Source organism: Rossellomorea marisflavi, from assembly GCF_009806575.1.
In the GTDB taxonomy this organism is placed as follows: Bacteria; Bacillota; Bacilli; order Bacillales; family Bacillaceae_B; genus Rossellomorea; species Rossellomorea marisflavi_A.
In genome coordinates, this window is record NZ_CP047096.1 from 57,672 (window position 1) to 115,342 (window position 57,671).

At 36.9% G+C, this 57,671-nt stretch carries 58 protein-coding genes (2 of these 58 cut by a window edge); 11 read left to right on the plus strand and 47 right to left on the minus strand.

Annotated features, from left to right (window positions below):
* From D5E69_RS22955 to D5E69_RS23005, 12 genes are all read right to left on the minus strand, one after another.
* A protein-coding gene (locus D5E69_RS22955; protein WP_159130461.1) for a helicase-related protein crosses the window boundary here: on the minus strand, positions 1-1,182 show its 5' portion. Its footprint begins 489 nt before the window's first position; the window shows 1,182 of its 1,671 coding nt (coding positions 1-1,182); the start codon lies at positions 1,180-1,182; its stop codon lies off the left edge, out of view.
* A 787-nt stretch (positions 1,183-1,969) separates the two neighbouring features.
* On the minus strand, positions 1,970-3,712 hold the full coding sequence (locus D5E69_RS22960; protein WP_159130462.1) for a hypothetical protein: 1,743 nt from the start codon (positions 3,710-3,712) through the stop codon (positions 1,970-1,972).
* Positions 3,713-3,848: 136 nt separating this feature from the next.
* Complete coding sequence (locus tag D5E69_RS22965) at positions 3,849-4,100, minus strand: hypothetical protein (RefSeq protein WP_159130463.1); 252 nt, start codon at positions 4,098-4,100, stop codon at positions 3,849-3,851.
* Positions 4,101-4,421: 321 nt separating this feature from the next.
* Positions 4,422-4,601 carry a glycerol-3-phosphate acyltransferase gene (locus D5E69_RS24120; protein ID WP_488473447.1) on the minus strand — a complete coding sequence of 60 codons (180 nt, stop codon included), beginning with the start codon at positions 4,599-4,601 and terminating at the stop codon, positions 4,422-4,424.
* A gap of 13 nt (positions 4,602-4,614) precedes the next feature.
* On the minus strand, positions 4,615-5,565 hold the full coding sequence (locus D5E69_RS22970; RefSeq protein WP_159130464.1) for an acetyl-CoA carboxylase carboxyltransferase subunit alpha: 951 nt from the start codon (positions 5,563-5,565) through the stop codon (positions 4,615-4,617).
* Between the two features lie 187 nt (positions 5,566-5,752).
* Positions 5,753-7,156: a DNA cytosine methyltransferase gene (locus D5E69_RS22975; RefSeq protein WP_159130465.1), complete on the minus strand. Its 1,404-nt coding sequence runs from the start codon at positions 7,154-7,156 to the stop codon at positions 5,753-5,755.
* A gap of 287 nt (positions 7,157-7,443) precedes the next feature.
* Positions 7,444-9,318, minus strand: a complete 1,875-nt coding sequence (locus tag D5E69_RS22980; RefSeq protein WP_159130466.1) for an LPD1 domain-containing protein — start codon at positions 9,316-9,318, stop codon at positions 7,444-7,446.
* An 82-nt stretch (positions 9,319-9,400) separates the two neighbouring features.
* Entirely contained in the window at positions 9,401-9,625 is a 225-nt protein-coding gene (locus D5E69_RS22985; protein ID WP_159130467.1) for a hypothetical protein, read from the minus strand.
* A 116-nt stretch (positions 9,626-9,741) separates the two neighbouring features.
* Positions 9,742-10,806, minus strand: coding sequence for a DUF6094 domain-containing protein (locus D5E69_RS22990; RefSeq protein WP_249931636.1), 1,065 nt, complete (start codon positions 10,804-10,806; stop codon positions 9,742-9,744).
* Between the two features lie 92 nt (positions 10,807-10,898).
* The gene (gene ssb / locus D5E69_RS22995) at positions 10,899-11,396 is read right to left on the minus strand and encodes a single-stranded DNA-binding protein (RefSeq protein ID WP_159130537.1); all 498 of its coding nucleotides are present in this window, start codon (positions 11,394-11,396) and stop codon (positions 10,899-10,901) included.
* 69 nt (positions 11,397-11,465) lie between these two features.
* Complete coding sequence (locus D5E69_RS23000) at positions 11,466-11,813, minus strand: DUF6018 family natural product bioysynthesis protein (protein WP_159130468.1); 348 nt, start codon at positions 11,811-11,813, stop codon at positions 11,466-11,468.
* A 294-nt stretch (positions 11,814-12,107) separates the two neighbouring features.
* Positions 12,108-12,248: a hypothetical protein gene (locus tag D5E69_RS23005; RefSeq protein WP_159130469.1), complete on the minus strand. Its 141-nt coding sequence runs from the start codon at positions 12,246-12,248 to the stop codon at positions 12,108-12,110.
* Positions 12,249-12,362: 114 nt separating this feature from the next.
* Between D5E69_RS23005 and D5E69_RS23010 the strand changes: the two genes are divergently transcribed.
* Positions 12,363-13,250 (plus strand): helix-turn-helix domain-containing protein, encoded by an 888-nt coding sequence (locus tag D5E69_RS23010; protein WP_159130470.1) that lies wholly within the window; start codon positions 12,363-12,365, stop codon positions 13,248-13,250.
* Between the two features lie 45 nt (positions 13,251-13,295).
* Here D5E69_RS23010 and D5E69_RS23015 read toward each other — a convergent pair whose 3' ends face one another.
* From D5E69_RS23015 to D5E69_RS23135, 27 genes are all read right to left on the minus strand, one after another.
* A complete protein-coding gene (locus tag D5E69_RS23015) occupies positions 13,296-14,357 on the minus strand; it encodes a hypothetical protein (protein WP_159130471.1) in 1,062 nt (353 codons plus the stop codon).
* Positions 14,358-14,441: 84 nt separating this feature from the next.
* Complete coding sequence (locus D5E69_RS23020) at positions 14,442-15,368, minus strand: hypothetical protein (protein WP_159130472.1); 927 nt, start codon at positions 15,366-15,368, stop codon at positions 14,442-14,444.
* A gap of 71 nt (positions 15,369-15,439) precedes the next feature.
* Positions 15,440-15,673 (minus strand): hypothetical protein, encoded by a 234-nt coding sequence (locus D5E69_RS23025; protein ID WP_159130473.1) that lies wholly within the window; start codon positions 15,671-15,673, stop codon positions 15,440-15,442.
* 253 nt (positions 15,674-15,926) lie between these two features.
* Positions 15,927-16,355 (minus strand): hypothetical protein, encoded by a 429-nt coding sequence (locus D5E69_RS23030; RefSeq protein ID WP_159130474.1) that lies wholly within the window; start codon positions 16,353-16,355, stop codon positions 15,927-15,929.
* Complete coding sequence (locus tag D5E69_RS23035; RefSeq protein ID WP_159130475.1) at positions 16,352-16,885, minus strand: hypothetical protein; 534 nt, start codon at positions 16,883-16,885, stop codon at positions 16,352-16,354. Before D5E69_RS23035 ends, D5E69_RS23030 begins: the two co-directional genes overlap by 4 nt.
* Before the next feature lie 268 nt (positions 16,886-17,153).
* A complete protein-coding gene (locus D5E69_RS23040) occupies positions 17,154-17,516 on the minus strand; it encodes a hypothetical protein (RefSeq protein ID WP_159130476.1) in 363 nt (120 codons plus the stop codon).
* A 268-nt stretch (positions 17,517-17,784) separates the two neighbouring features.
* The gene (locus D5E69_RS23045; protein WP_159130477.1) at positions 17,785-18,297 is read right to left on the minus strand and encodes a hypothetical protein; all 513 of its coding nucleotides are present in this window, start codon (positions 18,295-18,297) and stop codon (positions 17,785-17,787) included.
* A 102-nt stretch (positions 18,298-18,399) separates the two neighbouring features.
* Positions 18,400-18,678 (minus strand): hypothetical protein, encoded by a 279-nt coding sequence (locus D5E69_RS23050; RefSeq protein ID WP_159130478.1) that lies wholly within the window; start codon positions 18,676-18,678, stop codon positions 18,400-18,402.
* 110 nt (positions 18,679-18,788) lie between these two features.
* Positions 18,789-19,997, minus strand: coding sequence for a CARDB domain-containing protein (locus tag D5E69_RS23055; protein WP_159130479.1), 1,209 nt, complete (start codon positions 19,995-19,997; stop codon positions 18,789-18,791).
* Positions 19,998-20,068: 71 nt separating this feature from the next.
* Complete coding sequence (locus D5E69_RS23060) at positions 20,069-21,433, minus strand: hypothetical protein (RefSeq protein ID WP_159130480.1); 1,365 nt, start codon at positions 21,431-21,433, stop codon at positions 20,069-20,071.
* A gap of 21 nt (positions 21,434-21,454) precedes the next feature.
* The gene (locus D5E69_RS23065) at positions 21,455-22,441 is read right to left on the minus strand and encodes a hypothetical protein (RefSeq protein WP_159130481.1); all 987 of its coding nucleotides are present in this window, start codon (positions 22,439-22,441) and stop codon (positions 21,455-21,457) included.
* A gap of 348 nt (positions 22,442-22,789) precedes the next feature.
* Entirely contained in the window at positions 22,790-23,269 is a 480-nt protein-coding gene (locus tag D5E69_RS23070) for a peptidase M23 (protein ID WP_159130482.1), read from the minus strand.
* Between the two features lie 18 nt (positions 23,270-23,287).
* Entirely contained in the window at positions 23,288-23,644 is a 357-nt protein-coding gene (locus tag D5E69_RS23075) for a hypothetical protein (protein WP_249931627.1), read from the minus strand.
* Between the two features lie 93 nt (positions 23,645-23,737).
* A complete protein-coding gene (locus D5E69_RS23450; protein WP_200843191.1) occupies positions 23,738-23,887 on the minus strand; it encodes a hypothetical protein in 150 nt (49 codons plus the stop codon).
* Positions 23,888-23,902: 15 nt separating this feature from the next.
* Positions 23,903-24,055, minus strand: a complete 153-nt coding sequence (locus D5E69_RS23080; protein WP_159130484.1) for a hypothetical protein — start codon at positions 24,053-24,055, stop codon at positions 23,903-23,905.
* A 15-nt stretch (positions 24,056-24,070) separates the two neighbouring features.
* Positions 24,071-24,223: a hypothetical protein gene (locus tag D5E69_RS23455; RefSeq protein WP_200843192.1), complete on the minus strand. Its 153-nt coding sequence runs from the start codon at positions 24,221-24,223 to the stop codon at positions 24,071-24,073.
* Positions 24,224-24,440: 217 nt separating this feature from the next.
* Positions 24,441-25,343 (minus strand): hypothetical protein, encoded by a 903-nt coding sequence (locus tag D5E69_RS23085; protein ID WP_249931628.1) that lies wholly within the window; start codon positions 25,341-25,343, stop codon positions 24,441-24,443.
* A gap of 19 nt (positions 25,344-25,362) precedes the next feature.
* Positions 25,363-26,343: a hypothetical protein gene (locus tag D5E69_RS23090; protein ID WP_159130485.1), complete on the minus strand. Its 981-nt coding sequence runs from the start codon at positions 26,341-26,343 to the stop codon at positions 25,363-25,365.
* Positions 26,336-27,892 carry an ATPase, T2SS/T4P/T4SS family gene (locus tag D5E69_RS23095; RefSeq protein ID WP_159130486.1) on the minus strand — a complete coding sequence of 519 codons (1,557 nt, stop codon included), beginning with the start codon at positions 27,890-27,892 and terminating at the stop codon, positions 26,336-26,338. Before D5E69_RS23095 ends, D5E69_RS23090 begins: the two co-directional genes overlap by 8 nt.
* The gene (locus D5E69_RS23100) at positions 27,886-29,073 is read right to left on the minus strand and encodes a P-loop NTPase family protein (protein ID WP_200843193.1); all 1,188 of its coding nucleotides are present in this window, start codon (positions 29,071-29,073) and stop codon (positions 27,886-27,888) included. Before D5E69_RS23100 ends, D5E69_RS23095 begins: the two co-directional genes overlap by 7 nt.
* 25 nt (positions 29,074-29,098) lie before the next feature.
* A complete protein-coding gene (locus D5E69_RS23105) occupies positions 29,099-29,809 on the minus strand; it encodes a CpaB family protein (RefSeq protein ID WP_159130487.1) in 711 nt (236 codons plus the stop codon).
* Entirely contained in the window at positions 29,806-31,305 is a 1,500-nt protein-coding gene (locus D5E69_RS23110) for a hypothetical protein (protein WP_159130488.1), read from the minus strand. Before D5E69_RS23110 ends, D5E69_RS23105 begins: the two co-directional genes overlap by 4 nt.
* A 357-nt stretch (positions 31,306-31,662) precedes the next feature.
* Positions 31,663-32,649, minus strand: a complete 987-nt coding sequence (locus D5E69_RS23115; RefSeq protein WP_159130489.1) for a MarR family transcriptional regulator — start codon at positions 32,647-32,649, stop codon at positions 31,663-31,665.
* A gap of 11 nt (positions 32,650-32,660) precedes the next feature.
* Positions 32,661-33,557, minus strand: coding sequence for a hypothetical protein (locus D5E69_RS23120; RefSeq protein ID WP_159130490.1), 897 nt, complete (start codon positions 33,555-33,557; stop codon positions 32,661-32,663).
* Positions 33,558-33,841: 284 nt separating this feature from the next.
* Positions 33,842-34,627 carry a hypothetical protein gene (locus tag D5E69_RS23125; protein WP_159130491.1) on the minus strand — a complete coding sequence of 262 codons (786 nt, stop codon included), beginning with the start codon at positions 34,625-34,627 and terminating at the stop codon, positions 33,842-33,844.
* Between the two features lie 736 nt (positions 34,628-35,363).
* On the minus strand, positions 35,364-37,985 hold the full coding sequence (locus D5E69_RS23130) for a type IV secretory system conjugative DNA transfer family protein (protein WP_159130492.1): 2,622 nt from the start codon (positions 37,983-37,985) through the stop codon (positions 35,364-35,366).
* A complete protein-coding gene (locus D5E69_RS23135) occupies positions 37,975-39,258 on the minus strand; it encodes a replication-relaxation family protein (RefSeq protein WP_159130493.1) in 1,284 nt (427 codons plus the stop codon). The genes D5E69_RS23130 and D5E69_RS23135 overlap by 11 nt, the downstream gene beginning before the upstream one ends.
* An 862-nt stretch (positions 39,259-40,120) precedes the next feature.
* Here D5E69_RS23135 and D5E69_RS23140 point away from each other — a divergent pair.
* The 8 genes from D5E69_RS23140 (at position 40,121) to D5E69_RS23175 (ending at position 49,583) form a co-directional block, all read left to right on the plus strand.
* Entirely contained in the window at positions 40,121-40,453 is a 333-nt protein-coding gene (locus D5E69_RS23140; RefSeq protein ID WP_159130494.1) for a hypothetical protein, read from the plus strand.
* Positions 40,454-40,464: 11 nt separating this feature from the next.
* Positions 40,465-41,802: an FtsZ/tubulin family protein gene (locus D5E69_RS23145; RefSeq protein WP_159130495.1), complete on the plus strand. Its 1,338-nt coding sequence runs from the start codon at positions 40,465-40,467 to the stop codon at positions 41,800-41,802.
* 356 nt (positions 41,803-42,158) lie between these two features.
* The gene (locus D5E69_RS23150) at positions 42,159-43,256 is read left to right on the plus strand and encodes a hypothetical protein (protein ID WP_159130496.1); all 1,098 of its coding nucleotides are present in this window, start codon (positions 42,159-42,161) and stop codon (positions 43,254-43,256) included.
* Positions 43,257-44,353: 1,097 nt separating this feature from the next.
* On the plus strand, positions 44,354-46,024 hold the full coding sequence (locus D5E69_RS23155; protein ID WP_159130497.1) for a hypothetical protein: 1,671 nt from the start codon (positions 44,354-44,356) through the stop codon (positions 46,022-46,024).
* A 466-nt stretch (positions 46,025-46,490) separates the two neighbouring features.
* Entirely contained in the window at positions 46,491-47,357 is an 867-nt protein-coding gene (locus D5E69_RS23160; protein WP_159130498.1) for a tyrosine-type recombinase/integrase, read from the plus strand.
* Positions 47,358-47,458: 101 nt separating this feature from the next.
* On the plus strand, positions 47,459-48,064 hold the full coding sequence (locus D5E69_RS23165) for a hypothetical protein (RefSeq protein ID WP_159130499.1): 606 nt from the start codon (positions 47,459-47,461) through the stop codon (positions 48,062-48,064).
* Complete coding sequence (locus tag D5E69_RS23170) at positions 48,051-48,722, plus strand: hypothetical protein (protein ID WP_159130500.1); 672 nt, start codon at positions 48,051-48,053, stop codon at positions 48,720-48,722. Before D5E69_RS23165 ends, D5E69_RS23170 begins: the two co-directional genes overlap by 14 nt.
* A 3-nt stretch (positions 48,723-48,725) precedes the next feature.
* A complete protein-coding gene (locus D5E69_RS23175) occupies positions 48,726-49,583 on the plus strand; it encodes a hypothetical protein (RefSeq protein WP_159130501.1) in 858 nt (285 codons plus the stop codon).
* 195 nt (positions 49,584-49,778) lie between these two features.
* Here the strand turns inward: D5E69_RS23175 and D5E69_RS23180 are convergent, their stop codons facing one another.
* From D5E69_RS23180 to D5E69_RS23215, 8 genes are all read right to left on the minus strand, one after another.
* The gene (locus D5E69_RS23180; protein ID WP_159130502.1) at positions 49,779-50,408 is read right to left on the minus strand and encodes a DUF4352 domain-containing protein; all 630 of its coding nucleotides are present in this window, start codon (positions 50,406-50,408) and stop codon (positions 49,779-49,781) included.
* 318 nt (positions 50,409-50,726) lie between these two features.
* The gene (locus tag D5E69_RS23185) at positions 50,727-51,593 is read right to left on the minus strand and encodes a ThiF family adenylyltransferase (protein WP_249931629.1); all 867 of its coding nucleotides are present in this window, start codon (positions 51,591-51,593) and stop codon (positions 50,727-50,729) included.
* On the minus strand, positions 51,590-52,564 hold the full coding sequence (locus tag D5E69_RS23190; RefSeq protein WP_159130503.1) for a hypothetical protein: 975 nt from the start codon (positions 52,562-52,564) through the stop codon (positions 51,590-51,592). Before D5E69_RS23190 ends, D5E69_RS23185 begins: the two co-directional genes overlap by 4 nt.
* A 19-nt stretch (positions 52,565-52,583) precedes the next feature.
* The gene (locus D5E69_RS23195) at positions 52,584-53,267 is read right to left on the minus strand and encodes a hypothetical protein (RefSeq protein ID WP_159130504.1); all 684 of its coding nucleotides are present in this window, start codon (positions 53,265-53,267) and stop codon (positions 52,584-52,586) included.
* A complete protein-coding gene (locus tag D5E69_RS23200; protein ID WP_159130505.1) occupies positions 53,268-53,765 on the minus strand; it encodes a hypothetical protein in 498 nt (165 codons plus the stop codon). It lies immediately after the preceding gene.
* Positions 53,766-53,781: 16 nt separating this feature from the next.
* Positions 53,782-54,135 (minus strand): MBL fold metallo-hydrolase, encoded by a 354-nt coding sequence (locus D5E69_RS23205; RefSeq protein ID WP_159130506.1) that lies wholly within the window; start codon positions 54,133-54,135, stop codon positions 53,782-53,784.
* A 51-nt stretch (positions 54,136-54,186) separates the two neighbouring features.
* On the minus strand, positions 54,187-55,317 hold the full coding sequence (gene dnaN, locus D5E69_RS23210; protein ID WP_159130507.1) for a DNA polymerase III subunit beta: 1,131 nt from the start codon (positions 55,315-55,317) through the stop codon (positions 54,187-54,189).
* Positions 55,318-55,386: 69 nt separating this feature from the next.
* Entirely contained in the window at positions 55,387-56,337 is a 951-nt protein-coding gene (locus tag D5E69_RS23215) for a Rad52/Rad22 family DNA repair protein (protein WP_159130508.1), read from the minus strand.
* 395 nt (positions 56,338-56,732) lie between these two features.
* Here D5E69_RS23215 and D5E69_RS23220 point away from each other — a divergent pair, with 395 nt between their 5' ends.
* Positions 56,733-56,987 carry a helix-turn-helix domain-containing protein gene (locus tag D5E69_RS23220; protein WP_159130509.1) on the plus strand — a complete coding sequence of 85 codons (255 nt, stop codon included), beginning with the start codon at positions 56,733-56,735 and terminating at the stop codon, positions 56,985-56,987.
* Positions 56,959-57,671, plus strand: the 5' portion of a protein-coding gene (locus D5E69_RS23225; protein WP_159130510.1) for a CpaE/TadZ family protein. The gene runs 709 nt beyond the window's last position; the window shows 713 of its 1,422 coding nt (coding positions 1-713); the start codon lies at positions 56,959-56,961; its stop codon lies off the right edge, out of view. Before D5E69_RS23220 ends, D5E69_RS23225 begins: the two co-directional genes overlap by 29 nt.

The window sequence follows — 57,671 nt, forward strand, 5'->3', positions numbered from 1 at the left end:
ATCATCACCTAACATCGCAGATAACCCATCTGATGATAATTCTCCGTTTATTGCTGCAGTTGCTCTGTTTTTCATCGCAATAAGTGTAGCCATGGTTTCCTGGAATGTATCTTGATAAGCGAGATAAAAAAGGCGGCATTCCTCTGTTTGGCCAATTCTAAAGGACCGTCTACTTGATTGATTAATAGTAAAGAGACTCCAAGAAAATTGATAGTATATGAGGGTAGGTGTACATAATAGGTCAAGTCCTACTTTGACGAGCTCTTGTGAGACAATGCAAACGTCGTAATCCTCTTTATCGATTTTCTTTTTTAACCACTCAGAGCGGCTGTCAGTTGAAGTCGTCCCTGTATCTAAGATACATACCTTAGCTCCAACAGACTCCAAAATTTTCTGCAACCTTGGACGTAAATCTCTACCTGGTCTGGATGAGCCGGTATCTCGCACATAAACGATTGATTTCCTTCCTTCTGCCATTTCACTTTCAATAATTTCCTGAAGTTTTTTTTCTTTTGGTAACAAGCGGGAGGGATCTAAATGTTTAGCTCTCCAGATTAAAGTTCTCCCATCCTCACCTTTCATAGTCGCATCAGGGAATGTGAATGGATTATCTGGATACGCAATACCATAATCAGTCATTGGCAGGTAAAGCTTATGACCATCTTCCAATGTGTGAATATTGTGCTCGAAAGTACGAACCATTTCTTGGTATGAATCCGATAGTTCTTCATCCATATCAACAAATATGGTGGGAGTATCAATCAGGTCTACTGGATCTGGCCATACATCTAAAAGTTTTACGTTAACGACATTACTAACCATATATCTTCCGTAAATAAAACTACTGATACCTGGTAATACCTTTTCAGATGTTTTATTTCCACCGCGAGAATTTGTGTTGCTATTCTCACTTGTCTCTTCTCTCTCATATGTTGTCTTTTCAATATTTCCATACTCTTCATTAAACCTTCGCACTTCGGAGTATTGATAGCCGGAATCAACCATTGATTTGGGGAATAACCTCCACAGTAGGTAATAAATATCCTCTGCTTTTCCTCCAAACAGTGTTCCAGTACCAGCAATAATTTTCTTAGATACTGAGGCTAAACTTCCTAAAGAGTTGCCTTGAGCTGTATTACCGCCCTTTAATGGCAATAGGTAAGACTTTGAGATGATCTCCATCTTTTCCCCTGCCCCACACCGTACGTGAAGCTTTCACCTCATACGGCGTTCCATCTGCTTAGTGAAATATATTTCGTATAGGGAAAAATAACTAGAACAAAAGTCTCGAATTCATTGTACTAAACACAGTAAATCTTTTCTAATCCCGTTATCAGTTACATAAATCGACATATCCAGTATATTCTCACATTTACTCGCTATATCTCACACATACTCTTAAAAATATTCCTATGCGAATATTTTAAAGCGCTAACAGACTTGGGACCTTCCCTCCACTGTGTTTCCACAGCTTCTCGAGTACTATGTCCCTACTATCACAACGACAATCTCACTTCGACAAAGCCTTATAGAGATCCTCCACGCTGATAGGCGCATCCTAGAGTCCGTTGCTTTCCACGTTCCAATAAGTTTAGCTCTTCAATAAGCCCTTAGGTGCTTGCTTTGGACCTGTGGGTGTTATGGTCTCTTAGCTGACCATGCGATTTTCATAACGAACATCTTACTTATCGGTAACCCACACCTTTATATTAAGGCATATATAGATTTCTCTATATTCGTTCTCGAGATCCTTTCCTTCGCAAGTTCGTCAGTATAAACATTCTCACCATAGACTTTTTATAGCCCCCCGGCCTATCCATTATCGTATCTCGTTGACGTAGATAAGTTCAGCCGACTTTACCTAGCTTCACACCCAGATTGCTATCTCAAGCTGCGCGTGTAGGAGTTTAGGGAGTTAGTTTCAACCAGCATGATGGCTTCATTCCTAACTTCAACTTATTAGTTATATTCAACTTAAAAAAAGTTGAACCGCTAACTTCGCAGTCAAGGTTCCACTGCTTATATAGCAACGTGTCACACGTTCATGAACTTCATCTACAATCGAAAGATCAAAGAAATTCTTCATTTTCCTTCGGATGTATTCGATGGCAGCAATACGTCTTGGCATTCCTGTAGCTTTAGGATAACTATTCTGATTCAATTGCTCGTGTTTATACAATGTTTGATTACCATGATTAATTGCGTAGAGTAGCTTTTTTTCATGATCAATCCATTCTGAGAATGATGCATAGCGGTTAGGGACTTTTTTAGTCCAAAGGCTTTCCCCACATTCTGAACAAAAAGAATTTTGAGGTTTAGATGAATCTTTATTTCTGCGTCCGCTACCAAACTCAAACTCCTCCATGGTCTTTTTAACCAGAACTTCTTCTTCAGATCCGTCCTCATTTACCACTACGCTTTTGGCTTCAATAATTTGATGTGCTTCTCCGCAGCTTCTACAGTAATAACCAAATCGATAAGGTAGCTCCCCTTCACTTGCCTGCCTTTTCGTTTTTATAAACCTGAAGTCTACAGCCGGAACACTCCTCGAGTCATTCCTCATAGTAGTGAAAGAGACGATAAAAAACGTCGGACGAGTTGGTTTATTCCTCCCAGCAGCTACCCAATTCTGGTGCCACTGGATAAGTGTTGCGGTGTTTTTTATAACATGGATCTCAGCGTCAGGTATAAGCTCTTTAATCTCTAATGGCCACTTCTTCGTTAAAGAGGGCGGGCACATTAGACAAGCAAAATAGCCTTTTTTATTTATTAGTTCATGATAACCATCAGTTATCGCTGTCATCATTGATGACTTACCCGTGCTCATTTGACCTTGGATTATGACCGCTTTTTGTTTTGTTAATCTTTTAGCTATAGCGGTTGATACATGGCCTTGTACAGGAAATAGCTGTCTTGGATAATTATCAAAGTGAGGAAGAATCTCGTCTTTCATTGGATCGTGATCAGGTATGACTTCATCAGAGAGCTTCGTAACCATATCATCTGAGAAAGTCACCATGTAATCCGTGAGAGACTCCAAACTTGAAAGGGCTGAGCCGCTTCCCTTTTTAGGAAATTGCAATGTGCCACTTTGAATCATGTCTGATATTAGTTTGTCTGCTTGCTCTTCCTCAAGATTAATACGAAGTAATGAGATTCCTTCTGGAAACAATCCATGATCAAAATATATGTCCACTTCTTCAATGAATTTCCGACGAATCAGTTCTTCGTATACGGCCATTTTCCAATCATCTAAGATATGAAGACCATACTTAGCTCCACCTAAAAGTGTGGCAACATCTTCTGACGGATTGTTCTCAAAACAGAGGATGTACTCATTATTCAATAATAGCTTTTCATGAACTATGGCCATTGCTTTTTTATTTTGGTTAATCGTGATGGGAAATCGCTCATATGCACCTTTTTCAGCAACAAGACCAAATTCACTTTTGAACTCATAGTTGGTGAGTCCCTTCTCTCCATATCCAAACCGGAAGCCACTTGAACCAATATCCATTGCTGCTTTCATTGCCTGCAAAGTGGAATCACTTCCAGCTAAGATTGACATCAGGATAATTGGTGGTTTGTCAGAGTGTACTTGCTCCAAAGCAAGTCCATAACAAAAGGTACTTTGCCAAGCTTGCTCTAAGTAAACCTCCAACATCTTTGGATTATCTTCTGTTTCCACTAATTTAAATAATTCTTCAGTCATATCGTCCCCATAATTGAAAGGAAATTAATCAATTAAGGGAATCCCCTAATTGATTGTCTCCAATCGAATTAGGGAAGCACCTCCCTTATGTTGTCAATTATAGAACATATGTTCCTGCTTTTGTAGTTATTTTTCCTCAGTCGGTTCCTAGTGAATATGTTTTAATAAACCAATCGTGTGGTTTATCTTTCACAAGCTCGATACAATCACTAATTGCCTCCTGTACCGATTCACTGAAACCTAGAGTCACATCCCCTAATTTTTTTGATTGCGCGGTTATCTTAAAGACAGGTTCTCCAAGGACATCCTCTCCAACGTACCGCACTACAAATGAAACTCCATTCTCTGTGGTTTCGTAGTACCTTTCCATCACTACACATTCGTCCATCTAAAGCACCCTTTCAAACTGTTTTATCTATATAAAAAGTGATATGGATCATACATCCATATCTCTTGGACACCCGCTCAGTAGCTTAATAAACACAAAAAAGCCCTTGAGTCTGATAAATAAATAATCCGAATTAAAGATTATTTACATCAACCTCAAAGGCTGCACTGATAAGTAATAAACTGCTGACTAAACTAGTCGCAAAAAAGTAAGAAGCTAAATATTTAATATGTTTATTATACTCAAATAGAAAGAGTAAAACAATAGATACTTACAGTTTTCTCCTGCAATAAGATTATAATTAACTATGCTACCCACCACTTAGAGTATTTTATTTTCGATACCATTATATATTCTAATTATATTTTGCCGATGAAGAATGATTATTGTTGTGCATATTAATAATGATAGCCCTATCATTATTTCCCCTTCAAATATTAGGCTGAATATGAATAATGTAATACTAGCGAATATGGAACTTAGGGATACATAATAGTTAATTTATCTGGTATGACTAAAGGATTTGAAATTCTCCAATAGTACGATACTTTTCAAATCTATGTTGTATCAATTCATCTGAAGACATTAAACAAAGTTCTTTTAGAGAACTTTTAATTACTTTCCTTATTTCTTGACTTTGTGTATGTATATCTTTGTGTGCTCCACCCTTTATTTCAGGAATCAATTTATCTATTATCTTAAGTTCTTCTAAGTCTTTCGCGGTGAGCTTAAGTGATTTAGCTGCTTCTGGAGCTTTTTCTGCAGTTTTCCAAAGAATTGAAGCTGCTCCTTCTGGCGAAATTACAGAGTACCATGTATTCTCCAACATATGTAAATGGTTGCATAAACTTAATCCTATAGCTCCGCCACTTGCCCCTTCACCAAGAACAATTGATATAACAGGAACCCTCAACCCACTCATTTCAACTAGATTGCGTGCTATAGCTTCGGAAATTCCTCTTTCCTCAGATTCTTTACCTGGATACGCACCAGGTGTATCAATAAATGTAATAATTGGACGATTAAATTTTTCAGCTTGTTTCATTAACCGCAACGCTTTTCTGTAGCCTTCTGGGTGCGGCATGCCAAAATTCCGTTCTATGTTCTCTTTAGTATTTCTGCCTTTTTGTTGTCCTATAATGGTTACTGGGATCCCTTCAAACTTTGCAATTCCACCAATTATAGATTTATCATCACCATACAACCTATCTCCAAATAATTCAAAGAAATCCGTAAATAAAAGCGGGATATACTCAAGTGTCGTAGGACGTTCCTTGTGCCTGGCCATTTGAACCCTTTGCCATGGAGTAAGGTCGCTGTAAATGTTATCTTCAAGTTTTCCCAACCGACTTTCTAGTAAATCAATTTCCATCGACAAGTCCAAATTACTTTCAGATATAATACTCTTTAAATCATTTATTCTATTCTGTAAGTCTTTCATTGGTTTTTCAAAATCTAAAGTCATATTTATCCCCCTCTAATAAAATCTCATTATCTTCTATATGTTTCCTAACAAATAATAACACAAATAGAAAATTATATTTATTGATGAAAAAATCATGAATCATTAGAATGATTCATGATTTTTTAGTTTTTTCTATATGGTTCCTAAATATGGATTTTAAATTTCTTAATTTCTTTTTATTCGCTCCCTAAATGATTAACTCCAACTGACCACTCCCGTTAATTGAAACAGGCTCCATAGAATCAGAAATATACCTAGCTGCCTTTCTCCCTGTATTAAGTATCCTCTTCACAAAGGACGCAGCAATATTATTAGCCAATGCTTTAAACACCTTTCCACAGACAGATAGACCAATCATCTCGTACCTTCTTGTAATTGGTGTGTGGTCCGGAAAGCTAAAGAACTCAGGTATATCCATAATTCTAAAGAGCTCACTTTCAGTTAGGAATCGCCACATTGTTTTATCTTCACTCAGTACATAGGACGAGGAAGCTGAGTGTGATCTGTACCTAGCTGGCACACATGATATTTGTTTGGTATCCTCCGTTACAAATGTTTTGTCTAAACTTCGGTCTATCCAAGCTTTCCTACTGTTGAATGATTCCATCCATTTACCTACGGGTTTCCAATCATATACACCGTTTTTACCATCCAGGAAGTGTTTCAAAGATTTCCTTCGTAGCTTCGGTGGCACCGGCCACTGGAAAGCCTCAAAGAGATCCTCTTCACGAAAACAAACAACGTATTTACGATTTCGAGTAGAAATATTCCCGAAGTCCCAGGATTCTATTTGCTTTTCGCTTATAAATGGATAATCAGGGGCTAATATTTCACGTAATTGATACCAAGATTGTGATTTATAGAAGCCAGGTACATTCTCGAATATTAAGCATGAAGAATTAGCACTTTTGATGATCTTAGCGGTTGCTAAGACTAAGTTTTCCATAACATTTTGTTCTAAATTTCCGAGCTCGGAATGTTGCGAGCATGGAAGTGTTACTAGGCAAACATCTGACTCTACAACCTCTTGTACATCGCGTAGATCTCCATTGAACAAATAGCTATTCGGAAAGTTATGTTTAATAACTTCACAGCTATCTGATTCAATTTCAATCTCCTGTACAGGTACGAAATAGTTCGTGGCTTTAAATTGAGCGGTACCTATACCACAGCCGGCACAAACACTTGTCAACGTAAGGCGCTTATCCTTTTGTGAAGTAATGGTTGTGGTTGTACTAATGTCGTATACCAGAGGTCTAATGATAATTTTACTTTGATTACCTTTACGATATACTGTAATCTCAACCTTATCTTCTAATGATAAAAAAGAATATCTTTCCCCTGCCGTATCAAGTAACGGTCGTCTCATTGCACTTGACCTACTTACCCTTCCGGATACGTGAACACAATGGTCCTCAACAGAATTAGGATGATTCTGCATTATCACTTCTTCTTTATCCTCATCAACGGAAATGTAAATAGGTTGGCCTTCTTTAAAGCCAGCAGCTTCACATACTAAGTGTTGCAAGAAAATCCCTGGCTTTCCGGCTTTTTTTCTTGTACTGTACACCTTCTTAAGAATTGTTTTCATATTAAATGTTCCCCCTAAATAAAATAGGAGCTGCTTATTTTTAGCAACTCCTTTTCACTCAAATTTTATTTACGAAATATGGTTACGAGCCGTACTCATAGCTTTTTGAAAATGTTCAATCATAACACCAACTCTAACTCCTCGATACACCACAGTGTACAAAGTTTTATGGTGGCCCATAAACATTTCGTCAGTTGTGAAAATACTTACACAATCACCTGTTATCTTGTTCCAAACCAACCACTCATTATGGTTCTCTTTTCTAGAAATAATATTTGATCGCATTCTTATTTCCTCCCTTTATTAAACAAGCACTCTACCAATTCATTTACAACAGAGTTCATTTTAATATTTATTTCCTTACGTTCTTTACCAACTGGATAGGCTGCACTATCATTGGTACCTGCAACCAAGTAGTCTGAACGTCTATTCTTCTTTATAAGTTGATCCTCAACCCAGGCTTCAAAACACCTAGCAAAGAGCTCTCTGTTGCTAGACCAGTACTTTCCTTCTTTACCTCGGTCCAAAGCAATTGATGTTCTCATAAACTCGCTTTTATCTGATGGGTAGGCGATCACATCTAATCTCTCACCGGTTTCCTTCTCATGGTACCAAGCAAGAGCCTGTGAAAATTTTTTCAACCGCTTTGTGAATTGACTGTTTAATCTTTTAGTTACCTTCTCTTCATCCTCGAAATACCTAATTTGAGAAAGGGCATATTCTTTCTCATTTTTAAGCTTTTGATGTTTTTTCTTCATTACCTCCAGAATGTTTCCTTTGCACTCTGAGTACATCGACTTCAACTCGCCACCAATTGTCCAACGAGTTTCAAGTCCGTTTTCATTTTGGTAATATGCTATGGCTTCACCCTCTTTGATTTGGGTCATTAATTCACCCATTGCAAGAAGTAATGTTGTAGGAACACCAGCTCCATTATTAGATAGGTCAGAAAGATACCCAAAACCTTGATGGTTTCCACTATGGGATTTCTCGAACAGCATACAATCGAAGAAATGGGCTAGCTCATGTGCAGCTACACCGAGAGACCCTTTTTCTTTTGTGAAATTGATGACTAGGTTATCAGGTTCAAAGTGACCAAGAGCCTTGCCTCTACCTCGTGCACCAAAAGCTATACCTAACTTACCCAAAGATATAACTTCTTCATCTACTTCCAACAAATCTGATAGGTCAACGACTGATTCAGAAAAGCGGGATAAGTGCTCTAATCCCACCCGATCATCAACATAATGCCCAAACTGGCAACCGCGGAACTTCAATCTGGATACGAGGTCTTCTGGCCTTTCTATCGAGTTGATCCTTCCTCCAGTACGATCTGGACGCTCAGGTAGGTTCCTTTGCCATACGGGGCCATTCCCCTTAGTAATCCGTTTTTGTTTTGACTTTATCAAATCATCCCAAGATTTTATCTTAGAGACAATCTTGAGGGTTGAATCTCTACTACTACGCTTTAAAAAGAAGCTGGCGTATTTTTCACCAAGAATTCTAAAATAAGATTCTCTTGCTTTCTCAATATCTTGGTACCTTATCTGTGCTTCCTCTTTTCGTCTAAACAAATATTTAAGCTTGCTTTCTTTGTCTAGTTCTTCAGAGTGCTGTAGTACCTCTATTTTCTCCTGTAGCTCATGGATGAAACTCTTTATCTCCATAACCCCTCTGTCCTCAAGATAAAGCTGTTTGTTCATGGCTGCCACAAACGAACTAAACTGATCCCATGTCGTACATTCTGATAATAAATCTAACAACTGAGTAGACGCTTTTAGGAATGCTGCTCGGCTTGACATATCATTATTTGGAGCCGCTGAGATTCTTTGTATAATTAGTTGCTTACATTTTGCAACTTTTGCGTCGACTCCACGATTTTTCTCATCTTCAAGAGAGAATGAAGAGAATAGTTCCTTTTTAGTGATCATCTCCGCGGCTACACTTGAGGATGTATTCTCCAAATCGCGTAATCGCTCCTGGCTTCTACATTGTTGGAACGATTCCTTCAAAGAGTGCAATTCCTTACGACTGTAAAGAATTTTTTCTCCTACATCGTAAGCTACATTTTTACCGATCTGATTTTCTGTACGCACGTCCTTAACGTCAGGTACTGGCAAATTTGATGATACCTCTTCGAAAATTGATAATTGTGCTAGCATATAAAACCTCTCCTTTTTGATCAATAAAAAGAGGAATCAAAATGGATTAACCATATGATTCCTCTAAGTTTTTATTAATGTCTTATCTCCTTTTCAGGTTGAAATATGACAGTACGTAACTCGCTATATTATTCTTTCCATAGTAACTAACAGGATCTACTGGATACGTAGCCTCCTCATCAATTGTAGGAAAATATATACTAAACCCGTTGAATTCAAAGAATAACCCCAAGTCATTATTATTACGTTCAATTTCCTGGATAAGTTCTAATAGACGGCTTGTAGTTTTCATTGGTCCTGTTTTCATTGGTTATATCCCCTTTGAATTTAATTTGAACTACACTCGCCTTGACTCCTATTTCACATAGAGAGGCTGCTAGTAATTTCAGCTTAGAATCGCTCATAATCTTCTCCTATTTACTGTTAAATAAATTTTTTAATGATTCCACTTGGGCTAATTGCTTTAACTGATGCTTCCCGTTTTGTCCTGGTTGTGACCTTAGTCGTTACGGTCCCATTATCATGCTTCATTTTGTCTTCATTTTTAATTTTAGAGACAATTTCAAGCCCTTGAACGACATGAAGATTATCTCCTTCACCGATAAGTCCATTGACGCCACCTGAAGCCAGTAGAAGGGCCATATTGCCTTGTGCTATTGGCATAATAGGATTACCCCCAATCACAAGCGACTTAGGTTTAGAGCGCTCCTGAAAAGCTTTAAAGCCTTTACTACTCCTGATCGCTTCTGTGAAATCTGATTTGTTACTTAACTTTGTGTAAAAAGTCTTTATGGTTAAAGGGCTAGAAGGTACTAACCATTCATGTTTACCAACTAACATGTTAATTGGAGTAACGTTTTCTGAAATAAATGACTCACTTTGCATCTTCAATAAGAAACTGTAAAGCTTTTCATTTATTTTTTTATAAGCCTCTTTTCTTTTATGGCCAATAAATATACACTGCTTAAAATCATCATAATCTTCATCTGAAAAGCGGAGGATACCGGCTTGTTCAAAGTGAGTGGCTAAGTATCTCGCTATTTTATTATCAGAGAACCGGTAAGAAGGGATAACATAAACTATCACTCCCCCTGGCTGAAGATATCTAGCATTCCGAACTAATTCTAAGTACTCTTTACGATCTGCAGAATTATCGATGTCTCCTTTGATTGCAAAATCATAAGGGGGATTCAGATACAATAATCCAAATGAGTCATTGCTGATCACCATACTCTCAATAGGGGCATTTATGCAATGATTCAACGCCTCTTTTGCTTTATCCGCCCTTCCTTTATCTAACTCAACTCCATAAGTAGCGATGGATACTTCCTGATTCGCTGAAAGCTGTTTGAGTATATCTCCTTCTCCGCATGTAGGATCTAATATGCTACAACTAGAAGGAAACGATAGGATCTTTTTTAAAAGTTCACCCTGCCTGGTTGGTGTAGCAAAGAAACCCGCTCTTAACTTATTACCTAAATGACTCATAACGTTTCCACCCTTATTAGTTTGATAAATAGAAGAAGTGCTACTTCAAAATGAAATAGCACTTCTTTAAAACACTTATTCAGTTAATTGATTCAGAACGGTAAATCATCATCAGAAATGTCGATCGGCTGTCCATCATTTGCGAAAGGATCTTCATCTACTCGAGTATAATTATTGTTCTGCTGCCTATTTTGATTGTTATATGAAGTTCTCTGGGACCCTTGGGAATTGTTATTTCCCCTTTGAGAATTATTGGACCCTGCATTCTGAGTTGTTCGAGGTTCTAGAAATTGCACAGACTCAGCTACGACCTCTGTCATAAACACTCGGCGCCCATCTTGCCCTTCAAAATTGCGTGTTTGAATTCTTCCATCAACACCAGCCAGGCTTCCTTTCTTAAGAAAGTTCGCAGCATTTTCAGCAGGACGTCTCCAAACAATACAATTAATAAAGTCAGCGTCTTTTTCTCCAGCTTGGTTAGTGAAATTTCTATTCACTGCCAAAGTAAAGGAACAGACTGCTACTCCAGATGGCGTATATTTCAGTTCGGGATCCTTGGTAAGTCGCCCCACTAATACAACTCGGTTCATGCCGGACATTTAAATTTCCCCTTTTTAATAAATTCAATTACCTCTCTCTTTTTGGTCAACCGAATCCAATTAGTCTTCTAAGTCAAAAAAATAATTCATTAATGAATTCCATCTTGATTTAAACGACTTCCTTGAATAAGATTTGGTTAAATTGCTACCTAGATGGTACGTGTCTTTCTCATCGTAGAATCTCCAAGCAACCGTGTCTCCAGTTGCTTTCTGCATACAATCCACGAAACCTAGAATTTCAGGCACCGCTTCATTTTTGGTAAGAGCTTTACATCTGTAGAAGCGCTTAGATCCGTCTCTAAAGATTAATTCAGCTTTTACCTTACTCCTTTGCGGAATAACTCTCATTGCTATACGTTGTTCCTCTACAACATCCTTTTTACCGCCTAATAGTTCTGCTAATTGCATTGTCAAAAACACCCTTTCGAAAGTTTTTTTGCGTAAAACGCAAAAAGAGCTCTTCGAAACGTCTAATTACATACTAAGTAAAGTATGTTAGACGCTCCAAAGAGCTCAAAAGTTAAATTTTAAACCGCTAACCCAAGTTGGTTGCCAAAAAAAGATAAGAGAAAGGTAATATACTTACAGTATAACGAACATATCTATTTTACTCAAGTCATTATTGGTTTAGTTTGGTATTTTTTACGGCAGCTCTATATTATAGACAAATTACATATTGGCTGCTCTCTCTACTAATGCTTTTTAATGTACTCCGTCCGGACGATCAATTTTTGATAATGTGACCTTACCTGATTCTTTATACAGAGCACCAGAGTCTATGCTTGTATACGAACCGAAGGCAATTGATAAACCCAGAACTATTGCAATTAGTTTCTTTTTCATTCTATACCTCCTTTAATAATGTCATTTATAGATTAACATACATTTCATTTACAAGAATATTTTACTATTATTAATATACAATCATCTCCCATTGGAGAGTAGGAGTGATCAATTATGAATATGCAACCAGCTAATTTTGGTAAGAAAATTAAAGATACACGTAAGTCCTTAGGTCTAACCCAAAAAGAGCTCTGTGATCGTGTCTGTACTCAGGGGTACCTCAGTAGGTTAGAAAAAGGAGAATATGCCCCTACATTGCCAGTTTATTTTGGATTATGTAAGAAGCTAGGTGTAGATCCTGAATCCTTCTATAAGTCTTCAGAAATGATGGAGCAGGATGACTATGTTAAAGAGGTTATTTTTGAGATTAGAAAGGCAGCATCTAAAAGGGATTACCACTTCATTTTAAAAAATGTAAATATTGAATTGTCTAATCCTGCGTTCCAAGGTAATAAGGAAAGACAATTTTTATTATGGCATTTAGGAGTAGGAAAATATTATTTACAAAAGGACTTTGAAGGTGCAATAAATACGCTAGATGAAGCTTTAACTCTTTCCAACAGGAGATCTGGAATCATTTATGACTATTATCTAGAAGTTCTACTTAGTAAAGCAATTATATATAGTGACGAAAAAAAATATACCGATGCTCTAATGATCTATACAGAGGTGGAACGCTCTATTAATAGTCACATGGAGGTTGATGACTCTAAATTTATAGTAAGGTTTTATTACAATTATGCCAGATTAACCAATATGCTTAAAGATTTTACCCATACAATCTCATTAGTGAATAAAGGTATAGAGTTATGTTTAGATAATGAATTCATCTATCTTCTTGGAGATCTCCATTATTTAAAGGGTATAAACTTCTATGACATGGATTCATACGAGGATGCCCACATTTCTTTCCAGAATGCCTTTTACAGCTATAGTTTAATAAATCATGAGGTTTTAGTCGAACGGTCTTTAAATGCCCTTAAAGAGACACAGGAGAAATAAAAAAAGATATTGCCCCACATTTGTGGAAGCAATATCTTTTTAAAATCATGATGCAACTGTTCTTGAATACTTCTTCTTTATTAAGTCACTCCAGGACTCTATCCATGTTTCAAGATGTTCCTGATATTCGTTCTTTAATCGTTTATAATCCTCGGGATAAGCTTCTCTTAAAGGTATCCGCTTGTAGTGAAAGTATGGAATATTTGTTAATGCTTTTTTCCCTTCAGCTAACACGCGCCTTAACTCTTCATCAAAGTAACAAGCCTTAAGAAAAGACAAGCCCTCATCACGAATTATTTCACCCCAATCCATTCCTATCTCCCTGTTATCACAGTTAAATGGACATAAGTAACATCGTGATCTTTTCATTGGAAACTTGTTTTCCTGAAGAAACTGAATACTTTCATCCGTAGTAAGCCCCATTTCCACTAGAGGATAGGACAGATACATGTATTTGAATTGAGGAGATTTGTAAGTGTTTATCCTTCTAATTTCATCATATGAAAAACCTATATCGATAATAAAGGCAACATCTTTCGGCATCCGCTTATTTGGATCTAAACCAATAGACTCCATAACCCATTTCCGTGCAGCTTGCTTAACAGGGACAATTTTAAAGTCAATCGTACACTGTCTCTTGGTTAAACCAGCAGGAACTTCTTGGCCGGTTAAAGGATCCAATTTACTGAAATAAGTAACCATTTGATACCTCTGGTAATCCGTCTGAAGATAGCGGAATAACATTTCTTCTAAGCCCCCTTTCATACTCTTATGATGAGTACAGAGAAACGGGGTTGTATCCTTAAATTGTTCTTTTCTTTGTTTCCACCAGGCAACCTGTTCATGAATAAAATCGGGTTCAGCACCGGTATCTGAAAAGATGACTAAATCATATTTATAATCCAATTCACCCTTTAAATGGGAATCATACAAATGAGCAGACTGCGTTCCGCCACCAAAGGATAAAACGTGATAAATCCTTTCTTTCCCTTCTCTCTTGAGTTCATTTATAATTTCTTCTTTGGACTTAAAGACTCCATTCCTATATTTAAGATGCTCGCGGAAATTTTTCTCATCTTCAAATAAGGTTAATTGCTCCAATGACATATTCATGTCTCCCCTCAAAATAAAAACCACTAAGAAATTGATGCTTTCGCATAAACTCTTAGTGGTAGCTCTTATGAATTTTTATTAATTTGCTCTCTGTAACGAATACCGTATAAGTTGGCTTTCATACATAGTCCTAATCCGCCGATCGACGTCCAACCTCATGACTGTAAACTCAGTTTCAATATCATGGATGGTCTTAAATTTTTCTACGTCCTTCTCTTTTATCCAACCCTTCATGATATTCTGTTTTAATAATTTTGCATCAGGTTGAGAATATTGGATTAAAAAGTCTGCTCCAAGTTTTTTATATATCTCCTCAGAATCATAGGTTGGTTTATTAAATCTCAAACTTACCGATCCATATTTATGTTTTAGAAGTCGCTTTAAATCCTTCTTTACCTTTTCATCCGTTTCTATGGCCAAAGTCTGTATAATGCTACATTTCATCATTTCGTTTTTTAATTCTTCATACTGACTGTCATACATTTCTGCCTTTGGTAGCACCGCATTTAAGCTAGTTGCTAACTCCTCCATCCCTAGTCTTGTGTATTTATTTAGATTAGGTTTAATTAACTCTTTTCCCGCCTTATTAAAAGCTGGGGCGCAAAAGAAACTAACTGGATTTTGGTAAGGTTTAACTAGCTCTAAAAGTTCGTTATTATCTTTTATTTTTTCATATTTAACTTCTGCCATATCTACAAAGAGTTGTCCAAAATGATCATAAAGAAACTCATTAAGACTTAGATAATCTGTAGTTCCAGTTTTTTTGGTGGTAAACTTACAGACCAAATTGTGTTCCTCAAGTTCATGACGTTTATTTTCAGAGGTTTCGAGATGATAACGAAATTGTTTTTTAATCATATCTATATTTCCTTTTAAAGTCTTCAGCTTAAGGTAGTGTTTAAGACGAATAAACTCCTCCATGATTAATGCTGCGTATCCTGGCTTATCTTCAAAAAGGTCTAATTGCACATTAGATAATTTACTATAATCTAACATGTCTTTCATAAAACACTCCTACTACTCCCTTTATCTAGCTAAGGGAGTGGATTCTTTCCCTGCTAGAAGGGGGTGAACTTTTAATTGACGTTTCTCTTATAATATTTTTTAAGCCAATCATGTTCGTAAGGATTGTCTATAAATGAGAGTTTTCCTTTCCTAAAGATCAACTCTACATTTCCAGACTCATTCAAAATGTGTATGGCCATCATATTTTTGTTTTCTTCTACGTAAGTAGACAGTTCTTTTTTATCGATAAGATCCTTTTCCCTAACGGAAGAATCCTCGTTTACACAATAAGCTTGATATGGCATCTTATCGCTCTCCCTGGAGTTTATTTAATTTCATGACAAAGCTGGCTGTTTATCCAGAAAGACATCGAGGACTTTAACTAACCCGTTTTTAATACTTACCTTTATTAAGACTGGAAGACCGTTTGATATCCCAACCTGCAGTCGGTAGATAAACCCTTGCTTGGGATTAAAAGCTAGGTATTCTCCATCTTTCTTTAGGGAATGAAGTAGCCTCTGTTTATTTGATGGGGCTGCATAGAACATTTCAAATCGATTAAGCAAATATATTACCCTCTTTCGACCGGTTTAGTTTTTGATGTACCTTCACAATAAGTTCTCGAGCATCTGGAAAGATGCTTTTTATATAATCCGTCGCATGATATTCATCAACAGTCGAGCAAGTGTACTTTTTAGAGCTCCAGTCACCTGACTCATAGGTTTTAAAGTTAACTTCGAATAGCCATTTTTGAGGATTTACTTCTCCGTCATAAACTTCTTGATGTGGGAGAATGCTCGTAACTAGTGGTGTCTTTATATATACCGGAGGTTGTGGTCCATTCCCATTTACAATTATGTAAGCTGGATGGCCCAACATTAGGTAAAATACAAAGATATGACCTTCTGCTATTACCTCACCATTCTTAGACACGCAGGTATTTGTAACTTTAAACTGATGGTCATTTGTAAAGAAATCAAACGTCATCCCGCTACACCTTCCCCATAAGAAAAGAGATTGAAGTCCTCAGGTTGCAATTCACTCCTGACGGATTCAATCTCTCTTAGTAACACTGGTAATTTGCTTGCTTTACCTTTAATTCGTAATTGAATGTTTACCGAGTGATCAGGTAAACAAATAATCCCCACTTTTCCTTTAGAAAATATCCCCCTCATACCGCCTGGTTCTAAGGAAGGTCTTCTAAGGAAATCACTGATCCATACTGCTTGCGTTTTTTCAGGATGAATCATATCAAATTCGACTGCTTGTATAGTTGGTTTAAATCCAGCCATACTCATTTCGAATAGGTACAATCCACCATCAATCAGGCCATCAAAGTGGATTCTATATCCGTACGCTTCTTGATGCTCTCCCTTAGGTCCAAATGGTTGAATCCTAAAGATATGGCCGTCAATACTCCATTCATACCCACCCTTTACTGGACGAAAATGAAGACCTCTTAAAGCACTCTCGAGTTCACGTGGATGAACAGCAGCAAATGTAGTTAATTTAAACATACAAACCGCTCCCATCCACGCACATACAATTAATTCTTTCTTTCCTCATGTCAAAGCACCCTTTCCAAAATGGATTAAGAATTACCCTTCTTAAAACACAAAAAAAGCCTTTGAGCAGAGGCATATACTTAAAAAAGTATGTACCAGGCCCAAAGGCTTTCGTGTGTGTTTAATTAACCTGCTGACCGAAGTGGTCGCTGAAAAATAAAAGGTAAATTCTTATATTTTCAGTATACTATTCGTCATACTCGGTTTCAACACTTTATCCCTATTCTTCAAGCTTTTCAATACCTATATCGAATAGATTCGATTCATTTCTTAATTCTTTTACTTTGCTGCAACTAATAGGAAATTCAACTCTAAATTTTTTATCGGATATAACCCGTTTAGCAACATCTTTGGGTAATTCAAATAAAGAAACTTCTCTAGAATCGTACTCCAACGGATCTACTGATTGAGACTCTCTGTCTTTAATTTCAGCGGATGTGTATTCAATAATACATGCCAATTCTAAAGCGGTTTCGTGATCTAGATAATGGTAACTTTTCCTGAAAATATAGTTTTTACTTTTAAATGCCATAGGTTGATCGCCTTTCATAATTGGCTTGTGATTACGAGCAGTTGAGAACACTTATAAAACCCCCACTTTAAATATAATTACCTTAACTATACTTGACATATATGGGGGGACTGTTAAATCCCATAATAATTCTCTAATATATAAAAAGCTTTTAATCTTACCAATATAACAGAATGTATTATCATTCATTATAGACTTTTTTTGCAATTTATAAAGATTAAGAAGTTACCATATACCTCAATCTATATATACCCAAATGTCTAACCGTTACACACTTGAATCCAATTGTTCAGACACTTAGAATACGAGTGGCTCCAAATTAACTTAGATAAGTATTCTTCTCATTAATCAATAGTTTTATGCCAGCAGCTTCATATCGAGCGGCTATACTGCTTGTATCCCAAGAAGAGGGCATTACTCTACTAGACAATAAATCATGCTCCTCTTTTGTTACTGTAGCCGTCCATAAATACATGTTAAGTATCTCTTCCACAAACTTCTGATTAAGCGTCCCTTCTTTAGCCCTAGACTCACAAACATCTTGAATATATTGTTTTTTAGGAACAAGATGTTCATACTCTAACCCTTTAAAATCTTTCACTTTTAATTTGTCTAAGGCCCGGTTTGTAATATAGTCTGTTGTATATAACTTATTCTTATATCCCCTGGGTAGATTTTGTGTGGCTAAGTAAATATGAAGATTAGTTAAAAATTTACGTTGACCTTCATTAATCCCTTTCATGTATAAATGATCTTCATACTTTAATGAAATTAAGAATTCGAAATATTTTCCGGCCAAAATTTTAATAATATTTTCTCTTGTTTCAATCATTACAGTTCTCCCTAATTAGTACTTTTATACCATTTCTAAAATTACCATATATTTCATTTATTTGCTATAAAAATCTAAATCTATTTTTCGACAAAGTACTAGTTAAATATTTAAGGAGATCTCAAATTTCGGATCAGTAGCACTCGATACCTCCATTCTCAACCGACCATTTTGAAATATCTTCATGTTACATTCCGTACCAGCAATTGGATCGGCACAAAAATAACAGCCATCAATAGTGTGTATAATAGCGTATTTTTCATTAACATCATAAAATTTAACGCTTATTTCATCTGTTCCATGCACTGTTTGTACTCTTTCATAAACATGAATCTCTTCTTTCCAAGGAAGATATTCAGCCTCATAGGATTTGTTAGTCATACACTCTTCCCCTTAAAAATAATACTTCTCATATGAATATTAGCTTAAACTTCTTATAAATTTTACTAATTACTTCAAAAAAATACACCTCTTAAAGGTGTATTTGGAATTTAGTATTTTCTATGGAGTTTAAATAAATCGTAAACATCCCCAATTATTTGTACAGTTACTTTATCGGTTTTAACAACACCATTCTGATAAACTACTTTAAATTCAAATGTAACTGGACCTGATTTAAGTGTAGTTCCTGGTTCTAGTAATGAAGGATCTTCATGTTCACCCTCATGCTTACCAGTATTAGTTGGTTTGATATTAATGGTAGGTGTGTAGCTCGAACCCTTTTCTTGCTTAGCATCCATTTTTACCGTCAGATTGCTTATAGGATACTTAGTAGTATGAGCGATCAAGATGAATTTTTCACCACTATAAAACTCACTTGGGTCATTTCCGCTTTCTAAATGTCTTTTTAACCATGTTGCCGTGTGGTTCACCTCACCGCGGATAGTTAACGGCTGCGCGTTGAATGAAATAGTAGCCTCTGCGTCATTGTAGCCATCATCTACTGTTCCTTTAAAGCTATATTTTCCAACTTCGGCTTTATCAATTACATAACAGATTTTTTGGCCAGATTTTACACCGGTTTGAGAATGGACTTGCTTATAACCCGTAGATCGCTTATCCATTTCTATAGTAACCTTCAAAGGATCATTATCTTCATCTGTTGGGACTATACAAACATTGACCTTGTCCCCCTCATATACTTCTGCTGGAGTATATGATATTGTGATTTCCGGCTTAGTATTTACATGGATGTTTGTTGAAACTTTATTATCATCTTCGTTTGATTCCCTTATATCATCCTTACTATCAACAAATGCAGTAAATAATTGCTTCCCCGACTTGACCGGTGAAAAGTCAATATAGGTAGTTCGTTTAGATCCAGGAGCTAACTTACCAACTGAAACTGTGCTTAAGGTGCTATTCCCCGATTCTAAGGACACCTGGTGCTCATTTACAGTGGTTTCCCCGGTGTTTTGATAAATCACCTTAGCAACATATTCCTCGCCTTTAGTGAGAAATTGAACCGGCTTTCTATCCTTGCTCAAAAGTTCAATGCTCTGTGCAGTTAAATTCGTATCCTGTATGGTAAATGTCACTTTGGACGAATAGTTATCATCTTCATTGGATTCCTTGATGCGATCGTCGTAATCCGCAAAGGCATATACCTCGTATGAGCCTGGAGGTAAGTTTTTATAATCTTTACTAATCCATCGACTCCTTGTGTCCATGTAATCTATCGATTGGACATTCCCTTGCATCTTACCATTTAAGATATGAGTGTGGTTGACTGTTTCAATTGGGGCATCGGCTTTAATATTACCTTTAACCCTTACAGTATCCCCAATTCAAATTTGTACTGTTCTTGATTATCTACATTGTAAACTTTGGTCTCAGCCCCATAAAGGTTTCGCGGCTTGACCTTAAATGTAACTTCTTTTGAATAATTATCTGCTTTATTGGATTCCTTAATCTTGTTGTCGTAGTCCGCATGCGCTTTTACTTTATAGGTACCTGGCATGAGATCAGTGTATGTCTTAGTTATAATACGAGTCGATCCGGTTTTGTCTGGATAATCAGCGGTTCTGATGTTTCCTTGAGACTTACCGTTAAGTAAATGAGTATGGTTTACATTACCTATTTTAGTATCACTATGTACGTACCCTCTAACGGTAACAGGTTCCCCATATTCAAATTCCGTTACATCTTTCCCATTCCTATCTTGGATGAGAGTATCTCCTCCATAAAGGTTTGGATAAGGTGGCACGTATTTTAGGACTGCTTGGTCCCCACCGAACGTCCAGTACGTAGTATTGGCCCACTTCTTAGTGCCTCCATATGATACACCGTACCAAATGGCTGTGTCCGACTCATCGGCATCAATTCTTGTGTAGTAACTTCCTTCTTTGAAGTATAGGCTTGGTGTATCCTTAGCTGGTTGCCTTGGATAATCCCTTCGAAGTACAGGATAGTCATTCATTCGAAGTTTATTTGCATCTACCCCGCTTGTTAACCCAACCTTTCCTCCGTTGAATCCAACTTCATTAAAATCGAAAGGAACAATTAAGGGAGTATAAACAATTTGCTTATCTACACGTTTGACCAGGTACATTGCCCATTGGGCCGGATCAAATTTTTCTTCAAATAAGTCATCCAAAGGAATATAGGCTGTAAAAGTGACATCATTGTATTCCATATTACAATCAAGATTGTTCTTATTAACAGCAGAGTTAGGACATCTATTGTATAATCCAGAACCTTGGCTGTTGTACTCGAGATCCTTAGTCGCATCCCAAGTTCCTTGCTTGGTTCCATAAATCTTGGTCGTATTACTTCCCACTTTTTTCAAGACAATGTGAGTAGATTGGTTGGAAGCTGTATGATGTTTATGGCCAGCTAGTACACTCCAGCCATAGAATCTTAGATACTTTTTATTCTCACCATCAAAATCTCCTGTAACAATTGAGTATCCATTTTTGTCAAATTTCTTACTATAAACGTCATAAACAATCCTTTTTCCACTTGTCCAGCTACTCGACTTACTCCCCAATTGAGCTGTTCCATTATTCCAAGCGTTCTTTACACTAGATTCAACAGAATAGGGGGAGTACGCCGCTTGCGTCTCAGACGTAAAAGCGGCCATACCTGTCAGAACCAGTGAAATAGTTAAAAACCATTTTACTATTCTTTTCTTCATGATCCTTCCCCCTCACATAGGTTATTTTCTAAACAATCTCCTGACCCAGCTATTTGTAGGTCCGTGGAAATATGCGAATAATCCACCGGCCAAACCTAATCCTGCCACTGATGATAAAGTGACAATTAAAGCTTTTGACCCTTTTTCTTCTTGGGCAGTTTCTAAATCAGAAGCAGCCTGTTCTTTGCTGCTTGAATCCTCAGAAACGTTCTCGCTATCTGATTTTGACTTTTCTTCAGTTTCATTGTCCTCTTTCTTGTCTTCTTCCATTTGGTCTTCTTTGTCTGAATCTTTTTTCTCCTCTTTGTTATCCTTCACAACATCTTTTTTGTCATCGTCTTTAGAGGCGATCTCAGTCACAGTTAAACCTGTATTATCACTCTTCTCATCTTTAGAAGTTGATGACGATTTACTAGAACTTGTTGAGCTCTGAGATTGAGTGCTACTTGGTTTTGATTGGCTAGATGACGTTGTCTTACTATCTGAAGATGAAGACTTACTTTGGGTTGACTTAGAAGGACTTGAACCAGCACTTGGCTTTGATTCCGGTTTAGCTGTTGGTTTAGGTGCCGGCTTAGACTCAGGTTGTGGCTTAGGCTGTGGCTTTGGCTCTGGCTTTGGTTCTGGCTTTGGCTCAGGTTTCGGTTCTGGCTTTGGTTCTGGCTTTGGCTCAGGTTTCGGTTCTGGCTTTGGCTCAGGTTTTGGATCTGATACCACTTTCGTATACACAGTCAAAACTTCATGCTCATTTGGAGAAAAGGGACTGATAATTTTAAACTGTTGTCCACTATACTTAACTTGACCGGTATAAGCCCCATCCAAATGAAACAATCCACCTTGATAAAACCCAACAATAGCTCCCTTACAGTAATTTGTAGCTTGAACTCCGTTGTCGTATCCTTCATTTTTTGATGAAATACTCATTGTGCAAGATCCTGTAGCTGCCAAAGCTTGTGTTGGAAGCATGAATAAAGTAAACATCATTAGTACACCTAGAATTTTTTTCATTTTCTCTCCACCTTTTAGTTTTTTTAATAAAGTCCAACATGTCTTTTAATAGATCCCATCAAAGAAGCGATCTTACAAACATAAAAAAGCGGTCTTCAGACGAAGGGAGAGAAAAAAGCATAATTGCTTTTTACTTCCTTTAGTCCAAAGACCGCATATAGTTATGTAGTGTAAACCGCTAACTCAACTGAGTTGCAAATAAAAGAAATGTAATACTTATATTTACACTATAGCAATTTATTAACTGCATTACTATACATTTTTGGACAATTATTAAATATGTAGTTTCCAATATTTATCTCGACTAAAGTGAGAGAATATGAACCTTTTTTACTAATTTAAGCATAGTTATTTATACTCATATACAGATGCTTGTCGGATTTTAATAGAATCACCGGCAAAATACCTTGGAGAATCTGTACTGATGACCATGATCACACTTGGACCTTGCAGATTGTCTACAATATCGTAACGGGAGTTAGTATATTTGTAGGGAAACGAGGCATTTGAATCGTCTATGAACTCCAAATGTTCGATGGTAATATTCTTTTGGTACAGGGAGTTTTTCAGGGGTTTGAGACTGTCGTCAAGTTCCAAATGATATTTCAAACTCTCCTGGATACTTTGCTTTGCCTTTTTTTGATCAAATACGATATTCCCTTCAACCAATCTATTAGAATCTAGAGCAAGGGATGCGTCGTGAACGGCTAGCTCTGCAGCATTCTTCATTTGACGAGTAGCGGTCTTATCAGTATCCAAATTGATTTGAATGCTCATTATGAATGCGAATAGAACGGTAAGAAGCACTGCGCGCATCGTTTCAGCCATAGTCTTGCCTCCCTTACTCTAAATGTGTTCACTTAGGACCTTTATGTCTTTTTTAAACTTGTCTGGTCCCTGATTGAAGATGTCTAAAACAAAAATATATCCTCTAGGTACTTCAATGCTGCCAGTTATATATTGATTCCTCGAAGTCAGGCTTTGTGTTCCTTTGAAGGTAATAGATGATTTTTTGAAATTGTAGTCATTTACCAATGTGCTTTTCATCTCATCAATGATTTCCGGAGTAAACCTACCTTCAATTGCGGCTTTCCTGGCTCCTTCATTTAATACGACTTCAACTGCTTCGCGTTCAAGACTTTCCTTGTAGGATAGTATTGGCGTGAACATGAAGTTGATGACAAGGAACAACGTCATCCACATTCCGAGCGCCTTACTCAAAGGTGTTCACCTCTCCCTTCAAAAGATATACTGCCGGCATAAAACCGGCAGTGTGAGCATTGTGAAATTCCAAGATTACTTTAACTTAGTTTGAACTCCAGTTACTCGGTCACCGTAGTGATCAGCCTCGTTACCTACGAGTGTATAAGCAACTCCGAATAAGAAAGCTCCGATTGCTACGACTGTTACACCGATTTTTAGAAATGTAGATAATGTTTGATTCATAATGTTCCCTCCAGGTTAATGTTTTTGTAATTGATGGTGAGTTTCCAGTGTCTTGTGATGACTATCGTTTTTGCTTTCTAAAGCTCCAAAAACGATTGCTAACACTAAGGCAACTAATACAATTGTTGTAAAGGCGATTGACATAAAGGTTGAGATCGATGTGTTCATGCAGAGATCCCTCTTTTACTTTGCTAATTTTGATTCGACAGCTGTAACTCTTCCGCTGTAATGGTCACTTTCTCCACCCACAAGGGTATAGGCAACTCCAAATAGGAAAGCTCCGATTGCTACGACTGTTACTCCAATTTTCAAGAACGTGGACAGGGTTTGATTCATTTTAATTCCTCCAATATATTGTGATTTTTTTATTTCATCTATATGAACTAGCTGCTAGAGCCTCTATAATTCAACTATTTCCAATGTAAGTAGCAACGTCATCGGAGATGTCTACAACATTGGGGTACATTAACCCGAATATGAGAGCAGCAATTGTAACCGCCGTTACCGCGATCTTCATAAACGTACTTATGCTTGTGTTCATTACCTCACCTCCCTAATGGCTGGAACTCAACACGTTGGAGACCATGATGACTACTACAACTATAAAATTGATGATGATTAGAAAATGAGTTACTTTCACTGGTATTCCTAAGAGATCGGTAGTAACTTTACGCTTCCTTCTGTTATTCTCTATCTGGGCCCTCGTGAACATTTCTTGCATCCCTTTTAAGGATGTTATTGCTGTGACCCGGTCAACTCTGTCTAATGATTTAAGGACAGAAACCAATGACCTTCCCTCTCTGGTACCAAGCTTCTTCCCTAAGTTCTCCAATGCTGCATCAGGACCAATATTGCTAGACCACTCTGTTAAAGTTTTAGCCAGAAAGGGTTGGATGGTTGAAAAGTATGGAAGTAAGTCTTTGATCAAGTTGTAGGAATTGATTCTACTCACTTTCATCATCTGTAGTTCGTTGATTAACAGATCGTAAAGCATGAACACTTCCGCATTTTTCTTTGCTTGCTGAAAATCAACGAGCCTTTTCATGAAGAAGACAAACAATGAATATGGCATAGATGGTAGAAAGAAAAGAAACCCAATGAAGATTACTGCAAAGGCAATTATGCTAAACTCACCCGTCATAATAAAAGGAATAAATACATAATTCCCGAGGAGAATGACTGCACCTACAATGAAGATTATGTGGTAAGTAAGTGAGGTTAACCCTAATGGATTCCCGGCCTTTTTAAGCCAATCCTCTGCAGCTGATTTTGATGCTGATTCTTGAACTAGTGCCCTTCCTTTATTTAAGGTACTTCTCATCCTTAGACGGGTTTGAAGCCGCTCAGTTGAGTTAGAGAGCCCTGCGTACACCAGGGCTCCGCCTCCTAAAGAAAAGACAATTGCCATACCATAAATGATATATGGTATAAACTTGTAGAGAACTACACTTTCCAATGTCTTCTCCCCACCTTTCTTATAAATCGTTTTTAGGCTTTTTCAGTATCAAGCTGATAAATACGGAGAAGATCACACCTATTAAACTAGCGACAAACAGTGATAGTGCGTAATTATTATCGAACTGAAGATTAAACCAATCTTGAGCACCTGATGTATAGTATCCCAATCCTATAGACCCAACAAATATAGGGACTGTAATAAATCCATTGGCCACACTATCCATAGATTGCGATTTTTCTTCCTCAAGCATTTCCTGAGTTTGTTCTACCTGCCTTGACAATACTAATAGGGCATTTAAGACATTTTCGTTTGTTAGATATGCTTTAAGGAGTATGCTGCCAAGACGTTTAGCCCAGTTAGAATTTGAAGAATAAACAAAGATCTCTATTACTTCCCTAAGTTGGTCTTCATTACGTGATACTTGGAGCTCCGAGATAAGTCGCGTAAAGACTCTTCTAAGTTCTCTATTCTCAATTTCCTTGTACGACTCCACCAACGCGTAGTAAATGTCGTATGAGTTTGCGCTGTACTGTTGTGTGATAGTCTGGATAATCGTTAAGATCTCATCACTTACGCTATTACGTACTATACGCAACTTCATTTGTAATGCTAAGTAAGGAATTGCCCCAATACATGCTGCAATTAGAAGGGCGCCTATCCAGTCTTGGAATTTAAGGAAGGCTACCACAAAAGTAAACCCTGAAAGTAAGCTGGTTACCACGTAGAATGCTGCTACATCGCCATTAGACTTAGTGGAGCTTGTAGCTTTTATCAGGAGATAAATGTGCCTGAAGAAAGGATGTTCAATTCGTTTGGTCTTAAACTCATTTTCGGTCTTTATAATCCTCAACCTGGATCGGTACTGCCATTCACTAATTTTTTCTTTTAAGGGAAGAGCAATAACTTCCTTAGTGGTATAAAGGGCGAAGGATACCGCTAAGACGTATAAGATCAAGTGAGTCCCACTCGCCCAGAACCAAGTGACTAGACTATCCATAGATAGTTTCTCCTTCCCCTACACCTTCCAAGACCGAGTCGTAGGAGTTATCCTTCAAGTTTAGATACTCAGACATTCCTGATTCTTGCTCACGTTTGCTAAGAAGTGTCAGGAGTCGTTTTGCGTCTTCTTCACTTTCCTCCATCATGCTCATAAACAGTTCCTTCGAAATTTTAGATGAATAGTAGTATTTGTTTGTTAGGGGACTAAACCTTATAAGGTCCTGAGTAAAATGCATTCGACGTTTCTCATCCCAGACTATCTCAGTTACACCTATTACCCTTTTCCGTCTTCGATCTCGATCACTTTTCAACGTAATAACAATGTCTATGTTTTGAGCAACCCTAGCGATTTCGTTATCAATATTACGTGTAGGGAATTCGTCAAGGATATGCCGCGCAATCTGTTCCACAACATTATCTACATTGGTAAGGTGGTACGTTGTTAGGTTGCCACGTTCCCCACGTTCTGAACTTTGAAGATATGCCTCAGTTTCCAGTGAGCGGATTTCACCGACAATGATATAGTCATGTTCCATACGAAGGAGGCGGGGCATTGCCTTATGAAGGTCTCCCTCCTTAGCCTGGACTTCAAAGAAAAGTCTGTCAGGAAAGTGTTTAGACAGTCCAAGCTCAAAATGTTTCTCCATCACTGCCCCAATATACTCAGGCTTTCTCTCCCTAATCATCGTTTTCATGAAAGTGGTTTTTGCAGAACGGACACGTCCAGCAAAAACAATGTTAACCATTGCCTTGCTTAGTGCTTGATAGATGGGAATATCACGTTCTGGAATTGTTTCTCGTTTGGACTGTTCAAGAAGAGAGAGATCCTGAACAACAAATCGCCTGAACATAACGTAATTGTCACGCGAACGAGGTTTTTGGATCATTGTAATACGTGATCCATCTTCCCTTTCGATTTCAATTTCTGGCTTTTGTTCATTCAGAACTGCGTCTTTCATCCGGATTAAGAAGGCTCTCTTAACACGCTCTACAGCTTCTTCATTTTCATACGTTTCATCCTGCTTAACGAATTTCCCATTAATATCAATCCACAGTTCGGTCCCCCTGATTACACAGGCTTCGGAATCTGGGTACTTCTCCCACTTATGAAGTATGCCTACACCCCATACTTCATGAAATACTGCCTCCGCAAGAGATCCATAAAAATCCGGATAATCTTTGGAAGTGATATTTTGTTTCCTTAAGACTTCTGTAATTTGATTGGTGAAGCGGGACATTTCATGTCGATCCCCGATAACGGCTTTGTGCTGCCGCTCTAACATTTGAGCAATTTTCCCCTCATTATCTTCGTTCTCGTTGTTTTCATATAGTTCGTCTTTAACGATTTTGCAAATTTTTTTGAAGGATACTTTTCTCTCGAAGGTTGTAATTGTGGCTTGCTTCCCAAGTCCTTTTTCTTCAGATACTTGCCCTATCCAATCTGCTGGATTAAAGGCTGTTTCCAATCCAAGAGTGTCCTCATCTAAATTGGAATTCGAAGGAACAAGTTCAATTTCTTCGATAGCCGCTTCTAAGGTTTTTACCATACCTTTTCAGCTCCTTTAGCCTTTTTGTTCCCCCATATCCCTAAGAGTCCCCTGGATTTGTTTGAGCTAGGATCAATTACTTTCTCAGCTAATCCAGCCTCTGCGATGATAAGATTACTGATGGAATCTATGGGCTTCGTATAAGCTGTCTCACCTTCTTCATACATAAGGTTGTTCTGACGAATCGAAATAGATCCAAGCGGCCCCATGTCGGCAATTGTGGTCAACCTGCTCATCTCTAAATCTGCTTCTAGATCCTTTTCGCTTATCAGGGACATATTTGACTGGAATCGATTAATAATCAACATGAAATCTTCCTTCTTGCCTCCAACAGGTTCAAGCATTTGCTGAAATACGTATGGGAAGTACCCCCTAAAACCTTTATCCTCTTGTGTGGTCACAAGGAACTTCAAATCCGATGATAGGAATGTTTGCGCAGCAATGGCTGTATCAAAATGAGTTCCGCCATCTACTAAAATGATGTCAAAGGACTCTTTGGCTACGTCTAGAAGATGTTTAACTTCCTCTGGTGTGAAGTAACGCTGAATTTTTATATCCCTGTTCCCAGCTAAGTGATAGAAATCTTTGTATTGGTGTAAAGCTTCATTAAGTCGCAATGGTGTGAGAGACTTCGTTTTCAGATCAACTTTTAAGTCGTTAAGGTGCTCACCTTTATAATCGTAGAAGTAATCGGCAGGATCCCAAGCATTTAGACTGAGAACCAACACTCGATCACTTGTTTTTGCTGACAACGATCGCGCTACGTTTAAGGTGGTCGTAGACACTCCTACTGAACTATGAGTCCCGTAAAATGTGACAACCCTTTTTTGTGGTTTGTTATTGATGAGAAGTACCGCTGTGATGACTTCATCAATTACTTGATCAAGGGTGTAGTACTCATTAATGATTGCAATTTTTTGAGCAGCCCCAATACGGTGAATATCCCTCATTGCGATTTCTGATTTCGCTTCAAAAATTTGATAAAAAATCGGGATATCCGGATAAAGATACCTAGCAGTTTCTAACTCCCTAAAAGGTAAACTTGCACCATCCACCAGAAGAGCATCGAATTTAACCGTTTCATTTTTGAATTTCTCCGATAACACCGCTAGTTCTATTTCTTCCCTGGACTCAAATTGTTCTTTATATGCTGTTTTAGCACTGTAAACTCCAATGATCATTTGATTATTCTCCTTTCCTATCCCATCAGTTATAGGTGATGTATAAGAGGTAATCTTCGTTTACTACCTTATCCATTAGTTTCTGGAAGTCTTCCTCATTCAAAATCACTTCTAATGCTGAAATTTTTCCGCTTGCATTTAATCGATCGTCTTTTTCTTTATCTGGAGTTCCATTAATGACTTCTTTGTTACTGTCGTCTTTCACATAAACAACTCTGATTCCCGTGAGGATTGGGTCTTGTACTAAGTTGCTGTTCTTTTTGCCATCTTTCGAAGAAGCTACATTTACATTGCCGCTTTCTTCTTTCTTTTTAACTAAGTAGATATCAATCCGATCCTTACGACGGAGTGAGCCGGGCTGGGAGTAAATCATTTCATCTGTAATTGGACGTATAGCTTCTCCACTATCAGGGTCAGGAATCAAAAGATCGTAATCAATCATCTTTTTTGAAATCATCGAATTCCCAACAATTGTTTGCCCAGCTGTCTTGGTCAGCAATGTTCCAAACTCGCTTGCAGGAATTGCATCACTGATGATACTCTGCTTTGACCTTCTCTCGACCGCAATCATGCTTCGAGTAATTCTTTCATTCTTTTTGATTTCTTGGCCTGCTTTCACAACCACTACTTCCTCTGAATCAATTCTTTCTTTTATGTATAGGTCATACATCACTACAAAGCTCATAGTAAGAACAGATAATGATATGCCCAATACAATTTTTACTCCTGGTTTCACTGAGGATTCATCTCCTTTTGGTTTTTATTTATGGTTAATCGTTTATTGAACATGCCCATGAACCGGCTAATCTTTCCTTTTTGCTTTTTTATAAACTCTTCTGGAAGAATATCTTCGATAATCGGTCGTAGAGCCTCTTCTACAAGCGGTTGGACGCTAGGTACATCATTGAGAAAAAGTCCTTTGTACTGGGCATCAAATACTTCGGTTACAGGGAAAACCGGTACACAAGCTTTGAGATTCTTTTGAAAAACTTGCTCCACGACCTCGTTGGTTTTTAGAGAATCTTCAAAGCGGTTAGCAATGAGCTCCGTCTTTTTCTCTTCGATGAGTGCCCTATAGTCAAGAATGTGTTCTTCTTTAGACTCTTCTATGTACTGCATGAGCGAAAAGTCAGGTTCAACTACAAAGTAAGTCTTTGTAGCAATGTCATGGACATTTTTATGAACCTCTAGATTCCAGTCCGTACCTGCATCTACAATAGTTACAGTCGATTGAAGGGAGAGAAGCACTTTGACATACATATCAAAGGGGATTTCATCCTGACTATAAATGGGTTCATTAGATGGGTGTTTACTTACCATGTTGATACCTTCTAAATCCCATTCATTTGGTCCAGGGAGCTTAAATTCATCTTTAGAGCTGAATTGATAGAACTTGCTACGAAAGTTAGAGATCTTTTCATGCCCTATAAAACGATCATAGGTATAAGCGTATGAATAGGGACTTTCTACAAAACTTACGCTAATTCCCATGTTAGCAAGCTGCCTGGCCAACATATGAGCAATAAAGGTACTACCACTTCGTTTGAATGGACTTGCAATCATGATGATCTTTTTTTCAATAGGGATGCCGACAAGCTTCTCCACTTGGCTATTAAGCTGAATGTTTATATCACGTTTTATAATGTTCTTGTTAATGACCTTTTGAACAACTTGCTTTTGAACTTTGTTCTTTTCCTTTTTAAGTTTGCTTTCACCCTCGTCTTTTTCGGTTGACTTGGGCTTTTTTACAACCGGATCATCCAGCTCATCTTCGACCACCTCAATATCATCAAATTCAATGCCATGGATAAATTGTTTGATGTTGGTAAATAGTGGCCTTTCCTTCAACTGCTCAACCATCAGCTCTTTATCGATTGATGAGGTATTAAAAATATCGTAGACAGATCTTATTACTAAGTGACTTAGGAAAGGATCTCTTTTACTCCTTTCACACACAAACACAATTCTTAAAGTATCTTCAAACTTTACTCTGTACCTTTGGATAATCCTTAACCAGGTATCATCACGCTCTTCCTCTGGATACTCCGCAAATAGTAAGCTTTCATGTAGGAGGAGAATGTCTGGACGATTAGTATCTATTAACTCCTCAAGGTACTGACTTCTGAAGCACTCGCTATCAAGAACCTCAAAATCATTTGAGTGGGAGGTTAGAGCCCTTCGGAAGATTCCGCTTAAGCGTTCATCCCCTATGGCGAGTAATACCTTTTTCATTACTTTCAACTCCAATAGCTTAGATATTTCATTAAGGTTCATAAATTCTAACTTGGGTTAACAAATATTATTTTATTTAGGTTTAACAGATATATTTAGTTGTTTGAATACAGAAAAAACCCACAAAATACACGAATGATCAAGAGATCTACTCTTGTTCATGTACTTTGTGGGTTTATCCCATCTAGTTAATATTCTTTTAAGGGTGTGCCCAGCAAATGCTGGGCACTACATTCTTTCCAAAAAACTTTAGAAAGAGTGCTTTGACAATTTTCATCATACACTCACGTATAATGAAAGTCAACATTATAATTGGTGTTTTTCGGAAAAACCATCCATCTATCTACCTGCGAAATGTCATGCTTTTGGCTCAAGAAAAGGCAGCTTGATCCTCTCTAATTGTCCATCCGTTAGTGGTCTCATAAATGATTTGGCAAGTCCACCTTTATCCAATAGTTCCTCCACACAAACCCAGACTTGAAATGGGTACTCATTAAGCGATAGCTTCATATGGATATGCTCAGCCATCGAAATAGTGGACGCATATAAAATGACGATAGCTGTGTTCTTAGGGGCTCTGGAAATTTCCAATGCCCCTGTGTTTTCGTAAATATTCTTCCACTGAGCAAGTGTATCCCTAAGGTATCCAATAAAGTTTTGAGACATTTGTGGCCGCTCAATCAAGAAATTGATTGGAGTGTTTGGAGTATCGATATATGCCACACCAAAAGGAGAACGGTACTTTCGCTGGTTACCGATCGTAGCATTCCATTGCCAACCTCTAACCACTTTACTCTCCACCAACAAGCATCGCAGCTCATTCATTGCTACATAGCGCTGGATAGACTTACCGTTATCTTTATCCCATGAGTCGGGATTCATAAAGGCACAGTCGCTATAAAAGTGTTTCATGAGTTTATAGCCGGCTATCCCCAAAGTGAAAGGAGCAGGTGGTCTCACCTTTTCCTCGTCGTCATTCTCTAACCTGCAGTGCCACCTTTCAACGAATCCATGGTTTCGAAGTCCTTCAAGACGTTTAGAAACCGCTGAGCGGCTCATTTTCGAACTCAAATACCTTCTTAACTGATCTTCATTTGCAGCAACAGCATCACCGAGAACTTTTAAAATAGTGAAATCCTCTTCAGTTATCTGCTTACGTTTAAAGGCTCGTAACACTTCCGCTTTAGTCGTATAGGGGTAATAATTTTTAGGTAGCTTTGTATGGCCATACATAAGGGGGTGGTCCCAAAATGGTACATCACCTTCCTGGGAAGGAAAATATGCTGACTCGTTTACTACCTCTTCCTGTTCTAGATCTTCTACGCCAGTAACATCAATAGCCATAATGATCTCCCTTAATCAAAAAGGAAAGAGCCTACATCTTTCCGTTTTTTACGCCCCTGCGGATAGTTCACAATTACGACTTTCCCTTTTCGATTCTTTGCATCAATTTCTCTGACTTTAACTGCTACAATGTCTCCTACAATCGGCTCGTCCAAGTAACGTGGTTTGCTAGCCTTAAGAGTGACACCCTCCTCCAGCTGAACGAAGATCCCATGAAGATGATGAACATCGGTTACCCTGCCAACAACAACTTCCATTTCCCTCATTTGTTCCAACTTTTTAAAAGGATCCTCCATTGTATCTTTACGTGATACCCTGACTAAACCTTCCTTTTCATCAAACTTCTTCACCACAACTTGGATAGTCTCTCCACGCTCTACATCTGCTAATACATTGGACTGTCTATTCCAATCCCAATCGTACTTAACCATGAAGCAGTCAGTACCTTCTACACGAACGTGAACTGTCTCAGACTTTTCATTAACCCCATATACCACGCCAGTAAAGATCTGATCAGCAAGTTCTTCCTTCTTGTCTAAGTATTTAAGTGTATTCCAAAATTGTTCGCTTTTCTTTTCATCTGCTTTTTTTACAGACACGAGGGCCATTTGTTGCTGCAGATTCAGTCTTGTGATGATTAAGTTTTGCTTAGTCCCTACAAACCCATTGAGCGTTTTAAAGCTCCTGTTTGAAAATTCTTTAGCTGGGCAATACGCCTTTACGTTGCCCTCCAATCGAAAAATGGCTACTTCTGTTTCCTGTGAGACCATCTTCCCTTCTTCCTCTACTGGGATTGTCAAAAAGCCGACTGACTGAACAATTCCCTGTACAGTTGTCCCTTCCCGATGATACTTTGCTAGTTGCTCCAAGTCATGATCTGACCATTTTTCAGTTACTGTTGCCATCATTATTCCTCCCTGGTTGGTAAATTCAAGTGGTGACTATTTTGCGTATATTCATTTGGTGAGCGGCTTATGAGTGTTTAACCCACCTCCTAAAACACGAAAAACCCCACACATGGTCAAAACGAGTATTCTCGCTTTGATCTGCGTGGGGTGTCCCATCTTATATATTCTCTTTAGAAATTCAATACCTATAGACGTTTACAAAACGATTGTAATTGATTTCTATAGTTTCCGCAACCTAAAATTTACAATGTAGTAATGATTTGCTTTGTATTATTTATATTTTATTATATTTTTCTAGGTTCTCTAATCCTCTTCTTTTTATCAAGAATGATTTCGTACTCAAAACTAGTATTTAGCTCTTCACCTTTAAAATTGTATGGTCCAGGTATAATCCTAAATTGCTTCTCCCATGTATTTAAGTAAACATCATCATAGAAAATCTTCAATTGTAAAACTGGAGTCCTATTATCAGTTAAAAATGAGTTAAAAAAGAAATCGTTAAGCAAAATTATAAAATAATCTGGTAGAAGGATATTAGCTCGTTCATTAGGTTTAATTACGTCTAACGTTCTTACAAAAGGTTTTATATACCTAGTATCAACCCCTTGCCTCTCATTAATATTATTGTAACTTACCGTAATAGATTTTGAGTCTTCAACTGAGGTATCCAAATTAATTTCATAGTTACTAAATAACCCCATTTTGTTTTCATTCGCTTTAATATCTCCAAAATTTTCTAAATAATAGCAATATTGAATATTAAATACTGGAGAGTTACCATGATTCCAAATAGGCAGTGTTGTTTTAGAGAATTTCTTTCCAATAATACTATCTGATTCATCATCCCAGTCAGATAATATGTGGCTTATACTTGTATCAATATGTTTAATTCCTGGTACAATTATGGCCTCTTTATTTTTTTTATTAATTCTTTCTTGTGAAATTATAGTTCCCCACGATGCTACAGCTGCGATCATAGCAATAAATACAGCAATTAATGAGATCCAATCGCTTGGCTCAAGGCATAACCAAAACCCTTTATCACAGGCTTCCTTTATCATAATTTCCATTTACTCGCATCCTCTTCTCTTATTTATAACGCCAAAAAAAGAGCCCTATTCAACCATTCGGGCCCACTAAGTATTCTGTAAAACAATAGAAAGGAAGTACATTTGCTAATCCGCTACTAATAGGGAACCAGTTACTATACTTGCTATTCTACTATATTCTCGTTTTCCCTATCTAATCATTCGGAAGAAAAACGAGTTTGATAAAGTATAGCAAGTGATACCTAGGATCTTGCATACTCTAAATTCCCGCTAATCTCTTTTAGATGTGGCAGTGGTCGTTGACCATAGTTCCGCTTCGCCAATGGCGGGCCACGCGCGTACCATCTTTTCGGAAGTACGCTTCTATCCAACAACCATTACGCCAATGTACGCTAACTTTGCACATGATGGTTGCCCCCTTTCTCAATGTATTGAGAAGGGAAATGACTGTATTGCACTGCATCCTTGTACTCATTTCTTTGCTCTATAAGCATTAAACAGTTGATTTCCAGTCAACTGTTTGATATATTGTTCAAAGAAGTTAAAACCAGTACACATAAACCTGAACGCGGCCAGGCGTAACAGGAAAATGTTGGAGAGGGCAATGCAGAAATTTCCTCCCCACTCTATAATTTACCATCATTTAGACAAACCGTCAATAGGTTTGTCTAATTTTCGTGCTATTTTTTGAATATTTATGTCAATTTAGATGGAAAAATCAAAATAGGATGAGCGTAAATACGCTCATCCTATAGATTTACTCTTCCATAGACTCCACTAACTCATTAAACAAAGCCTTTTCCTTATCAGAGGGAGCACTCTTTGAGTAACTCTTACCTTCTTCCATTTGATCATTCTTACTTTTAATTTCAAGCTTCTTGGGGATTAATTCTGTTGCATCAAAGAGTTCTTTCCTTTCAATTGACGAACGATTTTGTTCAGTTGAAACCTCATCCTCTTTCTCTTCATCCTCGAACTTGGCTTGCATTTCTGCTTCAGTATCACCCTCCAATGAAACTCCCTCAGATCTATTTCTCAACCTTGCTGGTGGAGGAGCATCAAACCTGACTGTATCTCGCGGTTGCTTATCATGTAAGTGCTTTATGCTATGTTCCACGTCTTCTGCTGAGAGTAGTATTTCTTCTTGTGCTGCTTCTTCTTCCAGGCGCTCCTCTTGTTCTTCTACTGTTTCAATCGGGGTGATCTCTTCAACTTCCTTTACATCCTCATCAATTATGATTCTATTTCGCTCTTTAATCCAAAAAGCAGCAGCTTCAGGATTAACTTTTACAATTGCCTCTGTAAACTCAATCTCTGGAACAAAATTTGCTTTGATTCTCCGTGCTGGTTTCGATTCATTGTCGACCACGATTTTAGCTGCTGCTTCAAAAGCCTTTAGGGACAATATATCTGCAGGTGACATTACTGAATCTTTCTCCTGTTGGTAAGACATCCCCATCCTGGTGACAGGTGACTCCTGAAGCGGTGAAACAGATTGTTCTGTCGTACTCTCCACATAATTGTTTTTTTCGTGGAAGAGGAAGCTGAAAGTCTCAGCATCCATTTGGCTTACGTCACTATAGACGATCTTATTACGGAATGTCGTTAACACAGTATGCATGTATTTATCACCGAAATCATCCGCTAACTGAGCAATGGTTTGAGCAATTACGTGAATAATCGCTTTATATTTCCTAGACTGGGCAGGGAAAGATTTAAATGGTTTGTAGATATAGTCTGCAAATTCGTCAGCGTATATAGAATGATACGGTTCTACCTTGGGTTGACGTCTGAATACAGCATTTTGAACTGATAATAAAACCATCTTCCCTAATACATTGGAAAGCTCCATGAGATCCCCTTTTTCGGTATTAACCAAGAGGATTCCGCCGGACTTTAAGTGAGCATCAAAATCAAATGTAGACTTTCTAAACAGTACCTTCCTCAGTAAAACGTTAGATGAGATATCTGTAAGGATGTTTTTTAAGCCCTCGATGAACTCACCCTTTTTATCATAGTACTCAATCATACCCTTATACTTACCGCTTTCGATCCTCATCATTTGTTGCGTCTTAAAATCTTTTACCGGTATTACTGTAGCGTCGAACCACCTGTCGACATCTTGGACGACAGACCAGAAATCCCTTTCCCTATCTGTTTTAGCTAGCGGTGCTTCTTCTTCAATTCGTTTTTTTAACTTCAAATGCATAAGATGAACAAGCTGAACATCATTGTACATTTCATAAAGATCCGCCATAGTAGGGTCCTCATTATTCTTCGAGTGAAGTTTTAGCAAATAGATGTATTGTTTAAAATGTGCTCTCTGACTTTGAGCAAAGAAGAAATTATCATTCTCTCCTAATCCTTCTACAACCATTGTTAAAGACTCGGCAACTTTATCAACTGGACCTTGCAATGGATTAATAGCTGGTGTCTCATCATTAGTAGGATCAACGTAGTAAATTGCCTCTTCAGGAATCCCATGGGCTAAACATAAGCGATAAACACTCTGGCATAAGTCATTGGAAGGCTCAATGACAACTAACCCATTGAGATAATCTCCCTTTAACTTCTCTAGTGTTCCTTCCTCAACCATCTTCTGAAAATCATTTATATACTTTACAAAATGATGGAGATCCTGATTGATCATCGGAGTTGCAACGGCAGCAGTTTTACCTGTACCAATGGATCCGATGATCATCGTATTCAAAGTCCTGTCTTTACCTGGTATCATGACTTCTTCTTTAGTTTCTGAGTCTGGCCCCAGGACTACATCAGGTAAACCAGTATCCCTCTCCGATTTAGTTACTTTTTGTAGCCATCGTGAGGTTACTTCATACGTCTTAAAAGACTCTATAATCTCTTCCCTATATTGATTAAATAGACCAGAGATATACAAAGTTAATAGTATGACTGCTATATAGGGTAATGCCATGACCAGTAATAATAATGCTTGAGTATTGCCCAGCATGACCTCTTGGAGTTTATCAGATGATAAATCAATCATATCTGCCTTGTTTAAAAAATAAGGAACCACATATTTGTATACTGCTGCTGTGACATTCCACAACAACAAGGATGTTACGGCTCCTAATAGCATACTGAATTGGACCAGTCTCCATGGAAAAGATTGAAAAAACTTAACCCTAGTTGAAAATAACCAGGCAAGTATAAACAATGTCATGAGTATAACCATTACGACCAAGCTAGGATCAAACGGATTGCCAAACAAAGAGTAATAATACATACGATTATCAATAAATGATTTGAAGATAAAGAATATGTTAATTGTCGCCTTAATGAACACGAAAACAGTCAAAGATAAAGACACAGTGGCCAATATCAAGGGTAGCTTTTTCTTAATCAAATCAATGGTCATAAGTGACCTCTACAATATTGGCACTTGAAGTTTGCTTGTAAAATGTTGGTTGCGATTCATAATCCTTATCCCATGTTTCATGATCTGCGATTAAAAGGTTACTGTACTCGATACCTAAAACGTCATGCTGTGATTCTAGGGATGTTTCATAAATGCCTATTATACGGTGAATAGGCTTCTTTAGATCTAGTCGTTCTTCTACTTGTACGTTAGCATAGTCAAGAATTCTTAAGGTTGAGACCAAGCCTTCTTCTAAGTACATCATCCCCACCGTTTCAACATACACGCCTTCCCTAAATACATCATAGATTAAATCCAATCTAAGGCTTGATGGAGCGGATGGCTTATAATAGGCTTCCTCACCTACTTCTGTAAACTGGTAAGGAAAACAATTATTCATATCGATTAATACATCTAGCCCTGTTCTAAGTCTATGCTTCTTACTATCTATTTGAAGCGGGATTTCTCCCCTTAGTACCTTTTGAATAATTTTAGAAGCCCTTTTGAGTGCTACAGAGTATACATTTAAATTTTGTGGCACTTTCTTTCCTTCTTCAGTATCTAAAATCCCTTTTCTTAGATTTCCAATCCTCCTCCGACGGTCCCCATAAAATTTAGTAGTCCTAAAACTTTCATCAAGTGAAATAAAAAAGACATTATGCACCTGGTCAGGATTCATGCTAGCCCACTCATAATACCTACTCATCTTGTGTTCGATGTCAGACATTCTTTCTGTTCCAGTATCAAGCTCAATATAAACATTCTTCTTTTGACAACTAAGAACCCAATCAGGAACCAAAAAGGGTTTGTTGTCATCCTTGTTTCTTAAAAACAAACTGTCGTAAGGGTAGTGGGATTCAACTTTGGCTTGCTCCATGTCTTTTACCACTTGAATTACCACTTGTTGAGTAGCAAGTAAGTGGTCCATATGCGCTGGTTGTCCAATTCTCTTATATGTTGAGTAACTACTCTCCTCTGGAGTGATCAAGCCCAACTCCTTTAATATGCTAATACCTTTGCTCCCTATACGGTAATAGTAAAAGAATATTCCATCTACTAAGGGATACTTATTTCTAACCAATAACCTATAAGCTGTAAATTTGGTTAACCTTCTTCTTAAATTTGCAAACTCATTCTTGGATTTTAAACCAAGCCAATAACCTATCTGTTCAGAGGTCACAATTCTTTGATTGAAAATCATCTTCAATAAATCCATTTCAACTTCCTTGATAATGATCCCCTTCCTATTTTCTGATAAAAGTCTGTACTCCATCCATAAAACCTCCTAAAATACAAAAATCCCCACTGACAAAGATAGGCACAAACCTATCTATCAGTGGGGATTTCCCATCAGTAATTAATTTCAAAATAATTATAACATAATCTATTAATAAAGATTAACGAATATTAATTCTAAACTATGCATAAATAAAACGATAACCTTAATCAAAATTCAAACGGACCAATCATTTTCTATAATCTTAAATCATACATTTTGATTGATAGGATAAACTTGTGATTTTACATGATTTAAAAGAGGTGAAACCCCTAAAAAACAAGTTGGGTTGGATACATGTAGTCGGGGTTCATCTAAAAAATAGAATCCAGTCATACCAGTAGTTTAAAGCCGATATACATTGTTACTCGGAAATACATAGTCAAGCTAACATACATACATAGTATTCTTGACCATGCATTTCCTGCAAACTAATTTTTTCCAATAGGTGAGGATATTTCAATGTGCTACTGGAAATTTCTAAAATAAGTAGATTGAATAAAACCTTTAGGTTTTATTCAATGAATTGCTTTGGTTTAAAGAGAAAATCTTAAGAAATGCTTCTCAACCAGCATCCATATTCAAACAAATATATCTGGATCCACAAAGGATATAATAACCTTCAACACACATGCATCATCTAATTGATGCATTAGATTGTAAATTATTGTAACATTTATAAAAACCTTATAAAATCAACGTTTTTATATGCATCATCTAATTGATGCATTATATTGGGTTTTAAGATATAATTAGTTTACATCTCGTATATATTCTCAAAAAACCTTATCATTACAAGCTTGAAAGCCACTCACCTCAATGATACAATTAAATGCATCATTAGAAGGTGGTGAACCTAATGGACGCAACAAACGAAAAGATAGGAAGCATAGACGATCTTCAATACAACAAAAACGTACTTTGTTTCCTTCGTTCCAAGTTAGATGATTTTGCCATAGACTGCTTCAAAATGGTGGCTCGTCAACATAATCATAATGGGCTGATTAAATCCAAGATGATTGAGGATTATTCCAGTAAACGTTACATATATGAAAAAGCATTTAACTTCCTAGAAGCACAGGGGTTTATTGAGATTAAAGAGCTCGGGAATATGAAACCATATTTCATCACCACACGAGGCAGACAATTGGTGGATCTAATTTTGAACGAAAAAAACCAACACGAAAATTAAGGAGGATTTAAATGTTAAATTTAGAAAAGCTCGGAGCTACTAGAGCCATTTTATCCGCTCACATGAACTCTAAAGAAGTTCAAAGAGAAATTGATCGGTACCCTTCCCAGGCCGTAATTGGATTAGGACAAGGCGGAGGCAGAATTGCTGCTGAAATGTCTCGCTTTGGTTTTCCTACATACCTTGTTAACTCCTCTAAATCAGATATGGACGAGCATGCTCCATTGATTCCTGAAGAGAGACGAGTAATTACCAAAAGCCAGGACTTCCCTGAATTAGAGGGTACAGATAAAAATGCTCAATTAGGCTTCCAAATAGCCAAAGAAAATCAACAAGCATACAAAGAACTAGCTGTATCCGATGAAATACAAAATTCAGATTTTGTTTGGGTTTGCGTATCTCTTGGAGGAGGCACTGGAAATGGCGCACTTAAAGTAGCTCTTGCCTATCTGTCTAAAATCAGAAGTAACCGTTCATTACCTGGAAACAAAATTCCCCTTGGAGTTATTTGCTCACTTCCTTCCAGTGAAGAGCGCGGCTCTGCATTTAGAGAAAATGCTCTCGCTGGAATACAAGTTCTTCAAAGCATGATCAATCAAAATCAGATCGGTTCAGTATTGGTGATTGATAATGAAAAAATGAAAGATTACTATGCTGAGAGCCCTCTTGTAACATATGCCGGTACTGAAGTTGATGCTAAATCTTACAGCAATATGGTGGTAAGTAGTATTGTCGCTGAAGTAGCTTCATTGCCTTTACTTCAAGGTAGGTCGGTATTTGATAAAACTGAGTTTCTATCAACAATCTCAACAGCAGGTTGGTTGAGTATTTCAAAACATAAGGGGTTAAGTGATGATGAAGATCTCGAGAAAATCATCGATTTCCTTTTTAAAGAAAACGAAGTTCTGGCCAACTATGAATTAAGTAATGCAATTGCAGGCGCCGTAGCTGTTATGTATCCAGACACTAAGAAAGTATCACCACGAATTGCAGACGATGTTTACAAATACACGTCAGAGCTCCTACAATCTAAAGTCAATCTATCGATCTCCTCCAATAGTAAGATTGAAGACATTCAACTATATGGGTTGACGGTTTATCCTCAACCGTCTAATAGGATTAAGCAGCTAAGAGAGGAACTTGAACACTGGAAACAGAAAGAAAAAGAGCAGGAAGAAGCAAAATTACAAGCTGCTTCCGCCTTAGAACTTGATGAATTTAATAACTTCTTCTCATCAAGTGAAACTACTACTAAGCGTAAGAAATTCACAATAGACGACCTAAATTCTGAGGATGAGGAAAAGCCAGCTTCCCAAGCCTCACTAGATGATTTGGACAACTTATTTTAAATCAAAAGACCTGGATGATATATTCAACCAGGTCTTTTTTTTATTTCTACACCAATCGACTTACCAATCAACTTAAATCAATCAACTTTATCAATCTTGCAATCATTTTTAATCTTTTAAAATCATTTATTGATAATTATTCAATCTTTAAACCCTGATAAATCAATAATTACACTCTATAAATAAATATTGCTAAATATAATTAAATAAAGTTATATATAAATCAAATTTTTGATGAATCAGTTCAAATCAAAGCTGTTGATTGACTCATTTTCCCTGTACAAAACTATTGAAAAATCTAGTTTTTTAAGAGTAAGATGTATGTAGATAACAATAATCTGATTGGAGGTTATTGAATGGACAGGGAAGATGGAATCATTATAAATAATGATGATCAATCACAGGAAGATAAATCAGTGACCATTCACAATGAATTGGCTGAAAAATTTAAAGACGATCCTCTGTCGCATTTATTAATAGAGGCAGGGAAGAGCGACTTATTGTTACCCGATGCTATAATTGATCAGCTTAAGCGTAAAAACCTATATTCCATATCTCAAGCTGCGGATATTGTAGGGAAAAAAGATTATAACATTAGAAACAATATTCAGCGGAACGGGCTAGGCGATTATGTAGGTATTACTCAAACGGGCAAATTGTATAGGCTTGACTACATAGGTATATACAAGCTATATCTAATTTTCACAGTTCAAGAAGAACTTCGGTTAAATCCAGCTGACATTGCCTCAGTTGTAGGTGTAATGGCCGAGAAAGTTAGAAGCTTCCAACCGGCTAAACCTAACAATTTTTACTCAAATAATGAAATTGCTACTCCAGGACCTGGTCCTTACCAATCCAATCAAGATGCTGAGAATCAGATCTTGAGGATGATTATGTTTAATCAACTAGTAGATCAACGTAAAGAGAAACAGTATGAACTTGTAGAAGCCAAGCGTTTGGTTTCGGAGTGGGAAATTGAAATGAATCATCTTAATCAGATGATTGAAATGCAGGAAAGCCTTCGAGCCATGGCCAAGAATGTAAATTCAAAAGAGGAAGTAAATGACTGGATCACGCATATTAATAAGTCTTTAAAAAATGCGTTTGATTCCCAGCAAGATGAAAAAGGCTTCTGGGGAAGGTTGTTTGGCAGTAAAAAGGAGGATAACTCCTTTAAGGAAGTCGAGCTTAGCCATAAAGAGAGTGCAGTCATGTTAGAAATTGAACAGGATTTAGATAAACTTAAAAAGCAAAAGGAAGAGATCCTTGGAAGAAAAGAATTACTTCTTCAAAACAGGTCTGATAAAGAAAATGAACTTAAGGCTTTTGATGAATTTGTAGAAAGCCAAAGGACCCTTCTAATCGATTCAACAAATAATCCCATTATTAGAGGAATGCTTGAGAATAACAATCCAGCTGCACTTCTTTCCCACTTGAATGAAAAGGATCAATAAAAAACCGATGGATTTGATTTGCAATAATGGTAATTTACGTTGTATAATAAAAACAAATTGGAAGGGGATGATTGCATGTTTACAATCCTTAAAGAAAAGACCCAGATACTTCTGGATAATACAATGTTAGGAATTGCCGGTATTGGTATAGCCATAGGCATCGCAATCAGCTTCCTACAGTAAATTGATCGGTTCCCATATTAAAAAGCCGCCCAGCAATTCGCTGGGCGGCTTTATTGTATCTAAAAATAAAAACAAGAAATCCCTCTACCATAGGTAAAGGGATTCTTGTGGTTTAACAAACAACAAGAAGTTGTTTGGTCTATTCTTATTAAGTTACTTTTAATCTACCAAATTCCTTTTGATTTTGCAACTAATATTTATTCAAATAACGGAAATCGACAGAAAATTTATATTTGCTATTGCGTTATCATTTTTTGATGTGCTAACATGAAGGTGGGTTTAACAAACACGCAGTGATCCTTAGGGGATGACTATACTTAGCACCAGTGTATACATTTTTGTGTACATCAGGTCAAATGGTATAGTTTCAACGATTGGATCATGGATGTTGTATTTTTTATACCCAAATTTAGTGGTAAAACCTTACATAGAGAGAAAAAATTACAAAAATATAAAAATAAACAAAAAAAAAGCTTAGGAAAACAAGTTTCCTAAGACCTCGCCCCCCAAAAAATAACACACAGAGGCAATAACGTTTTTGGTTAAGTTAATTGTACCATCATAAACTATAAGATTCAATAGTTTTTACTACAGACAGATATAAAGAATATATAATATAAAAAGTGTGTATGGGCGAGGTTTTAGAGCAAATTGAAATGACCTTATTTATCATTGGTTCTTACTTAGTATTGGTTATTTGTCTTACATTCAATACTAAAGTAATAGCTTGATAGGGTCGTGGATCTAGGCAGTCTAAACTTCGTCTATTTTTTGTGCCTAAATCAGCAAAATTTGTTGACACTTCTGGCCTGCGAAGTATAATTCCGCCTTGTTAACTTGTTTTCTTGAAGAGGAGAAACCCATTAGTACATTGATACCAAAGGGATTCTTCTTAGTTCAAGGAGGGTTAGTAAGTGGTAAGTGTAAAAAGCGATGTTACCCAATGTCAACTTAATAAAGCTTTAAATCCGGCATTTTCAAAAGAAAATGTTCACCGGGTTCTTGTTTCAGCTGCCTTTATGAATCAGCTATTTCAAAACGATCAATTTTATAAGAATTCTCCAACATTCCAACATGGGAGTTCTTCCGTTAAGCTTTACCATGTCACAAGATCTGATATCCTTACTGCCATTAGTCTTTTCATTTCGTGTAATACAGTAGGGGAAATAAATGAAATTACATATAACCGCTTGTTTGAGCAACGAATTAAGCCTCTTTATAATAAATTCCTTTCATACCAGGAGTTTGTTTTAAGTATTCACAAATTCTCTGAGTTAAAGCTATTAAAAATTAGCCAAAATCCTATTACGAAAAGATATAATCTTAAGATTAATCACTTTTTACAAGAAGGGTCTGATTCTTCAGCACCAGTACCAGAAAGATACATATCTCTTCATCCTTTCATATTTGAGGAAAGGTTTCTTCGTCAATCCATTGATTATTGGAAAATGTACCTAAGATACATTGTTCAATGTAACATGACTTCTTCCCCTCGTTATTACTATTTCAATCAAGACAAAGAAAATTATATAAGTCACTTGCAGTCATCAGATCTGCGTACTTTTTTAAACAAAAAAGAAAATCACCAGGTTAAACAGGTCATTCAAAAATTAACTTCTGTTGAGATCCTTCCTGGCGAAGGTCCTTTATTTACTTCAACTGGAAATGGGCCTTTAATTACAAAAAGGTTTAAACGTTTCCACGAAGTTGGATTGAAAATCAATCCTAGCTACCTGTCTCACCGGTCCATTACCACAGAAGCTCGCTTCCCACTAGCTATAGAGGAAAGATACCAGAGGGAAAGCAAATTCATTCAACACTATTTAGAAGCCTTAGGTGTAGGTGAGCTTTACCACGTAGAACTCAAAGGTAAATTTAACGGAAGTCTGGCCAAGAATCTAGTGTATCGACTAAAATCTTACTCTAAAGGCATGGTAAAGATCGCACTAGATGAGTTGGCAGCAGAATTCAAGATGTTTAAAAGGATCCCAAGCAACTTAGATGCTTTTATAAGCACTGCTCTAAGGTTTAAAAAACAAACTGAATTTAAACGAATTCTACGGGATGAAAATCTTTACACACTTCTGATTAGAGGGTGGAAAGCTACTGAGCGTGAAGATAGAATTTATGAATTCCTTAATGTCTTAAGTCCTTTGAAAGTAAACGAATTTAAAGCCTTCTGCAGGCATGGTTATAAATCCTTAAAAGCTACATATCAACGTTCCACTATCTCTGAAGGGGATTATAGATGTTCCGTTGAATTAGATAACATTCCTGGAATAGACCTTCTTAGACGAACGGCATACAAGTTAGAAGTAGATCCTCTTGAATATAATAAACAAGAAGAATCCTTGGCAAAACTCATACCTCTTGCTACTGATAACACTGAAGTTGGCTCATTAATTCATACTGTTTTTAAACGCTTGAATTCCTTAGGAAAACACCAGGGCAGCCATTTAGACTTAGGAAAGGTGAAATTGGAGTCAATCCTATTAGATGAATGGTTAAAGACCGGTAGTAAGCATTTCCAAAAGAGGATCTCACAAGTTTATTACCATTTAAAATCTCTTAGAATTACGCTATAAAAGTAAGGTTTTTTTGAAAAAAATCAGAAAAACCTTACTATCTTCTTTTATAGTCAAATCATAAAAAATCGAAAATATATATGTGAATTATGTGGATTATGTTAGTAATGGGGACTGAATGTGCATAGTTTTAAAAGCTTTTGTGGAAAACTTATAATCAATTCTTGTTTTCATTGTGCTTTTTCTGATCTACTTATCCTTGGAATTATTATCCACAATTTCTCCAGGGCTATTTGTGATTTTCCCAATGTTAATATCGGAGTCTTATGATTATGGATTTTATAATTTAATTTTTTTATGTTTTATATCTATCTAAAGCTTTAACACTAAGGGTTTACAATTTCCTAGAAGGGAAAACGCTATTTAATAGGTTTTTGTTTTAAAAAGTTTTTACATTTATTATTATTTAAGGTTAGAAATCCTTATCTGCTATAATTAATCTATGAAATAAAAAGAGGTGAGAGGTATGACTTTTAAATTTAATTTCACCTATGATTTTGAACAGTATTTAATTCATGAAAAAAAATTCTCTTCAACTACACTTAATCAATACACTTATACTGTGGAAATGTTCTTTAACCATTTAAAACATAAGTATAAGAAATCCTTTATAGATCCAATTGAAGTTCAACCAAAAGATATCCGAGGATTTCTGGAAGAAAGAATAACTGCTGGAACATCGATCTCCACTGTAAACAGATATGTTTCCAATATAAAAACATTTTTTGATTACCTATGGGCTAAGGGAAAAATTGTGATTGATCCCGCAGTTAAGATAGAACGGTTTAAAGTTGATCGTAGAGGAGTTAAGCATGTCGAGTATTCAAATGTAATTAAAATGTTCCCAACCATAATGAACAGTCATAAATATCCTGTAATACTAAAAGCAATATATGTATTAGCGATGCATGGGTTTAGAGCAAAAGAATTCCATATCCTAAAAAATGAAGTTTTTGAAGAGGACCAGGACATTTTTATCAGGACACCTAAACGAAGTATTGTCCTTAAAGGAGAAGAAGCAAGTATATTTAGAGCTCACTTTTATAATTCCTTGTTTGATTCGTCTGAATATGTATTTACTACAAAAAAGAACTCAACAGGTGGTTTTGCCCCTATAGAATATGAGTCCTTGTACATGTACATTGGATATATTAGAAATGATTTTAATCTTGCTGTTACCTTTAATCTTGAAAACATAAGGATTTCGTACGCGTATCACTTATACAAGCAAAAAAATTATACAGTCGATGATTTAGCAGAAGAACTTGGAATACAGCGCTTAAGTGCTGCAGGGCTATTGGAAACAACTCTTGAAAGATATGAGGCTGAATAGTATAATTTTCTTAATTGAAAATTTAATGGGACAACACCCATAAATTCACACATGATTTAATTGTGTGGATTTATGGGTGTTTTTCTGTGAAATGGAGGGAAATGATGAAGTCACATGAAAGCCGACATATAGCATTACACAATTTAACTGTCGGTGGACTTATTGGAGAAGGAGAAATTTCTTTTGAGGATCCATTCAGGATTGAAGTTAACTTAGAAAACAATAAACTTGCCTTTATTCACAATTACATTTCTGAGAATGAATTGGATTCATTGGTCCAGGTAAACTTAAAGAGGAACCAATTAACCATATACACCCAGCAAAAAGAATTTACACATTGGTACAAAAACGAGCAGAAAGTTTACGTCTCTTCAGATGTTACATACAAGTCTATATTGATTGCACTAATACTGTTTGGAGACAGGAAAATGGAGAGCTTGTCGATCCACACTAGTGTCGCATCTAAATATTTACCTACAATGGCTTATAGCCTTGAAAAAATACTTAAAGTACCAATTTATGCTGCGACTAAAGAATTGAAGCTCTTTAACACCAATAATCTATTTCTTAACGCACTTATGCATCTATCTCTTATTGAGTGTACTGAGCTTGCAAATTTCCTTACTATATCGGAAAAAAGGGAATTAAGGAATATTTTGAAGGATGTAGAAGAATGCGAAGGAGGTTTAATGTATGGGACTTCGTAATGTTTTATTATTTACAATACTTAGTTCCAGCTTAGCTGTTGCTGGTTGCAACAATCGAATTGTTAATGAAGCTAATGCAGTTGGTGAGAAAAACAGTGAGATGGCCGCTAAAGCTGAACAAGAGAAAGAACAAAAGGTAGAATCCCAAAGAGAAATATATAAAGAAATGGAAAAGCCTATTGACGAAGTAATAGAAAAAATAGATAAAGACAAGAAAAAAGTGGTGGATCCGAAAGTAATTGAAAAAGCCACTTATACTAACCCTGAAGAATTTTCAAAGAAATTAGGGCAGGTATTATATGAATTTAGTACTGGAGAATTATCTGTTGATGACTATTATAATTTTCTGACCAGGAACGCCTCAGATGACTTTCTTAGTCAGTATTTGCCTAACGAAAGTGCAGGCACTCTATTTCTAGAGAATGTTCAATCGTTGCTGATTGATAAGCTGCCTGAATTAAAAAAAGGGTATACGATTTCCGAGCTAACCTACGACAGGTTTGAAAAAGAGGCTTACTTCTATCGAAAGGTCACAACCGTAAAAGATGATAAGCCAATTTATTATATATCGACCATAGTGAAAGAGGGCGATAGTTGGAAATTTCAAGACGATAGCCCGTCACCGCCTTTTGAACAAGAAAATGATTTGGAGGACTAATCAATGATCAATGCTACTAATGATTTAACGGCATATGCAAAAGAGAAACTCACTTTACATTTTGAAAACAACGAAGACTTTTCAAGAGAATTTATGGCTTTAACCAATTTTTACAGCAAGAAATTCAATCATGTTATTGATTCAGAAGAAATGCTCACGAAGTTCTATAACGATTTTTTTGAAATTGCTAAGAGTCAAATTTTTCAAGGGTATTATCTGATGCTGCAAATCATGTACGATGAAAAGAATGAAATTGAGGATGATTTCTTAGCACAAGATTTAGGAACTCTTAAAGATGAAATACCTTCACTTTTAAGACAAGGATTTGGTGTTGCTCTTGAAAGTGTGAAAAAGACGGAGAACGCACACAAATTATCCATGTGGCTAGTCACAAACTTTGAAAATGTATATGACTTAATAAATCAAGTGTTCTTTGATCTTCTATGCACTGGTAGTTTATATGCCCTTAGTGATGAAGGTCATCGAAGGGGGTTATCTTCATCTGGACAAGAAGATACCCCATTGCTTATGGGGTCACCTTTGGCTAAGACATTTATAAACCCTCAAATTTATATGGTACCAACCGCTAAAGGGGAGGATTATGAAATGTGGGATCTTAGATGGTGGTCCAGCTTCAAAAGTGATGAAAAAGCCGGAGGAGCGACTATTCTGAATATTGAAAGTGAAGAAAGTAAACAGTTTATTCTGAGTGTGGATCTCCATCAAACCGTCCACTATTCAGAACGTGAAGATCTGGTGGCCACCCTTTCTGCTTTGTTATCAGTAAGAAACAACGTCCCTCAGCAAAAGATTTTCATTAATGTTAGTGTAGTGGATGATTATATTCTCGTCCAAATTTAAAAACAAAAAGAAGCTTTCTTCAAGATAACGAGTTACGACTTGAGTTGCTTTTTGAATAAATAACTTGGAACTGACTTATGAATCGTTATAGGTCAGTTTTTGTTTTGCAATAAAAAACCACCTAAATTCAAGGTGGTAACAATAAGTAATTCATTCAGGTGAGGTTTATCTCTCTTCATATAGAACTATGATTAATCAATCAATGGTTACGTCTATATAGACCTCATCTTTATAGACTAAGGCAAGGAAAGAATGGTTAACGGGAAAAACAAATTCGATTTCACCTGAGATCTCTTCTCCCGGTTCCAATTCTCCGCTTTTTAGCATGAGTTCCGAATTAGTTACCGGGTTTATGCGTTTCCCTTTTTCATTACCTTGGTCTTGTACCAATGTAAAATCAGTAGGGGAATAGTGCACTGTGTCTTCGCCAATATTTTTTATGGTAATACCTGGGCGAATCATTTTTCCATCGCTAAAGAACACTTTGTTAACAGATATCTCAACGTCATCATGTTTGACGGGATAACCATAATCATACACTTCTTCTGGCGCCCAATCAGGCTTGTCGACCTGGCTTAAAGTGGGGTCCGGAATAAATGAGATTATAATTGCAACGGTTGCAATGATTAACGCAGTAAAACTAATAGAAATACCTGTGATTGCTTTCCATTTTGTCCGCTCCTTCTTTATCAATGAGATTATTCCAAAAATAATCGAAAACACTATAGTAATTAACCCCACGATAGGAACAAGACAATTTAACAAACCTATAAAACCAACTCCTAGGGAAAGGAACCCAAAAATATCACTTCTTTTTTCTCTCATATGACGTCTCCTCCTATTAGTTATTCTAATCTGTGCTAATGATATCCATCCATCAATCTCCAAAAATAACATAAATGGCTAGGGAATTCATCCTTTCTAACACAATTAATTCCATAGAAAGGTAAATTAGGATTGAAGTAGGCATATTCCTTAGCCCTAAACTCGTCTAGACGTCATCCCGCTTATCAACTAAATAAAGGATTGTTCATAATAGCCTGTACCATAAAAAGAACCGCCTATCATGTACAAACGTACGATAAGCGGTTCAGGTGGCTCTTAGAGCCCTTTAAACGTCAATGGAAGCTAGGGATGCATAGTTCATTCTGGGATCATTTCTGAGCGCATATAGCCCTTCCTGGAATGAAATACCGTTAAGCTATTACTAATGGTTCCACAATCGAAAAGTTCGGCTACGTATGAACTTAAACTAAGGGCAGCCATACGGTTCGTCACTAAGCGCTGAGGATCACTTGCAGATAGTTCTTCACACGAAAGTTTGGACGGTTGTTTGTCTGTGGGATCGTCTTCTAAGATATCAGGATATCTCACCGCAGCTGGGTCTAAAATAGTCTTACCATTAATTTTCAGACCCGCTACAACTTGGCCAGTCCATCCAGACTCGTTGTAATCAATTAATTCTTGTGAAGTCCATTCACTCTTTGGTCTCGTTGGAAAATCAACAGGTATCTTGGTTGATTCATTCCCAGCATCTAAATAAAGTAACGTTGGGACCTTGTTAAAGAAGTCATGAAAGATTTTTCTTGTCCAGTTGTTATCAACACAACCAATTAGAATGGGGAGGACCATCATATCTATACTGCTGAAATTAGGAATGTTAATATACTCTGGATTATAGAGCTTCTGAAGTACATTCACACTTTCAACATAGTCCTTTGTATAGGAATGAATGTTTACACCATAAGCTGATGAGTACCGTTTGGCTAAGACCTCAGCTTTCTTTTTTCCTACTGTTCCTGGAGTAAATAACTGATTCTTAATATTCTTCTCCTCAATCGTATCAGGATCTGCCAGGAGTAAGAATCCTTTATCATCGAATTCTTGATACATTTGAGCAATCTGTTGTACCAGTGCTGATCCAGTTCCTCCAGTTCCGACTAATACAGTAAGAGGAAAGAGTTTTTTTCTTTTTTGAGTTGCATATTCTTTTGCAAGTAAATCAATCATCTGAACACCTCCACAACTGATGTGTCATATAAGGCAGAAACATCAGAGAAGGGAGTTTCAAACACTTTACCAGGATCAATGTTATAATGGCGATTACTTGTTCGAGAAAAGACTCTAACCGTAATTTCAGGGAAGTAGTGATCTACACTTCCAATAATCGCGTATAGCATGTTCTCCTGGCGTTCATTCTGATTATCTAGTGATGATGGTGTGGTACTAAAATAATGGTGGCTATGAATTTCCATCACTTTAATAAATTTCCGCTCCATTAGCTTATTCGCAGTGACATAGGGTTGTTCTGTACGTTCTACAGTGTACCTAGAAGCCTCTTGATGTGGAATATCCATAAAGAACTCATTAAGGGCTAAATCGAAATAAATATCTGCATGTAGCTCCACTCCAAATGTAGCTGCAAACTCTTTGGAAAGAGTGATAAAGTCATTTAGTATGGAAGCAGGTATTTTTTTCTTGCTTGAAAGAGAGGAGTCTTCATAAGAAGACTCCTCTTTACAATTTAGTCCTTTCTTTTTTGCTTTTGGGATGGCCATTATCATATTTTTTTTCTCGATTTTGACCATTTCAGTGTAAGCAGCCACTAAATCAGGAAAATGCTTTTCCAAACGCTTACGGACATCTTCAGCACTAATCGGGTTAAGAGTAGCCTCATCTTCACCCTTTTTCTTAATAGGTAGCCCCGAGGTGATTTCTTCTACACTAAAGTAGTCCAATATAGGCAATTCTTGACCAAGGTGATAAACGTAGGTTGATTGGTCAACATTAAACGGATCTGCCTTTTTTTCTGTGGGTTTGCTTGGACTAGCTGCAACACCTTTTTTTCTCTCTTCTGCTTTTTTAGCCATATCTTCTCTCCTAGCCATAAGCTCAGCTTCTTTTTGTAACTTTTCTTCAGCGTACTTATCCTCAATTCCAAACATTGAAAATATATCTGTCTGTCCTACAGTTTTAGTCATAATGATTTCCTCCAATTAGTTATTTAGTTAGATCGAAAAACGCATCAAATGTTTTATTATGTGGCACCAGTAATTCATCATTAAAATCTTTCTCAAAGAATGTCTCAGCAAATAATACATGCAATGGTTCTTTTGATAGAATCTTTTCACCATAGTCACTCGAAAAAGGGGAGTCAAAAAAATAGGAATGAGCTGCTTCCAATTCAGACAAACAACTCATATCTCTAATTTGAGTGGATCCCATACAAACTGAGCCGTAATTATCTACGTGTGAATATGGAAAATGAAAGACTTTTGTATCTTTCTTGATCGGGCCATTATCTTTTACCGCTACAATCCGTTTCAGTTTAATTTCGTAACTCTTAGAACCAGCATTAGCTTTCTCTACTATGAGGTACTCAAGAATCAATTTAGGAAAGCCTACTTTGTAATAATTTCCTAGATAATTGATGATCCATTGTTTTTTAGGAACCACACAATATAGTTTCAGAGAAAGTCCAATATGAACATATCTTATACAATTCGCCGGTAAGTGTATGCTTTGAGTCATAGAAGCATCTACAGATTTAGATATGGTGTTGACGAATTGCGATAAGGTCATTTGATAATATTCATCACTCAATCCAGTTGTCTGTTTTATATCAATTGTATCCTCAAAATTAATTAGCTTATCGAAATCCATTTTCACTTCTAATTGCATCATTTATTCCTCCTGGGATGTAGTTAAAACTTTTGCTCTACTGCGAAATTCCAACAATTCCTCCAATAGTGGGTAAAGGTCGGATCCATAGTACACGTCTATTAATAAGCCAGAATTATCATCAAGAGGAGCAATATCCACATCGAATTCAGCATCTGTTTCTTTAATAGTTTCTAATAGTTCATCCATAAAAAGAACTGAATCAGCAGACTTTAATACGTCCGAAAACTCAGTGTCTAGAAGGACCGCTCTAATCTCGCCCTCATCTTTATTTGGTAAAGGAAACTCTGGATCATCATTAAAGTGACATTCAAAAAGTGATTTTAAAGCCATAGAAAATATTTCGGTCACTTCAGGAAGTCCATGATGAACACTTGTCATAAATGTGCGGACGTGAGAAATGTCCTTTCCGTTATCATGTAAAATCTTAAGCATTGAAAGGCAATCCAAGCTGATTTGATATGATTGGTAATCATAAACATCCATTTCTGTTATTGGCATTATAATAACCCTCTCTTTAGATAAACTCATCTCCGCAATCTATTTTCCGAAGCTTATTTTTTGAATGTACTAATTCATTTGGTATATCCAGCAATAAATCAAGCTTCACCAATGCATTAGAAGGATCGCATATAAATGACTCTCCACCTTCGTCCCAGGAATAAGGAAGGCTAGCTATTACATCTTTAGCTTCTTCAATATCCTGGAGTGTGAAAGCATCAAAATCTATAGAAGAAGGTTTATCGTGATACCATAAATGTTTGAGGACCTTACCAACATTGGATATAGTCTTCTTACTGGTTACTTCTTCTAACGGATTTATCTTGTATTGTTCCAATTCAATTAAGAATTTCTCTTTAATGAATTTCATATCATCACCCTAAAAAGAGAAGAAGCTCAAGCCTCTTCTCGTAATTTTCATTTAGACTGTTCGGACTGGAAGGATTAAGTGGACTTCCTCTAAGTCTGCATCGCCTGTTGGTCCCATTAAGAATGGTCGCATACCCCCATTGAAACTAACCTCAACTACGTCACTATCAAGAGACTTTAACGCATCCAGAGCATATTTACAGTTGAATGAAACTGTAAAGTCATCTTCTCCTTCCAGGTTTTCATAGGGAATTTCAATGGTTCCTTTTCCTTTTTGATTATTGGCTGTCGAAAACGTAGCGACGCCATTAACATTCAGTTTTACCACTCCTGTATCTTTAGAAGTATCTGATTGGGACGCTATATCCTTCAATGTATCGATTGCATCAAACAATGCTTCTCTGTTAATTGTCATGACTGAACTATTTGTTGAAGGAATCAGTCGATTACAATCAGGATAGGTACCTTCTAATAAGCGAGAGAGGAAAGTAGTACTATTATTTTTTATAAGAATGTGTAGATCATTCTCAATGAACATCTCAACATCCTGTCCGAAATCGAATACCTTTGTCATAGTATCAAATGCTTTAGCTGGTACTACAATCTTTAATTTTTCCTCAGAGGCTGCGGGCTGAATCACCCTGCCTAGCCTATGAGAGTCTGTGCAAATCATGCTACAGTTCCCTTCTGCCAATTCAAAACAAACACCTGTTAATATAGGACGAGTTTCTGAATTGCTAGCAGCATAAGCAGTTTTCCGAATCAATTGATGGAATGTATGGCCCTCTAACACAAATGATGGCTTACTTAAATCAATGTCAGGAAACTTAGGGTAATCAGTAGCATCTAGACAGGTAAAGTCAAAAGTTTTCTTGCCACTTACAACATTTAAAGAATAGCCATTAAGACTAAAGTTAATGTCTTTATTACATTTCTTTACAATGTCAATAACCGGCTTAGGGATAACAATCTTACCTGGTTCAATTACATCAACTGATACATTGTCTACAGTGATAGTCTGACGAATAGTTTCAGTGCTATTGGACGCAGTTAAAAGGACCTCTTTGTTACTTACTTCAAGTAGCACTCCATTAAGTATGGGTATTGCACTGTTTGAAGCGAGAACCCTTGTTACTTTTTTCAATGCTTCTGTAATGGTCTCTTTATGAATAGTTAATTTCATCTTAATTCCCTCCAATAAAAAAGCATAAGGGGATCCTTAGATCCTTACTTATGCTTTATTCTCCTCTGCTCATGCAGTTTGATTTTTAGCATCTTCTACAATATACGAAATTATATCTGCCTCATGTGCACTTGAATTCAATTTGAAGAATAGACTATAGACCTCTTGAATCTCCTCCTTAAGCACAAGCTGGCAAATACGTATTAAATGGTCGGTGTCAATATTGTGTTGCTTTGCCATTTTAACTACGTTAGCTACGGGAGATAGGGCATTATAGTAATTTCTTAATTCTTCTTCTGTCGCACTTGTAAACTCTTTTCTAAAATTGGTTTCGTAATTATTAGCTCGATTGAATACACCATAACGGATTTTATGGCTTTGTTCATTTTGACCAATACTTAGTGCATTTTCCATTTTAGCTATAGTCTTTAAGGCTCCCTTAAAGTCAAAACTAGCGTGGTTTGTTTTTAATCCTTGTTCAGACTGTTGAAAATGCTTATTTTTGTTAGACCCGGGAAGTGCCTTTGATGGTAATGTAGGGACTTTACAGTAACCTGTAATCCATTGGTTGTTTTTTGCTTTAGCATTAACATATATGTCTGTTGAGTTGCATGACCTTTGTTCCACAGATACCCATTGAGCATCCAATTCATAGAGGTAGCGGCCAATCCCCCATTGTGAAGCAGCTCTCTTCATGGAGTTAGATAAACCTCCTTTTGTTGCTTCAATGTTAGTCTTATCCGCACCATCCCATTTAGTCACTTTACGATCACCTATAAAAGCAGTAATACCACAGATGATCCCATCGTGAAGCTCTTTATACTCGTTTTGCCAACCGCAAATACCAAATACTTCATCCAATCGATCCTGAATTGCTCGGTTTTGTACATACGCTACGAGCATTGCTTTATTCCCATTTTTGTTACTGACATTGTTTACTCTCCACTCTACATTCTTTGGATCAAATGGAGCCTTAAGTCTTTCTGCAATTTCGTTTATACAATCTTTTTCTTCTGCCATGTCAAAGCACTCCCATAGTTTAATTTACTCACTACGTTTTGCGGAAACGCAAAAAAGCCTTTGGGCAGTTTGATAGGTAAAAGAGTTCTTTTACTTACAAACAGCCCAAAGGCTTTACATTTTTTGAATAACCGCTGGCCACAAAGGTGGTCGCATAAAAGCTTAACGAAAGTGAATATACCGTAAGTATATCTGATATCTTTTCCATGAACAATCCTAAAATGCCTACTTTTAGAAAAATCGAATAATGCAGTAGGTATATTCATGTGCTATAATCAAAATGAATTTGCATATACCATAACAATATACTGTAAAGCAATCACATGCTCATACTTCCTTTAGGGGAAGTATGAGCATTTTTATTTTCATGAAGAATTAAAGGAGAGAATAAGAAGATGGCGGAATTAGTTCGTATTACCACTTTAGGCAAGATTGAGACAGAAAATGACGTGGAGCGTCTTATCATTTTGAGGAAACGATTAGGCATGACACAATACCAATTTGCTCGGGCTCTTGGCATCAGTACAAGCTATTTAGGGGCAGTGGAGAATTATCATCTACCCTTCAGTGGCCGCTTGAAAAAGAAAGTAAATGCGTATCTTGAAACGGAGAAGAGGGAAAATGATAAGAGTACTGATCTTTTTAAGTGAAAATACTCAAAGCAGACAGAAACTAGAGCAAAAATTCATTTCTAAATTTAATGAGGCTATGGAAGACGCTTCATATATCGTCGTGGAAAATATTGAGGATTTTAAAAGGGAAGTACAGAACGGTTTCACATTTGTATTTATTGATTCTGTCCATTTACTTAATACACTAGGCAACGTTCCGACAAATGTATTGCTCTTAGGCAGTGAAAAAATTGATGAGTTAGAATATCCAAATCAAACAATTAGCATTTTCCCTGGAATCACTCAACTTCTTAATTGGTTACCTGCAGCCAAGCTTTCTAAAAAAATCCGATTAGATTTCAAAGGAGCGATAGTGGAAAATGATTCTTTCCTTAAAGGACAGATTACAGTTCCTGGGTCTGAAAATACAGGGATTGAAGAAAACAAATCCACTGAAATAAAAGATGAGCAAGACCCCAGTGCAATTGCGAAGTCAATTGATAAGGGGAATGAAAAAGCGTCTAAAGACAAAGGGGAAAATATTGCTACTATAGATGATCATCAATCTTCTAATTACGATTATTTAAAGAAGGCAAGATCACTCATTAAGCAAACGTATAAGCAACCTCAGCATGATGGAAATAAGACAATAGGGGTTTGGTCACCTCTTTATCGCATAGGCGTTACAACATTTGTAATTAATTTTGGATTGTTTTTAGGTAT

Excerpts from the sequence above, each read along its gene's own strand:
- D5E69_RS22960 (WP_159130462.1), bottom strand. The coding sequence starts at position 3,712 with ATGACTGAAGAATTATTTAAATTAGTGGAAACAGAAGATAATCCAAAG.
- D5E69_RS22965 (WP_159130463.1), bottom strand. The coding sequence starts at position 4,100 with ATGGACGAATGTGTAGTGATGGAAAGGTACTACGAAACCACAGAGAAT.
- D5E69_RS22970 (WP_159130464.1), bottom strand. The coding sequence starts at position 5,565 with ATGACTTTAGATTTTGAAAAACCAATGAAAGACTTACAGAATAGAATA.
- D5E69_RS22975 (WP_159130465.1), bottom strand. The coding sequence starts at position 7,156 with ATGAAAACAATTCTTAAGAAGGTGTACAGTACAAGAAAAAAAGCCGGA.
- D5E69_RS22980 (WP_159130466.1), bottom strand. The coding sequence starts at position 9,318 with ATGCTAGCACAATTATCAATTTTCGAAGAGGTATCATCAAATTTGCCA.
- D5E69_RS22985 (WP_159130467.1), bottom strand. The coding sequence starts at position 9,625 with ATGAAAACAGGACCAATGAAAACTACAAGCCGTCTATTAGAACTTATC.
- D5E69_RS22990 (WP_249931636.1), bottom strand. The coding sequence starts at position 10,806 with ATGAGTCATTTAGGTAATAAGTTAAGAGCGGGTTTCTTTGCTACACCA.
- ssb (WP_159130537.1), bottom strand. The coding sequence starts at position 11,396 with ATGAACCGAGTTGTATTAGTGGGGCGACTTACCAAGGATCCCGAACTG.
- D5E69_RS23000 (WP_159130468.1), bottom strand. The coding sequence starts at position 11,813 with ATGCAATTAGCAGAACTATTAGGCGGTAAAAAGGATGTTGTAGAGGAA.
- D5E69_RS23005 (WP_159130469.1), bottom strand. The coding sequence starts at position 12,248 with ATGAAAAAGAAACTAATTGCAATAGTTCTGGGTTTATCAATTGCCTTC.
- D5E69_RS23010 (WP_159130470.1), top strand. The coding sequence starts at position 12,363 with ATGAATATGCAACCAGCTAATTTTGGTAAGAAAATTAAAGATACACGT.
- D5E69_RS23015 (WP_159130471.1), bottom strand. The coding sequence starts at position 14,357 with ATGTCATTGGAGCAATTAACCTTATTTGAAGATGAGAAAAATTTCCGC.
- D5E69_RS23020 (WP_159130472.1), bottom strand. The coding sequence starts at position 15,368 with ATGAAAGACATGTTAGATTATAGTAAATTATCTAATGTGCAATTAGAC.
- D5E69_RS23025 (WP_159130473.1), bottom strand. The coding sequence starts at position 15,673 with ATGCCATATCAAGCTTATTGTGTAAACGAGGATTCTTCCGTTAGGGAA.
- D5E69_RS23030 (WP_159130474.1), bottom strand. The coding sequence starts at position 16,355 with ATGACGTTTGATTTCTTTACAAATGACCATCAGTTTAAAGTTACAAAT.
- D5E69_RS23035 (WP_159130475.1), bottom strand. The coding sequence starts at position 16,885 with ATGTTTAAATTAACTACATTTGCTGCTGTTCATCCACGTGAACTCGAG.
- D5E69_RS23045 (WP_159130477.1), bottom strand. The coding sequence starts at position 18,297 with ATGATTGAAACAAGAGAAAATATTATTAAAATTTTGGCCGGAAAATAT.
- D5E69_RS23050 (WP_159130478.1), bottom strand. The coding sequence starts at position 18,678 with ATGACTAACAAATCCTATGAGGCTGAATATCTTCCTTGGAAAGAAGAG.
- D5E69_RS23055 (WP_159130479.1), bottom strand. The coding sequence starts at position 19,997 with ATGCAAGGGAATGTCCAATCGATAGATTACATGGACACAAGGAGTCGA.
- D5E69_RS23060 (WP_159130480.1), bottom strand. The coding sequence starts at position 21,433 with ATGAAGAAAAGAATAGTAAAATGGTTTTTAACTATTTCACTGGTTCTG.
- D5E69_RS23065 (WP_159130481.1), bottom strand. The coding sequence starts at position 22,441 with ATGAAAAAAATTCTAGGTGTACTAATGATGTTTACTTTATTCATGCTT.
- D5E69_RS23070 (WP_159130482.1), bottom strand. The coding sequence starts at position 23,269 with ATGGCTGAAACGATGCGCGCAGTGCTTCTTACCGTTCTATTCGCATTC.
- D5E69_RS23075 (WP_249931627.1), bottom strand. The coding sequence starts at position 23,644 with ATGTGGATGACGTTGTTCCTTGTCATCAACTTCATGTTCACGCCAATA.
- D5E69_RS23450 (WP_200843191.1), bottom strand. The coding sequence starts at position 23,887 with ATGAATCAAACATTATCTACATTTCTAAAAATCGGTGTAACAGTCGTA.
- D5E69_RS23080 (WP_159130484.1), bottom strand. The coding sequence starts at position 24,055 with ATGAACACATCGATCTCAACCTTTATGTCAATCGCCTTTACAACAATT.
- D5E69_RS23455 (WP_200843192.1), bottom strand. The coding sequence starts at position 24,223 with ATGAATCAAACCCTGTCCACGTTCTTGAAAATTGGAGTAACAGTCGTA.
- D5E69_RS23090 (WP_159130485.1), bottom strand. The coding sequence starts at position 26,343 with ATGGATAGTCTAGTCACTTGGTTCTGGGCGAGTGGGACTCACTTGATC.
- D5E69_RS23095 (WP_159130486.1), bottom strand. The coding sequence starts at position 27,892 with ATGGTAAAAACCTTAGAAGCGGCTATCGAAGAAATTGAACTTGTTCCT.
- D5E69_RS23100 (WP_200843193.1), bottom strand. The coding sequence starts at position 29,073 with ATGATCATTGGAGTTTACAGTGCTAAAACAGCATATAAAGAACAATTT.
- D5E69_RS23110 (WP_159130488.1), bottom strand. The coding sequence starts at position 31,305 with ATGAAAAAGGTATTACTCGCCATAGGGGATGAACGCTTAAGCGGAATC.
- D5E69_RS23115 (WP_159130489.1), bottom strand. The coding sequence starts at position 32,649 with ATGGCTATTGATGTTACTGGCGTAGAAGATCTAGAACAGGAAGAGGTA.
- D5E69_RS23120 (WP_159130490.1), bottom strand. The coding sequence starts at position 33,557 with ATGATGGCAACAGTAACTGAAAAATGGTCAGATCATGACTTGGAGCAA.
- D5E69_RS23125 (WP_159130491.1), bottom strand. The coding sequence starts at position 34,627 with ATGGAAATTATGATAAAGGAAGCCTGTGATAAAGGGTTTTGGTTATGC.
- D5E69_RS23130 (WP_159130492.1), bottom strand. The coding sequence starts at position 37,985 with ATGACCATTGATTTGATTAAGAAAAAGCTACCCTTGATATTGGCCACT.
- D5E69_RS23135 (WP_159130493.1), bottom strand. The coding sequence starts at position 39,258 with ATGGAGTACAGACTTTTATCAGAAAATAGGAAGGGGATCATTATCAAG.
- D5E69_RS23140 (WP_159130494.1), top strand. The coding sequence starts at position 40,121 with ATGGACGCAACAAACGAAAAGATAGGAAGCATAGACGATCTTCAATAC.
- D5E69_RS23145 (WP_159130495.1), top strand. The coding sequence starts at position 40,465 with ATGTTAAATTTAGAAAAGCTCGGAGCTACTAGAGCCATTTTATCCGCT.
- D5E69_RS23150 (WP_159130496.1), top strand. The coding sequence starts at position 42,159 with ATGGACAGGGAAGATGGAATCATTATAAATAATGATGATCAATCACAG.
- D5E69_RS23160 (WP_159130498.1), top strand. The coding sequence starts at position 46,491 with ATGACTTTTAAATTTAATTTCACCTATGATTTTGAACAGTATTTAATT.
- D5E69_RS23165 (WP_159130499.1), top strand. The coding sequence starts at position 47,459 with ATGATGAAGTCACATGAAAGCCGACATATAGCATTACACAATTTAACT.
- D5E69_RS23170 (WP_159130500.1), top strand. The coding sequence starts at position 48,051 with ATGGGACTTCGTAATGTTTTATTATTTACAATACTTAGTTCCAGCTTA.
- D5E69_RS23175 (WP_159130501.1), top strand. The coding sequence starts at position 48,726 with ATGATCAATGCTACTAATGATTTAACGGCATATGCAAAAGAGAAACTC.
- D5E69_RS23180 (WP_159130502.1), bottom strand. The coding sequence starts at position 50,408 with ATGAGAGAAAAAAGAAGTGATATTTTTGGGTTCCTTTCCCTAGGAGTT.
- D5E69_RS23185 (WP_249931629.1), bottom strand. The coding sequence starts at position 51,593 with ATGATTGATTTACTTGCAAAAGAATATGCAACTCAAAAAAGAAAAAAA.
- D5E69_RS23190 (WP_159130503.1), bottom strand. The coding sequence starts at position 52,564 with ATGACTAAAACTGTAGGACAGACAGATATATTTTCAATGTTTGGAATT.
- D5E69_RS23195 (WP_159130504.1), bottom strand. The coding sequence starts at position 53,267 with ATGATGCAATTAGAAGTGAAAATGGATTTCGATAAGCTAATTAATTTT.
- D5E69_RS23200 (WP_159130505.1), bottom strand. The coding sequence starts at position 53,765 with ATGCCAATAACAGAAATGGATGTTTATGATTACCAATCATATCAAATC.
- D5E69_RS23205 (WP_159130506.1), bottom strand. The coding sequence starts at position 54,135 with ATGAAATTCATTAAAGAGAAATTCTTAATTGAATTGGAACAATACAAG.
- dnaN (WP_159130507.1), bottom strand. The coding sequence starts at position 55,317 with ATGAAATTAACTATTCATAAAGAGACCATTACAGAAGCATTGAAAAAA.
- D5E69_RS23215 (WP_159130508.1), bottom strand. The coding sequence starts at position 56,337 with ATGGCAGAAGAAAAAGATTGTATAAACGAAATTGCAGAAAGACTTAAG.
- D5E69_RS23220 (WP_159130509.1), top strand. The coding sequence starts at position 56,733 with ATGGCGGAATTAGTTCGTATTACCACTTTAGGCAAGATTGAGACAGAA.